The sequence below is a fragment of the Streptomyces narbonensis genome, assembly GCF_014649015.1.
GTDB lineage: Bacteria > Actinomycetota > Actinomycetes > Streptomycetales > Streptomycetaceae > Streptomyces > Streptomyces narbonensis.
In genome coordinates this window covers 1-57,671 of the sequence record NZ_BMSF01000022.1, presented here as the reverse complement: position 1 = coordinate 57,671, position 57,671 = coordinate 1, and the positions used below count along the sequence as shown (strand labels likewise).

General features: G+C 73.8%; 47 protein-coding genes and 1 pseudogene (1 of these 48 running past the window's edge). 25 read left to right on the top strand and 23 right to left on the bottom strand.

Annotation, left to right across the window (positions count from 1 at the left end; genetic code table 11):
• Positions 1-737, top strand: partial view of an acyl-CoA dehydrogenase family protein gene (locus IE124_RS30475; RefSeq protein WP_189512586.1) — the 3' portion only. The gene continues 436 nt to the left of window position 1, outside the view; only the last 737 of its 1,173 coding nucleotides appear in the window; its start codon lies beyond the left edge, outside the window; it ends in the stop codon at positions 735-737.
• Here IE124_RS30475 and IE124_RS30470 read toward each other — a convergent pair.
• Positions 700-933 carry a hypothetical protein gene (locus tag IE124_RS30470; protein WP_229833034.1) on the bottom strand — a complete coding sequence of 78 codons (234 nt, stop codon included), beginning with the start codon at positions 931-933 and terminating at the stop codon, positions 700-702. The genes IE124_RS30475 and IE124_RS30470 overlap by 38 nt on opposite strands.
• A gap of 354 nt (positions 934-1,287) precedes the next feature.
• Here IE124_RS30470 and IE124_RS30465 point away from each other — a divergent pair, with 354 nt between their 5' ends.
• Positions 1,288-2,424 (top strand): Rv3169 family protein, encoded by a 1,137-nt coding sequence (locus IE124_RS30465; protein ID WP_189512583.1) that lies wholly within the window; start codon positions 1,288-1,290, stop codon positions 2,422-2,424.
• A gap of 10 nt (positions 2,425-2,434) precedes the next feature.
• A complete protein-coding gene (locus IE124_RS30460; protein WP_189512579.1) occupies positions 2,435-3,526 on the top strand; it encodes a phosphotransferase family protein in 1,092 nt (363 codons plus the stop codon).
• A gap of 117 nt (positions 3,527-3,643) precedes the next feature.
• On the opposite strand, the gene IE124_RS30455 is transcribed toward IE124_RS30460, so the two are convergent.
• The gene (locus tag IE124_RS30455; RefSeq protein ID WP_189512576.1) at positions 3,644-4,012 is read right to left on the bottom strand and encodes a hypothetical protein; all 369 of its coding nucleotides are present in this window, start codon (positions 4,010-4,012) and stop codon (positions 3,644-3,646) included.
• Between the two features lie 226 nt (positions 4,013-4,238).
• Here IE124_RS30455 and IE124_RS30450 point away from each other — a divergent pair, with 226 nt between their 5' ends.
• From IE124_RS30450 to fxsA, 4 genes are all read left to right on the top strand, one after another.
• Entirely contained in the window at positions 4,239-4,679 is a 441-nt protein-coding gene (locus IE124_RS30450) for an Lrp/AsnC family transcriptional regulator (RefSeq protein WP_024760806.1), read from the top strand.
• Positions 4,680-4,746: 67 nt separating this feature from the next.
• Entirely contained in the window at positions 4,747-6,408 is a 1,662-nt protein-coding gene (locus IE124_RS30445) for an amidohydrolase (RefSeq protein ID WP_189512574.1), read from the top strand.
• A 412-nt stretch (positions 6,409-6,820) separates the two neighbouring features.
• Positions 6,821-7,633 (top strand): polyprenol monophosphomannose synthase, encoded by an 813-nt coding sequence (locus tag IE124_RS30440; protein ID WP_189512703.1) that lies wholly within the window; start codon positions 6,821-6,823, stop codon positions 7,631-7,633.
• A gap of 85 nt (positions 7,634-7,718) precedes the next feature.
• Positions 7,719-8,312 (top strand): FxsA family membrane protein, encoded by a 594-nt coding sequence (gene fxsA, locus IE124_RS30435; protein WP_189512571.1) that lies wholly within the window; start codon positions 7,719-7,721, stop codon positions 8,310-8,312.
• 145 nt (positions 8,313-8,457) lie between these two features.
• Here the strand turns inward: fxsA and IE124_RS30430 are convergent, their stop codons facing one another.
• The 4 genes from IE124_RS30430 to yczE form a co-directional block, all read right to left on the bottom strand.
• Positions 8,458-8,832 (bottom strand): RNA polymerase-binding protein RbpA, encoded by a 375-nt coding sequence (locus IE124_RS30430; protein ID WP_015032218.1) that lies wholly within the window; start codon positions 8,830-8,832, stop codon positions 8,458-8,460.
• A gap of 255 nt (positions 8,833-9,087) precedes the next feature.
• Entirely contained in the window at positions 9,088-10,470 is a 1,383-nt protein-coding gene (locus tag IE124_RS30425; protein ID WP_189512568.1) for an MFS transporter, read from the bottom strand.
• A gap of 55 nt (positions 10,471-10,525) precedes the next feature.
• Entirely contained in the window at positions 10,526-11,290 is a 765-nt protein-coding gene (locus IE124_RS30420) for a glycerophosphodiester phosphodiesterase family protein (protein WP_189512565.1), read from the bottom strand.
• A 235-nt stretch (positions 11,291-11,525) separates the two neighbouring features.
• Entirely contained in the window at positions 11,526-12,197 is a 672-nt protein-coding gene (gene yczE / locus IE124_RS30415; protein ID WP_189512561.1) for a membrane protein YczE, read from the bottom strand.
• 104 nt (positions 12,198-12,301) lie between these two features.
• On the opposite strand from yczE, the gene IE124_RS30410 reads away from it, so the two are divergent.
• Positions 12,302-13,801, top strand: a complete 1,500-nt coding sequence (locus IE124_RS30410; protein WP_189512559.1) for an SCO1417 family PLP biosynthesis transcription factor — start codon at positions 12,302-12,304, stop codon at positions 13,799-13,801.
• 82 nt (positions 13,802-13,883) lie between these two features.
• Here IE124_RS30410 and IE124_RS30405 read toward each other — a convergent pair whose 3' ends face one another.
• Together IE124_RS30405 and IE124_RS30400 are read right to left on the bottom strand one after the other, a co-directional pair.
• Positions 13,884-15,701, bottom strand: coding sequence for a hypothetical protein (locus IE124_RS30405; protein WP_229833032.1), 1,818 nt, complete (start codon positions 15,699-15,701; stop codon positions 13,884-13,886).
• Between the two features lie 66 nt (positions 15,702-15,767).
• Complete coding sequence (locus tag IE124_RS30400; RefSeq protein WP_015032212.1) at positions 15,768-15,962, bottom strand: hypothetical protein; 195 nt, start codon at positions 15,960-15,962, stop codon at positions 15,768-15,770.
• Positions 15,963-16,271: 309 nt separating this feature from the next.
• Here IE124_RS30400 and IE124_RS30395 point away from each other — a divergent pair, with 309 nt between their 5' ends.
• The 4 genes and pseudogenes from IE124_RS30395 (at position 16,272) to IE124_RS30380 (ending at position 22,928) form a co-directional block, all read left to right on the top strand.
• A complete protein-coding gene (locus IE124_RS30395; protein WP_189512556.1) occupies positions 16,272-16,664 on the top strand; it encodes an ankyrin repeat domain-containing protein in 393 nt (130 codons plus the stop codon).
• A 254-nt stretch (positions 16,665-16,918) separates the two neighbouring features.
• Positions 16,919-18,334: a HEAT repeat domain-containing protein gene (locus tag IE124_RS30390; protein WP_189512553.1), complete on the top strand. Its 1,416-nt coding sequence runs from the start codon at positions 16,919-16,921 to the stop codon at positions 18,332-18,334.
• A gap of 264 nt (positions 18,335-18,598) precedes the next feature.
• Positions 18,599-19,210, top strand: a pseudogene (locus IE124_RS30385) (glycosyltransferase); the annotation flags it as partial.
• 106 nt (positions 19,211-19,316) lie between these two features.
• Positions 19,317-22,928 carry a hydantoinase B/oxoprolinase family protein gene (locus tag IE124_RS30380; RefSeq protein ID WP_189512551.1) on the top strand — a complete coding sequence of 1,204 codons (3,612 nt, stop codon included), beginning with the start codon at positions 19,317-19,319 and terminating at the stop codon, positions 22,926-22,928.
• Here IE124_RS30380 and IE124_RS30375 read toward each other — a convergent pair.
• The 4 genes from IE124_RS30375 to IE124_RS30360 form a co-directional block, all read right to left on the bottom strand.
• Positions 22,912-23,784, bottom strand: coding sequence for a 5-oxoprolinase subunit C family protein (locus IE124_RS30375; protein WP_189512548.1), 873 nt, complete (start codon positions 23,782-23,784; stop codon positions 22,912-22,914). The two genes, IE124_RS30380 and IE124_RS30375, sit on opposite strands and share 17 nt — an antisense overlap.
• A complete protein-coding gene (locus tag IE124_RS30370) occupies positions 23,781-24,446 on the bottom strand; it encodes a 5-oxoprolinase subunit B family protein (protein WP_189512545.1) in 666 nt (221 codons plus the stop codon). The genes IE124_RS30375 and IE124_RS30370 overlap by 4 nt, the downstream gene beginning before the upstream one ends.
• Complete coding sequence (locus tag IE124_RS30365) at positions 24,443-25,207, bottom strand: LamB/YcsF family protein (protein WP_189512542.1); 765 nt, start codon at positions 25,205-25,207, stop codon at positions 24,443-24,445. Before IE124_RS30365 ends, IE124_RS30370 begins: the two co-directional genes overlap by 4 nt.
• Before the next feature lie 65 nt (positions 25,208-25,272).
• The gene (locus IE124_RS30360) at positions 25,273-26,559 is read right to left on the bottom strand and encodes an MFS transporter (RefSeq protein WP_189512539.1); all 1,287 of its coding nucleotides are present in this window, start codon (positions 26,557-26,559) and stop codon (positions 25,273-25,275) included.
• 174 nt (positions 26,560-26,733) lie between these two features.
• On the opposite strand from IE124_RS30360, the gene IE124_RS30355 reads away from it, so the two are divergent.
• The 5 genes from IE124_RS30355 to IE124_RS30335 all read left to right on the top strand — a co-directional run bounded on the left by IE124_RS30355 (position 26,734) and on the right by IE124_RS30335 (position 36,153).
• Positions 26,734-27,435, top strand: coding sequence for a GntR family transcriptional regulator (locus IE124_RS30355; protein WP_370468842.1), 702 nt, complete (start codon positions 26,734-26,736; stop codon positions 27,433-27,435).
• A 441-nt stretch (positions 27,436-27,876) separates the two neighbouring features.
• On the top strand, positions 27,877-29,403 hold the full coding sequence (locus IE124_RS30350; protein ID WP_189512533.1) for a hypothetical protein: 1,527 nt from the start codon (positions 27,877-27,879) through the stop codon (positions 29,401-29,403).
• The gene (locus IE124_RS30345) at positions 29,400-30,395 is read left to right on the top strand and encodes a hypothetical protein (protein ID WP_189512530.1); all 996 of its coding nucleotides are present in this window, start codon (positions 29,400-29,402) and stop codon (positions 30,393-30,395) included. Before IE124_RS30350 ends, IE124_RS30345 begins: the two co-directional genes overlap by 4 nt.
• The gene (locus tag IE124_RS30340) at positions 30,392-31,303 is read left to right on the top strand and encodes a hypothetical protein (protein ID WP_189512527.1); all 912 of its coding nucleotides are present in this window, start codon (positions 30,392-30,394) and stop codon (positions 31,301-31,303) included. The genes IE124_RS30345 and IE124_RS30340 overlap by 4 nt, the downstream gene beginning before the upstream one ends.
• Before the next feature lie 92 nt (positions 31,304-31,395).
• Positions 31,396-36,153 (top strand): hypothetical protein, encoded by a 4,758-nt coding sequence (locus IE124_RS30335; protein WP_189512524.1) that lies wholly within the window; start codon positions 31,396-31,398, stop codon positions 36,151-36,153.
• 94 nt (positions 36,154-36,247) lie between these two features.
• Here IE124_RS30335 and IE124_RS30330 read toward each other — a convergent pair whose 3' ends face one another.
• On the bottom strand, positions 36,248-36,736 hold the full coding sequence (locus IE124_RS30330) for a hypothetical protein (RefSeq protein WP_229833030.1): 489 nt from the start codon (positions 36,734-36,736) through the stop codon (positions 36,248-36,250).
• A gap of 415 nt (positions 36,737-37,151) precedes the next feature.
• Here IE124_RS30330 and IE124_RS30325 point away from each other — a divergent pair, with 415 nt between their 5' ends.
• From IE124_RS30325 to IE124_RS30310, 4 genes are read left to right on the top strand one after another with little or no spacing between them, the layout of a single operon-like run.
• Positions 37,152-39,974: a sensor histidine kinase gene (locus tag IE124_RS30325; protein ID WP_189512521.1), complete on the top strand. Its 2,823-nt coding sequence runs from the start codon at positions 37,152-37,154 to the stop codon at positions 39,972-39,974.
• Entirely contained in the window at positions 39,971-40,420 is a 450-nt protein-coding gene (locus tag IE124_RS30320) for a roadblock/LC7 domain-containing protein (protein ID WP_024759210.1), read from the top strand. The genes IE124_RS30325 and IE124_RS30320 overlap by 4 nt, the downstream gene beginning before the upstream one ends.
• Before the next feature lie 10 nt (positions 40,421-40,430).
• Positions 40,431-40,856 (top strand): DUF742 domain-containing protein, encoded by a 426-nt coding sequence (locus IE124_RS30315; protein ID WP_189512518.1) that lies wholly within the window; start codon positions 40,431-40,433, stop codon positions 40,854-40,856.
• The gene (locus IE124_RS30310; protein WP_189512515.1) at positions 40,837-41,442 is read left to right on the top strand and encodes a GTP-binding protein; all 606 of its coding nucleotides are present in this window, start codon (positions 40,837-40,839) and stop codon (positions 41,440-41,442) included. The genes IE124_RS30315 and IE124_RS30310 overlap by 20 nt, the downstream gene beginning before the upstream one ends.
• Before the next feature lie 33 nt (positions 41,443-41,475).
• On the opposite strand, the gene IE124_RS30305 is transcribed toward IE124_RS30310, so the two are convergent.
• From IE124_RS30305 to IE124_RS30295, 3 genes are all read right to left on the bottom strand, one after another.
• Entirely contained in the window at positions 41,476-42,633 is a 1,158-nt protein-coding gene (locus tag IE124_RS30305; RefSeq protein WP_229833038.1) for a lipid-transfer protein, read from the bottom strand.
• A 26-nt stretch (positions 42,634-42,659) separates the two neighbouring features.
• A complete protein-coding gene (locus IE124_RS30300) occupies positions 42,660-43,133 on the bottom strand; it encodes a Zn-ribbon domain-containing OB-fold protein (RefSeq protein ID WP_189512510.1) in 474 nt (157 codons plus the stop codon).
• A gap of 88 nt (positions 43,134-43,221) precedes the next feature.
• Positions 43,222-44,043: a M15 family metallopeptidase gene (locus IE124_RS30295; protein WP_189512507.1), complete on the bottom strand. Its 822-nt coding sequence runs from the start codon at positions 44,041-44,043 to the stop codon at positions 43,222-43,224.
• A gap of 62 nt (positions 44,044-44,105) precedes the next feature.
• Between IE124_RS30295 and IE124_RS30290 the strand changes: the two genes are divergently transcribed.
• On the top strand, positions 44,106-44,606 hold the full coding sequence (locus tag IE124_RS30290) for an NUDIX domain-containing protein (protein ID WP_189512701.1): 501 nt from the start codon (positions 44,106-44,108) through the stop codon (positions 44,604-44,606).
• Positions 44,607-44,639: 33 nt separating this feature from the next.
• Here IE124_RS30290 and IE124_RS30285 read toward each other — a convergent pair whose 3' ends face one another.
• Positions 44,640-47,003: a glycoside hydrolase family 31 protein gene (locus IE124_RS30285; protein ID WP_189512504.1), complete on the bottom strand. Its 2,364-nt coding sequence runs from the start codon at positions 47,001-47,003 to the stop codon at positions 44,640-44,642.
• 214 nt (positions 47,004-47,217) lie between these two features.
• On the opposite strand from IE124_RS30285, the gene IE124_RS30280 reads away from it, so the two are divergent.
• Entirely contained in the window at positions 47,218-49,188 is a 1,971-nt protein-coding gene (locus IE124_RS30280) for an acetoacetate--CoA ligase (RefSeq protein ID WP_189512501.1), read from the top strand.
• A gap of 76 nt (positions 49,189-49,264) precedes the next feature.
• On the opposite strand, the gene IE124_RS30275 is transcribed toward IE124_RS30280, so the two are convergent.
• The 3 genes from IE124_RS30275 to IE124_RS30265 all read right to left on the bottom strand — a co-directional run bounded on the left by IE124_RS30275 (position 49,265) and on the right by IE124_RS30265 (position 52,626).
• Positions 49,265-50,362: a CU044_5270 family protein gene (locus IE124_RS30275; protein WP_189512498.1), complete on the bottom strand. Its 1,098-nt coding sequence runs from the start codon at positions 50,360-50,362 to the stop codon at positions 49,265-49,267.
• A complete protein-coding gene (locus IE124_RS30270; protein WP_189512496.1) occupies positions 50,359-51,120 on the bottom strand; it encodes an RNA polymerase sigma factor in 762 nt (253 codons plus the stop codon). The genes IE124_RS30275 and IE124_RS30270 overlap by 4 nt, the downstream gene beginning before the upstream one ends.
• Positions 51,121-51,306: 186 nt before the next feature.
• The gene (locus IE124_RS30265; RefSeq protein ID WP_189512493.1) at positions 51,307-52,626 is read right to left on the bottom strand and encodes an aminotransferase class I/II-fold pyridoxal phosphate-dependent enzyme; all 1,320 of its coding nucleotides are present in this window, start codon (positions 52,624-52,626) and stop codon (positions 51,307-51,309) included.
• A 45-nt stretch (positions 52,627-52,671) separates the two neighbouring features.
• Here IE124_RS30265 and IE124_RS30260 point away from each other — a divergent pair, with 45 nt between their 5' ends.
• A complete protein-coding gene (locus IE124_RS30260; RefSeq protein ID WP_306432445.1) occupies positions 52,672-53,949 on the top strand; it encodes an MFS transporter in 1,278 nt (425 codons plus the stop codon).
• A 23-nt stretch (positions 53,950-53,972) separates the two neighbouring features.
• Positions 53,973-54,863, top strand: a complete 891-nt coding sequence (locus IE124_RS30255; RefSeq protein ID WP_189512490.1) for a DUF8829 domain-containing protein — start codon at positions 53,973-53,975, stop codon at positions 54,861-54,863.
• A 76-nt stretch (positions 54,864-54,939) separates the two neighbouring features.
• Here the strand turns inward: IE124_RS30255 and ptsP are convergent, their stop codons facing one another.
• The 3 genes from ptsP to IE124_RS35120 form a co-directional block, all read right to left on the bottom strand.
• The gene (ptsP, locus tag IE124_RS30250; protein WP_189512487.1) at positions 54,940-56,610 is read right to left on the bottom strand and encodes a phosphoenolpyruvate--protein phosphotransferase; all 1,671 of its coding nucleotides are present in this window, start codon (positions 56,608-56,610) and stop codon (positions 54,940-54,942) included.
• 80 nt (positions 56,611-56,690) lie between these two features.
• Entirely contained in the window at positions 56,691-57,140 is a 450-nt protein-coding gene (locus IE124_RS30245) for a PTS sugar transporter subunit IIA (RefSeq protein ID WP_189512484.1), read from the bottom strand.
• Positions 57,141-57,409: 269 nt separating this feature from the next.
• Positions 57,410-57,671 (bottom strand): hypothetical protein (locus IE124_RS35120; RefSeq protein ID WP_229833027.1); only part of this gene is annotated, 262 nt, incomplete at its 5' end.

Sequence of the window (57,671 nt, the reverse complement as noted above, 5' to 3'; positions counted from 1 at the left end):
GGACCCGGGCCGTCCGGGCCGGCGACCAGTGGGTCATCGACGGCACCAAGGCCTGGATCACCCACGGCGGGATCGCCGACTTCTGCACGGTCATGGCCCGCACCGGCGGTCCGGGGGCGCGCGGCATCAGCGCCTTCCTGGTGCCGGGGGACGCGCCGGGGCTGAGCGCGGCCCGGCCCGAGCGGAAGATGGGCATGAAGGGCTCGCCCACCGCCCAGCTGCACTTCGACGGTGTACGGGTCCCCGACGCGCGGCTCCTCGGGGCGGAGGGGCAGGGTTTCGCCATCGCGCTCGCCGCCCTGGACTCGGGGCGGCTCGGCATCGCCGCCTGCGCGGTCGGGCTCGGCCGGGCGGCGCTGGACGAGGCCGTGGCGTACGCGCGCGAGCGCCGGCAGTTCGGGCGGCCGATCGCCGACTTCCAGGGGCTCCGCTTCCTGCTCGCCGACATGGCGACCCAACTGGAGGCGGGCCGGGCGCTCTGTCTGGAGGCGGCGCGGCTCCGGGACGAGGGGCGGGAGTTCGGGCGGTCCGCGGCCATGGCGAAGCTCTTCTGCACGGACGCCGCGATGCGGATCACGACGGACGCGGTGCAGGTGCTCGGGGGGTACGGCTACACCGCGGACTTCCCGGTGGAGCGGTATCTGCGCGAGGCGAAGATGCTGCAGATCGTCGAGGGGACCAATCAGATCCAGCGGGTGGTCATCGCACGTCACCTCGTCGGACCAGAGTCCCGCTGACGCGTACGGTCCGGTCGGCCCAGACGGGGCCCGCGGCGAGCCGGTTCCACTCCTGGTCGCGGCGGCCGGGGAGGGTGCGGCCCTGGCTGGCCCAGAGGCTGAGGACGTCCTGGTAGATGGGCGGGTCGGCGAGGGCGGGGGCGGGGCCCGGCACGGGCATCGGGACGGGTGCGGGCATCGGGACGGGTGCGGACATCGGGGCCGGCGCCGGGGAGGGTGCGGGCATCGGGGCCGGGGCCGGGGAGGGTGCGGGCATCGGGGCCGGGGCGGGTGCCTGCGGGGGCACCGGCGCCCTATGAGGAACCGATTCTTCACCATGCGGTTCGGCCTGCCGGTGCCGACCGTAGCCGTTGGGAGTCGTGTACAGCGTGGTCATGCCCGGACCAACGCTTTCCGGACGGCCGGGGTCACCGCCGACCGGATTCGTGCGGCAGTTCGCCCGGTACCCGGTGCGCGACTCTGGTCCCCCGGCATTTACCTGACGTACCGTCAGCTCTCATCGCGGAAGCACCCGCCGACGCGGAACCACCCGCCGATCAGGAGGTCAGGCATGTCGGTGAACCGGCAGGTAGAGGACCGGCCCGTCGCGCTCGACGAATACCCCGTGCACCAGGCCCCGCTCTCGATGAAGCACCACGTCAGCAGCGACCGCAACGCCTATGACCGCTGCATCTTCCACGTCTTCGACCACGAGGGCAGGGCCCTTCTCATCGCCGGCCTCGGCGTCTACCCGAACACCGGTGTCATCGACGCCTACGCGACCCTGCGCACCGGCGACCGGCTGCACGCCGTCCGCGCCTCCGACGCCCTCGGCGACGACCGTACGAAGCTCACCGTCGGCCCCCTCACCATCACCGTCGACGAACCCCTCAAGCGCTTCTCCCTCCACTGCGAGGCCGCCCCCGACGACCCCGAAGGGCTCTCCTTCGATCTCACCTGGACCGGCGACTTCCCCGCCGTCTGGGAGCCCCACCACACCCAGCGCCAGGGCGGCCGCCTCACCATCGAAGGCCGCCGCTTCGTCCAGGCCGGGCACTGCGCGGGCACGATCAGGGCCGGCGGCGAGGAGTTCACCGTCATCCAGGGGGAGTGGACCGGAACCCGCGACCGCAGCTGGGGAGTCCGCCCGATACCGGGCGAAGAACCCGGCCGCGCCGCCGAGTTCCGCCCCGAGGGCTTCCACTGGCTCTGGATCCCGATGCGCTTCGAGGACCGCTTCCTCATGGTCATCGCCCAGGAGAACGCCGACGGCTACCGCACGCTCAACGAGGCCCTGCTCGTGCGGAACGGCCACCGTGACACCCAACTCGGCTGGCCCCGCACCGACATCACGTACCGCCCGGGCACCCGCCACCCCGAGCGGGCCGTCGTCCACCTCGCCGACCCGGCCGGGAAGCCGCTGGAGATCGGCGTCGAGATCCTCGCCTCCTCGCCCCTCGCCGTCGGCGCCGGCTACCCGCCCGCCACCGACTGGCAGCACGGCACCTGGCAGGGCCGCGGCTGGACCGACCGGCGCGTCTACGACCTCTCCGACCCGTCCGCGCACCCCATGGCCGCCTACGGGGTCACCGACCACGCCGCCCGCTTCACCCTCGACGGCCACACCGGCTACGGCATCTTCGAGCACGGCTCCTTCGGCCGCCACGACCCCAGCGGCTTCGCCGACCACACCTCGACGGCCCGCTGAGGAGGCTGACATGGCGACCGCGCCCCGTCCCCGCACCAGCACCCGCGACCCCGAGGAGCTCGGCCGGCGGCTCACCGCCTGGCTGGACCGGCACCTCCCCGGCGCCCGCGTCACCGGCCTCGCCGTGCCCGGGTCCAACGGCATGTCCAGCGAGACCCTGCTCTTCGACCTGGACCACCCCGACGCCTCCGTGCGCGGCTGCGCCCTGCGGCTGGCCGCCGACCCCGCCGCGTACACCGTCTTCCCCGTCTACGACATGGCACGGCAGCACCGCGTGATGCACCTGGTCGGCGAGTACACCGACGTCCCCGTGCCGCGCGTGCTGTGGCTGGAGGAGGACCCGGAACCGCTCGGCGCCCCCTTCTTCGTGATGGCCCGCGCCGAGGGCCGGGTGCCGCCGGACGTCATGCCCTACACGTACGAGGGGAACTGGCTGCACGCCGCCACCGACACCGAACGCGCCCTCCTGGAGGACGAGTCCGTCGCCGTACTGGCTCGACTGCACGACCAGTTCCCCGCGAAGGAGGCCGAGTTCCTGCTGCCCGACGGCGCGGGCACCCCGCTGCGCCGCCACGTCGACGCCCAACGCGCCTATTACGCCTGGGTGGTGGAGGGGATCGCCCCCTCGCCGCTCATCGAGTCCGCCTTCGACTGGCTGGAGGCGCACTGGCCGGCGGACGAGGGCCCGGCCGTCCTCGGCTGGGGCGACGCCCGGATCGGGAACATCGTCTACGACGGCTTCACGCCCGCCGCCGTCCTCGACTGGGAGATGGCGTCCTGCGTCCCGCGCGAGGTCGACCTCGGCTGGACGGTCTACCTCGCGCGCTTCTTCCAGGACCTGACGGTCTCCTTCGGGCAGCCGGGCCTGCCCGACTTCCTGCGCCGCGACGCGATCGAGCGGCGGTACGCGGAACTGACCGGGCACACCCCGCGCGACATGGAGTTCCACACGCTCTACGCGGCGCTGCGGCACGCGATCGTGATGCTCAGGATCGCTTACAGGCAGGCCCACTTCGGAGAGGTCGAGGTGCCCGCCGACCCGGACGCTCTCATCCTGCACCACGCCACGCTCGCGGCGATGGTGCGGGGAAGCTACTGGTGAGGCGGGCGCCCGCAGCGGGCGCCGCCGATCACGAGACAGGGCCTGTCTCGTGGATCAGGCTCTAGGGGGTGTCTTGTCGATCACGCCGCGAGCCCGGCCTGATCGGCAAGACACCCCCTAGGCGGCGCGCCGCATCTGGGGCACCCGCAGCGGGCGCGAGCCCGGACCGCCGACGTGCGAGAAGGGCTGCGTCCGCCAGTCGAGCCCCTGGGGGAGCGTCAGGAGCAGCGCGGTGTCCTGCTCCTGGACCTCCAGGCTGTCGTCCGCCGGGCGGGCCGCGGACGCCGGCAGGCCGGTGCCCCGGCAGACCGTCAGGACGAAGGGGTTCCACGGCGTGGGGCACTGGGCGTGCTCGGGCAGCACGTCCTCGTCGGCGAGCAGCGCGATCGGCTGCACGCACTCCGGGCAGACGACCCGGAACATCTCAAAAGTGTCGTACGCGTCGAGCTCGTCGAACGTGTCGACGGATTCAACAGGATCCTGCATGGAGAATCTCCCCCTCGGGTGCGTCGGCCGGGTCTGTGACGGCCTCGACCACAGCAAGCACTTCCCATGCGGAACTCCGCATAACCGTGAGCCGGGACCCCGGGCCGGGTGCAAACCTGTGGCGTTCGTCACATGCCCGTCGCAGGTGCCCCGTGACCGCCCATAGCGCCCTATACAGGTCGGCCCCGGTTGCCCCATGGCGCTCGCGGCGCACTAGGGTCACCGCATGGAGGAGCTGGATCGTCAGATCGTCGAGTTGCTCGTCAAGGATGGGCGCATGAGCTACACCGACCTGGGCAAGGCCACCGGCCTGTCCACCTCGGCAGTGCATCAGCGCGTCCGCCGGCTCGAGCAGCGCGGAGTCATCCGCGGCTATGCCGCCGTCGTCGACCCGGAGGCCGTGGGTCTGCCGCTCACCGCCTTCATCTCGGTCAAACCCTTCGACCCGAGCGCCCCCGACGACACCCCGGACCGGCTCGCCGACATCCCGGAGATCGAGGCCTGCCACAGCGTCGCGGGCGAGGAGAACTACATCCTCAAGGTCCGGGTCGCGACGCCGCTGGAGTTGGAGCACCTGCTCAGCCGCATCCGCTCGCAGGCCGGGGTGTCCAGCCGCACGACCGTCGTCCTGTCCACCCCGTACGAGGCCCGACCGCCCCGCATCTGACCGCGCGCCACCCGCCGGGGGGGACCTGCCGGACAAACCGGGTCCCCGCACGGCCTAGCCTGGTCGCATGAGTGAGTCCGCGTCCGCAGTGTCCCCCGCCTCCGCCGCCGAGCAGCGCACGGTGCTGCTGCGCGGCGGAGAAGTCCACAGCCCCGCCGATCCCTTCGCCACCGCCATGGTGGTGGAGCGCGGGCACGTCGCCTGGGTGGGCTCGGAGGGCGCGGCCGACGCCTTCGCCTCCGGCGTGGACGAGGTCGTCGACCTGGAGGGCGCGCTCGTCACCCCGGCGTTCGTCGACGCGCACGTCCACACCACGGCCAGCGGCTTCGCCCTCACCGGCCTCGACCTGTCCTCCGCCGCCTCGCTCGCCGAGGCGGCGGAGCTGATCCGGATCCACGCCGCGGCCCGCCCCGCGGACCGCATCCTCATCGGCCACGGCTGGGACGCCTCCCGCTGGCCCGAGCGCCGCCCGCTCACCCGGGACGAGCTCGACGGGCTCGCCGGCGGCCGTCCGCTCTATCTGACCCGGATCGACGTCCACTCGGCCGTCGTCACGACCGCCCTCCTCGACCTCGTCCCCGGCGTCCGCGACCTCGACGGCTTCCACGACGGCCAGCGGCCGCTCACGGGTGACGCACATCACGCCGTCCGCGCCGCCGCCTTCGCCGCCGTCTCCCCGGCGCAGCGCACGGAGGCACAGCGCGCCGCCCGGAGCCACGCCGCCTCCCTCGGCATCGGCACCCTGCACGAGTGCGGCGGCCTCCAGATCTCCTCCGAGGCGGACTTCACGGGCCTCATGGACCTCGCCCGCGCCGAGGCCGGGCCCCGGGTCGTGGGCTACTGGGCGGACCTCGACATCGAGCGCGCGCGGGCCCTGGGCGCCCTCGGAGCGGCCGGCGACCTCTTCGCCGACGGCTCCCTCGGCTCCCACACCGCCTGCCTCCACGAGCCGTACGCGGACCACGCGGCCCACGCCGGCACCGCCCCGACGGGGGCCGCCCACCTGGACGCGCACGCCGTCGCCGCCCACGTCGTGGCCTGCACCGAGGCGGGCCTCCAGGCCGGCTTCCACGCCATCGGGGACGCCGCCCTCACCGCCGTCGTCGAGGGCATCCGCGCGGCCGCCGAGAAGCTCGGCCTCGCCCGGATCCGCGCCGCCCGGCACCGCGTCGAGCACGCCGAGATGCTCACCCCCGAGACGATCGCCGCCTTCGCCGAACTGGGCCTCACCGCGTCCGTCCAGCCCTCCTTCGACGCGCTCTGGGGCGGCGAGGAGGGCATGTACGCCGACCGGCTCGGCGCCGAGCGGGCCAGGACCCTCAACCCTTACGCGGCGCTGCTGCGCGCCGGTGTGCCGCTGGCCTTCGGCTCCGACAGCCCGGTCACCCCGCTCGACCCGTGGGGCACGGTCCGCGCGGCCGCCTTCCACCACACCCCCGAGCACCGGATCTCCGTACGGGCCGCCTTCACCGCCCACACCCGGGGCGGCTGGCGGGCCGTGGGCCGCGACGACGCCGGGACGCTCGTCCCCGGCGCCCCCGCCGACTACGCGGTCTGGCGCACCGGCGAACTCCTCGTCCAGGCCCCCGACGACCGGGTGGCCCGCTGGTCCACCGACCCCCGCTCCGGCACGCCCGGTCTGCCCGATCTGTCGCCCGGAGCGGAGCTCCCGGTCTGCCTGCGCACGGTCGTGTACGGACAGACGGTGTTCGTACGGCCGAACGAGTGATGTAGGGATATTTCCGACCCCCGCGCACCGCTCCGTACGCTTGTCCCCGACCTGCGGATCTTCCTCTCCGGCCTGGCCTTTTGTGGAGTCTTCGCAGGTCAAGCGGGTGTTGACAGCTGACGGTCGGGGGCGGGTAGGTTCGCCGGGTCCACCACAGGACGTCCGACCGGTTCACACCGCCCCGCAGTCGCCGACCGCCGCCCGCGCCTCGGCCGCGAGGGAAGGTTTCTCCGGCGGAAGGTGCGACCCGGGTGGGGCCCGGACGTTCAGTAGACAACGGCTCTCGGTCGACCCGCAGCCAGCGGATCCCAGGTCGGACCGAAGGACGTCGGGCCCCGCACCGCACGGCAACCGCCCCCATATGTCCCGTAACCGCACGACCACCGCGCCGGAGCACTCCGGGGACCTCGCTATGGTGGGGTACTCGTATGTATCCGAAGGGGCAGTAGTGAACGACGGTGGCCAGAGGCGTTACGGCCCGCTCGGCAAGGCCTTGGTGATCATTCCGACCTACAACGAGGCGGAGAACATCAAGCCGATCGTCGCGCGGGTGCGGGAAGCCGTACCCGAGGCGCACGTTCTCGTCGCGGACGACAACAGCCCCGACGGTACGGGCAAGTTCGCGGACGAGATCTCCGCCGAGGACGATCACGTCCACGTCCTGCACCGGAAGGGCAAGGAGGGGCTCGGCGCCGCCTACCTCGCCGGCTTCCGCTGGGGCATCGAGCACGGCTACGGCGTCCTCGTGGAGATGGACGCGGACGGCTCGCACCAGCCCGAGGAGCTGCCGCGGCTGCTCACCGCCCTCAAGGGCGCGGACCTGGTCCTCGGCTCCCGCTGGGTGCCGGGCGGGCGCATCGTGAACTGGCCCAAGTCCCGCGAGTTCATCTCCCGGGGCGGCAGCCTCTACTCCCGCGTGATGCTCGACGTGCCGATCCGTGACGTCACCGGCGGCTACCGGGCCTTCCGCAAGGAGACCCTGGAGGGCCTGGGCCTGGAGGACGTGGCCTCCGCGGGCTACTGCTTCCAGGTCGACCTGGCCCGTCGCGCGGTCGCCGCCGGCTTCCATGTCGTCGAGGTCCCGATCACCTTCGTGGAGCGGGAGATCGGCGACTCCAAGATGAGCCGGAACATCGTCGTCGAGGCGCTGTGGCGGGTCACCGGCTGGGGCCTCACGGCGCGGGCGGAGAAGGTCGGCAAGCTGCTCGGCCGCAAGCCCTCCTGACCACTTCCCGGGAGTCCTGCCCCCGTCGCGCGTACTGATCCTTTCTTTACGACGTTCCGGCGGGGTGCCAGGCACACTGGGAGCCATGACGACCGGCGCACCGCCTCCTCTCGCCCCCAAGCGCTCCCGCGCGCGCACCCTCGTTCCCCTCGCCGTCGCCGCGTGGCTGGTCCTGGAGATCTGGCTGCTGACGGTGGTGGCGAACGCGACGGGCGCGCTGACCGTGCTCGCCCTGCTCATCGGCGGCGCCGTCCTCGGCGCCACCGTCGTGAAGCGGGCGGGCCGACGCGCCTTCCGGAACCTCACCACGACCTTCCAGCAGGCCCAGGCGGCCGCCCAGACGGGGCAGGCGCCCTCGCCGGACGAGCGGGCCGGCGCGGAGGACCGCAACGGCTTCCTCATGCTCGGCGGTCTGCTCCTGATGATCCCCGGCCTCGTCTCGGACGCGGCCGGACTCCTGCTGCTGATCCCGCAGGTCCGCTCCCTTCTCGGGCGGTACGCGGAGAAGGCCGTCGAGCGCCGGATGACCGCGGCGCCTCCCGGCAGCCTCCAGGACGCCTTCCAGCAGGCGCGCATCCACCGCCCGGGCGGAAAGGTCGTCCAGGGCGAGGTCGTCCGCGAGGACGCGGGCCAGGGCCCGCGTCGGGCCGAGGAGCCCCGCCCGCCCCTGCTGCCGTAACCGGCGCCGTACTCGCTCCGCGCATCCTTCCTGGGTGCGCGGAGCTTCTCTTGGACGTAGACGTAGACGTAGACGCGGAAACGCCGCGGGGCCCGGTACACGATGTGTGTACCGGGCCCCGCGGCGTCGTTCGACCGGTGGTCCGCTAGGCGGACTTGCGGCTGTCGCGCGGATGCACGGCGATGTTCATGGCGCCGGAGCGCAGAACGGCCAGCCTCTCGGCGAGGACCTCCTCCAGCTCCTCGCGGGTTCGCCGCTCCATGAGCATGTCCCAGTGCGTACGCGCAGGCTTGCCCTTCTTCTCCTCAGGTCCGTCCCCGTCCACCAGGAGTGCCTGGATTCCGCAGACCTTGCATTCCCACTCCGGCGGAATCTCCGCCTCCACCGAGAAGGGCATCTCAAAACGATGGCCCTTCTCGCATGCGTACTCCACGGCCTGGCGCGGAGCCAGATCGATGCCGCGGTCGGTCTCGTAGCTGGTCACCACGAGGCGCGTGCCGCGAAGAGCTCGCTCACTCATGAATCGTGCCTCCCGGGCTTGTCGCCCACAGGACAGGTGTCGCTGTCGTCGTTATCCGGTCAACGTCCGGTCGGCGGTAAAGATTCCCGTGCCGGGTCATGCGTCGCCCGTCGTGCCGCCCCTTGTTGTACCCACCAGTGCCCGTTTTGTCACATCTGACATCAGATGTGACTCACTGTCTTCACCAAAGCAGCACGCAGTAACGGTCCGCCTGGCAGGCCAAAGGCGTACACTACCGGCCTTTCACTGCCGCGTCTAAATTCGCTCCGGCAGCGGGTTGCCCGCCTCCTCCACCGCGCGCCGCACCGGGACCCGGGCGAGCAGGACGAAGCCGACAGCGAAGAAGATCACGAGAGAGATGATGGCATCCCGATAGCTCCCGGTCAGCTGATACGCGAGACCGAACACGAGTGGACCCAGCCAGCTCAGTCCACGGTCGCTCATCTCGTAGGCCGAGAAGTACTCCGCTTCCTTGCCGCGCGGCACCAGATGCGAGAACAGCGAGCGCGACAGGGCCTGGCTGCCGCCCAGGACCAGACCGATCCCGGCCGCCAGGAAGTAGAAGAACACGGGCGCGTCGGCCGGCAGGAAGTATCCCGCCGCGAGGATCAGCGTCCAGACCACGAGCGAGGCGAGAATCGTCCGCTTGGCGCCGTGCGTCCGGGCGAGTCGCCCCATCCCCAGAGCACCCGCCACAGCGAGCACCTGGACCAGCAGCACCGCCGTGATCAGGGTCGTCTGGTCGAGGCCCAGTTCCTCCGAGCCGTACACCGAGGCCTGCGAGATCACCGTCTGCACGCCGTCGTTGTAGACCAGATAGGCGAGCAGGAAGGAGAGCGTCAGCGGATACCGGCGCATGTCCTTGAGGGTCGCGCGCAACTGCCGCCAGCCGCCGCCGACCGCCCCCGCCCTGCCGCCCCCGCCCCCGTCCCCCGGCGCGTCCGTGCGGACGTGCCGGTCGCGCAGCCGCCGCAGCGGTACGAGGGTGAAGGCGCCCCACCACAGGCCGGCCGAGGCGAGACAGATCCGGATGGCCTCGCCCTCGGTGAGGCCGAAGGAGTCGTGGCCCGAGTACAGGACCAGGTTCAGGACGAGGACCAGCGCGCCGGACGTGTAGCCGAAGGCCCAGCCGCGCGAGGAGACCTTGTCCCGCTCGTCCGGCTCGGCGATCTGCGGCAGATAGGCGTTGTAGAGCACCATCGACACCGCGAGTGAGGCGTTCGCCACGATCAGCAGGAACGCGCCCAGGAGGTAGCGCTCGCCCGCGAGGAAGAACATCCCCGCCGTGGCCGCGGCCCCCAGGTACGCCGCCGCCGCGAGCAGCGGCTTCTTCCGGCCCGTACGGTCGGCCACCGCGCCCACCAGGGGCATCACCAGCACCGCGACCACGATCGAGGCCGACACGGCGTACGCGAAGAGGGAGCCCGCCCGTACGGGGATCCCGAGCGGGTGCACGTAGCCCTCGGCGTCGGCCGCCGCCCGCGCCACCGCGGTCAGGTAGGGGCCGAGGAAGACGGTCACCACGCTCGTCGAGTACACGGAGCACGCGAAGTCGTAGAAGTACCAGCCGTGCTGCTCGCGCCGTCGTTCGGCGGGACCGGAGGCGTACTCCTCCGGTTCGGTGGTGTCTGCGGTCAAGGCCGCGCCCCCTCGCTCGTCCCCGTGATCCGCCCCGCGCCGGCTCGACGCGCGCTCAGACCCACGCCCCCCGCTCGGTCAGCACCGAGCGCAGCGTCTCCAGATGATCGGTCATGATGCCATCCACCCCCAGGTCGAGGAGAGAGTTCATCCGGTCCGGATCGTTCACGGTCCAGACGTGGACCTGGAGCCCGCGCGCGTGCGCCTCCCGCACGAAGCGGCGGTCGACCACCGGGACGCCGGCCTGGCGCTCGGGGACCTGCGCCGCCACGGCGCCCGCCCGGACCGCCGCCGGGACGCCCAGGGAGCGCAGCCGCAGTCCGACGATCCCGCGCACCCCGTACGAGGTGGCGAGCCGGGGGCCCGCGAGCCGCTGGGCCCGGGCCACCCGGGACTCCGTGAAGGACCCCACGCACACCCGGTCCCAGGCGCCGGTCCGCCGGACCAGGTCCACCAGCGGCTCCAGGGCCGACTCGGTCTTGAGGTCCACGTTCCAGCGGGCCTCCGGGAACTCCTCCAGGAGGTCGGCGAAGAGCGGCAGCGGCTCCTGGCCCGCCACACGGGCCTCGCGCACCGCCGCCCACGGAAGGTCGCGGATACGGCCGGAGACGTCCGTCACCCGGTCGAGGGTCGAGTCGTGGAAGGCGACGAGCGCGCCGTCCGCCGTCGTGTGCACATCGGTCTCGAAGTAGCGGTAGCCCGCCGCGGAGGCCCGGCGGAAGGCGGCCGCGGTGTTCTCCAGGCCGTTCGCCGTGCCGCCACGGTGGGCGAAGGCGAGGGGGGAGGGGTGGTCGAGGTAGGGGTGGCGTACGCGAGTCACGGGCGCAGTATGGCCTGTCCCGGTGTCCCAGGGGTGTCCCAGGGCCTGTCCGGCCATGATCGGCCGGGCAGGACCTAGGGGGTGTCGTCAAATTCCCGTCTGCCCCGCGGCGTCTGGCACGCACTCTCGCCGCACCGGGAGAAAGCCCACGTACGTCCAGTACGTGGGCTTCCACCCGGCACGCCGAGAGCACGCACCAGACGCCGCGGGGCAGACGGGAATTTGACGACACCCCCTAGGGGCTGACGGACGTCGGCAGGGTGGTGGTCGGGGAGCGGGCCGGCTCCGGTCGGGGCGCGGGCTCGGGTACGGCGAACCACCGTAGGAAGTACTGGGCGAGCGGGCCGATCGCCAGCGCGTACAGGACCGTGCCGACGCCGACCGAACCGCCGAGCGCGAAGCCGGTCGCGACGACGGCCACCTCGATCGCCGTCCGCACCAGCCGGATCGACCGGCCGGTGAGCCGGTGCAGACCGGTCATCAGCCCGTCGCGCGGACCGGGGCCGAACCGCGCCGCGATGTACAGGCCGGTGGCGACGCCGTTCAGGACGATGCCGAGCGCGAGCAGCGGCACCTGCCCGGCCAGGCCGTGGACGTCCGGGACCAGCGCCAGGGTGCCGTCCATCGCCACGCCGATCACGAAGACGTTGGAGACGGTGCCGAGACCCGGCTTCTGCCGGATCGGGATCCACAGGAGCAGCACCGCCGCCCCGACCACGATCGACACCACACCGATGGTCAGTCCGGTCTTCTCGGCGAGACCCTGGTGGAGGACGCCCCAGGGCTCCAGGCCGAGCCCGCTGCGCACCAGGAGCGCCGAGCTCACCCCGTACAGCGTCAGGCCGACATACAGCTGGACGAGCCGACGGGTGAGGTGCCGGCCGTGGAGGCCGGAGGCGATGGACAAGGGACTGCCCTCCCAGGGTGGTGGTAGTGGACTGGCTCATGACACTCTGTGGCGGGGTATCCGGTGCCAACCATGGCCAATTCGATGAAGGTGGACTGATTTCGATGGCTCAGTGGACTTCGGCGGTGGGGCCGGCTCAGCTCGCCCGGCAGCTCCAGGCGCAGCAGCCGAGGCCCGCGGGACCCGGCGCCCGCAAGCCGCCCGCCTACCGCGCCCTCGCCGACGGCATCCGCCTCCTCGTCCTGGAGGGCCGCGTCCCCGTCGCCGCCCGCCTGCCCGCCGAGCGGGAACTCGCCGTCGCCCTGACCGTCAGCCGCACGACGGTGGCCGCGGCCTACGAGGCGCTGCGCGCCGAGGGCTTCCTGGAGTCCCGCCGCGGGGCCGGGAGCTGGACGGCCGTGCCGGCCGGGAACCCGCTGCCCGCGCGCGGCCTCGAACCGTTGCCCCCGGAGGCCCTCGGCTCGATGATCGACCTCGGCTGCGCGGCGCTCCCCGCGCCCGAGCCCTGGCTCACCCGGGGCGTCCAGGGCGCCCTGGAGGAGCTGCCCCCCTACGCCCACACGCACGGCGACTACCCGGCCGGACTGCCCGCGCTCCGCCAGATGCTCGCCGACCGCTACACGGCGCGGGGCATCCCGACCATGCCCGAGCAGATCATGGTGACGACCGGGGCCATGGGCGCCATCGACGCCATCTGCCACCTCTTCGCGGGGCGGGGCGAGCGCATCGCCGTCGAGTCGCCCTCGTACGCCAACATCCTCCAGCTGATGCGGGAGGCCGGGGCCCGGCTCGTCCCCGTCGCCATGTCCGAGGGGCTCGGCAGCTGGGACATGGGCCGCTGGCGCCAGGTGCTGCGGGACGCGGCGCCCCGCCTGGCGTACGTGGTCGCCGACTTCCACAACCCGACCGGCGCGCTGGCGGACGAGGACCAGCGACGGCAGCTCGTGGACGCGGCCCGCTCGGCGGGCACGGTCCTCGTCGTCGACGAGACCATGACCGAGCTGCACCTCGACGACGACGTGCAGATGCCCCGGCCGGTCTGCGCCTTCGACCCGGCGGGCTCGACGGTCCTGACGGTCGGCTCGGCCAGCAAGGCCTTCTGGGCCGGCATGCGGATCGGCTGGGTCAGGGCCGCGCCCGACGTCATCCGCTCCCTCGTGGCCGCGCGCGCCTACGCGGACCTCGGCACCCCCGTACTGGAACAGCTCGGCGTGAACTGGCTGATGGGGACCGGCGGCTGGGAGGAGGCAGTGAGCCTCCGGCGCGCACAGGCGCGCGAGAACCGGGACGCGCTCGTCGCCGCGGTCCGCAGGGAGCTGCCCGAATGGGAGTTCTCGGTGCCGCAGGGCGGCCTGACGCTCTGGGTCCGCACCGGCGGGCTCTCCGGGTCCAGGCTGGCCGAGGCGGGCGAGCGCGTGGGCGTCCGGGTCCCCTCGGGTCCGCGCTTCGGCGTGGACGGCGCCTTCGAGGGCTTCGTCCGGCTGCCCTTCACGGTCGGCGGCGCGGTCGCCGACGAGGCCGCCGTCCGCCTCGCCGCCGCGGCGCGCCTGGTGGAGTCGGGCATGGGCGGGGGAGTGGAGTCGCCCCGCTCGTTCGTGGCGTAGGGCCCAGGAGAGCAGAGGACAGGCCGAGAGGCCGGTACGGACCCCGGGTCCGCACCGGCCTCTCGGCCTGTCGGCGGTGCGCTCAGCCCTCGGCGGGGACCGGGGAGTGGCGCGGGGCCGGCTCCCCCTCGTAGCGGGCGACGGGGGCGACGTCGGGCTCGTGACGGGGCGGGGCGGGGGCGGTCGTGGGCGCCGGGGCGGGAGCGAGGGCGGTGGCGGGCGCCGGGGCGGGAGCGAGGGCGGTGGCGGGCGCCGGGTCGGGGGTCGAGACCGGGACCGTCTCGACCGACACCTTCGTGAGTGCCGCCGTGTCGAACGCCGCCGACTCGAAGCCCTCCGTGCCGACGCCCGCCGCTTCGGATCCGGCCGTCTCGACGGCCACCGCGTCCGCCGCCGTGCGGCGTTCCGGCAGGAGCGCGAGGACCGCCTGGCGGTGCGCCTCGCTCGTCGCGTCGTCGTACGGGTCGGGCGTCGCCGGCACCTGGAGCCGCATGACCGGTCCCGTGCCGAGGCGGGCGTAGCCGCGGCCCGGCGGCACCTGGGGCGTCGGCGTGGTGTGCGGCGCGGAACCGAGGACGGACGCGATCTGCTCGGCGGTGGCGGGACCGAGCACGATCCGCGCCCGGGTGTGGCTCCGTACCGTCTCGCTCAGCGTGTCCGTGCTGTCGAACTGCTCGGCGACCACCACCGTGACCTGCGCCGCCCGGCCGTGTCGCAGCGGCACCTGGAGCAGCTCCTGCGGGTCGGGGCGGCCGTCGGCGGCGGCCAAGTGGCCGAGGACGCCAGGCCGGTCGACGAGGATCCACAGCGGCCGCCGGGTGTCCTCCGGCGCGGGGTGCCCCGCCTGCCGGGCGCGGTTGGCGGCGATCAGCCGCCGCTCCGTCTCGTGCGCCGCCCACTCCAGGCTGGCCAGAGCGCCGGAGAGCCCGCACTCGACGGCGAGGACCCCGTCGCGGCCGGTCAGGCAGGCGTACTCGCCGGTGCCGCCGCCCTCGACGATCAGGACGTCTCCGTGAGGGAGCGCCTGGAGCGCGATCGAGCGCAGCAGGGAGGTCGTGCCGCTGCCCGGCTGGCCCACGGCCAGCAGGTGCGGTTCGGCGGAGCGGGGGCCGGTGCGCCAGACCACGGCGGGGGCGTCCTCCGTGCCGTCCGTCGCGACCACGGGCACGGTCCGCTGCACGGCGTCCCCGTCGGTGAAGCCGAGCACGGTCTCGCCCGGGACGGTGACGAAGCGCTGGGCGGCGATGGTGGTGGGCAGGGCGGGCAGCACGCTCATGACGAGCCGGTTGCCCTCCTGGTCCCAGTCGAAGTGGTACTCGCGGCCGCGGCCCGACTTGGCGTGCAGCAGCTGCTCGACGCGGGCGCGCGCGGCCGGTTCGCCGTCGGTGAAGTACGGGGGGTACGCGATGCTCAGCCGGGTCGGCCGTCCGTCCTCGTCGAACGTGAACTCCCCGAAGGCGCCGCTCCAGTCACCGCCGTGGGCGAAGAGCGGGGAGGGGTCGTCGGGGACGGAGAAGTACGGCACGAGGGCCTCGTACAGGCCCTTGAGCCGGGCGATCTCCGCGTCGTCGGGCCCGGTCTTGACGACCGGGCGTTCGCGCCCCTTCCACGCGGCGGCGCCCATGAGCGTGACGAGCGCGAGCAGCGGCCCGTACGGCACGAGGGCGACGACGAGGACGCAGGCCGCGACCAGGAGCAGCGTGGGACCGCGCCGTTCCTTGGGGGTCGCGGCCCACTTGGCGCGCGCGGTCGCGGCCAGCTTCCGCAGACCACGGGAGACCGTGATCAGCGGCTGGAGCACATCGGTGGCGCTGTCGGCGGCCGTGCGCGCGATCTCTCGGCTACGAGCGATCTGCGCGCTGCCGCTGCTCAGAATGCGGGGGAGTGGTCGCCGGGCCACGTCGTACTCCTGGTTTCGTGGAAGGGGCTGGTGGAGGGGGCAGGGTCGGGGCGCCCCCTCGGGGCGTCAGAACTTGATTCCGCCCAGGAGGCCGGCGAGGCTCTGCCCGCCCGCCGTGATGCTCGGGGCGATGGCGGTGCCCGCGAGGTAGAAGCCGAACAGCGCGCTGACGAGGGCGTGCGAGGCCTTCATCCCGTCCTTCTTGAAGAACAGGAAGCAGATGATGCCGAGCAGGACCACGCCTGAGATGGACAGGATCATTTGGTGTTCTCCTGGTTGAGGGGACAGTCACCATGAGTCCTTCCAGGTTCACAGCAAGTATCTATGTGACTAAAGGTGCATTAGAGTGAAATTCGCCTGATTTCACTGCACCGGCGCAAGGCGGATGCCTCGCCGGGTGGCGAAAACCCGGTGGTGCGCTAGGGACCGGTCAAGGGTGGATCGCGGTGATCTTTGCCTCGGCGGGGCGCGGTCATGTCGACCGACGGGCAGTACCCTGTCGATTCACTCGTACGGCCGCGCTTGCCGTGCGCAGGTCAGCACTGCAGGAGAGAGAGGCGGTTCCACCCGATGAGCGAGACTCCGGACCCCGAGGTCATCGAGCTGGCGTCCAAGGTCTTCGACCTCGCGCGCACGGGGGACGCCGAGGCCCTTGCCGCCTACGTCGACGCGGGCGTCCCCGCGAACCTCACCAACGACAAGGGCGACTCCCTCGTCATGCTCGCCGCCTACCACGGCCACGCCGCCGCGGTCTCGGCCCTCCTGGAGCGCGGCGCCGACGCCGACCGCGCCAACGACCGCGGCCAGACCCCGCTCGCGGGTGCCGTCTTCAAGGGCGAGGGCGCCGTCATCCGCGCGCTGCTCGCCGGCGGCGCAAATCCGGAGTCCGGGACTCCGTCCGCCGTGGACACCGCACGCATGTTCGGCAAGGCTGACCTGCTGGAGCTCTTCGGAACCCGGTGAACGGGTACTGAACCCCAGGTGAGAGCAGCGTCGTAAATGTGGTCGCGGTGGCGAAATGGGTGGGTCATCATGACGTCGAGCCCGGCAGACCGGGCCACCGACGAGAGGCAGAGGAAGATGGTCACTGGCAAGCGCAGGACGACGAGCGGCCCGACATGCTGCCGCACGGCCTAGGCGTACAGAGATGTATCGCCTGACCCGGGTCATCCCGGTCTTCCCCGGTCGTGTCGACAGCTTGATGTGAGGCGTCTTCCATGTTCGATCCAGTCATAGCGCCGAGTGGCACCCTGCTCGGTCTGCTGCAGAGGGGCCGCGGCGACGGCACCCTGCACGCGCTCGCCGCGCCACGGGCCGAGGCCCTCGCGGCTCTCAACCACTGCGTTCTCGCCGACCCCCGCCACGACTGGCAGGTCGAGAACCGCTCCCTCTACTACGCCCGTCTCTACCTGGACCTCCACGGCGGTCTCGAAGAGATCGAGGCGCACCTCTTCGGTGCCGAGGACCACCTCGACCCCGAGGAGTCCAGGACCGGGCTCGCGCTCGCCGTCCTGGGGCACCTCGCCTCCTACGGCCGCCAGGACGCCCTGCTCCTGCTCCGGCGCTACGCGGCGACCGGCACGAACTGGGCCTGGGCCCTGGACGAGCTGGCCCTGCGTGACGACGACGCCGGGCTCCGCGGGCTCGCCCTGCCCGTCCTCGCCCGCTTCCCGGCCGACCCGGCCGGCGACGCCGAGCTGGCGGGCGTCGTGCGCGACGCCTTCGAGCCCCGCCCCTGGCGACTGTGGGCCGAGGACCAGCGGGACGCCGTGGGCGCCCGGGTCAGGGCCGCCCAGGAGCAGGGGTCCTTCGACCGCTGGCAGCGCCAGATGCGCCCCGCGGGCCCCCGGCCCGGCTGGAGCGTGCGGGCCGTCCTCGACTGGGCGCAGGAGGGGTACGAGCGAGGTGCCGTGCTCTACGGCCCCGCCGCCCGCTGCCTCACCGCCGTGGCCGGTCCCGAGGACCGCCCCGAACTCCTGGCCGCCGCCCGCGACGGCTCCACGGGAGCGCGCGGCGCCGCACTCCACCACCTCGCCGAATCGCGGGACCCCGCGGTCCTCGACCTCGTGGAGGCCGCCGTCGACGGAGGCTCCGGCCCGGTCGCCGAGGCCGCCGTCGCCGCCTACCGGCGCATGTGCGGCGAGGACGCGGTCGCCCGCGCCCGCGCGTGGGTCCGGCGCACCGACGAGCTCGGCACCGCCGCCGCCGAGGTCCTCGCCTGCCGCGGCACGGCGCAGGACGCCGGCCTCGTCCTCGGAGCGCTGCGCGGCACCATCCGCGCCGCCGGACCGGACGCTCCCGAGCTGGCCGTCCTCGTCGACGGAGCGGGACGCCTCGACATCGCGGTCGCCGCACCCGTGCTGCGCCACGTCTACCGCGAGACGTCCTCCTCCCAGCTGCGCGGCCGAGTGGCCAAGGCCCTCGCCGCCACCGACCCCACCTTCGCGACCGGCTTCGCCGTCGAATGCCTCTGGGACTGCGAGGAGACCACCCGCGAGGTGGCCGCCCAGCATGCCGAGACCGCCGACGTGCGGGTCGCCGAGCGGCTCCGCCGCCTCGCCGCCGACCCGGCCGAGGAGGCCGAGGTCCAGACGGCGGTGCGCAACCGGATAGGACCTGATCTCCAGGTCTGACACCGGTCCCCGGTCCCGTTCCCGTCCCAGGCCTGACCCCTCCCCAGGTCTGCTCCCGGTCCGGCCCTTCCCACCCCGTCGCCCGGACCCCGGGGCGGCGCGGCCTGCGGCGGAGATCCCGCCGATCGTGGCCCCGCCCCGGGCGTCCGGTGACCGGACGCCCGACGGACCATCCGCCCGCCACGGCGAAACGCTCATGGGACGTTCCCCCACCGTCCAGATCGACGTCGGCGGGTACACGCCAAGCGGGACGACAACACCCCTATGCGTGTCGTCATCGTCACCGAATCCTTCCCTCCCGATGTCAACGGTGTGGCGCACTGCGCCCTCCAGACCGCGCGCCACCTCGTCCGCCGGGGCCACACCCCGCTCGTCGTCGCCCCCGCCGTCGCCGACCCGGCGGCGGCGGACGCCGACGCCCCCTGCGCCGTCGTCCGGGTGCCCTCCCTGCCCCTGCCCGGCTACCCCCAGGTCCGGGTCGCCCTGCCCAGCCGCCGGGTCGCCGCCGCCCTCGCCGCGCACCGCGCCGACCTCGTCCACCTCGCGGGACCCTTCGTCCTCGGAGTGCGCGGAATGACGGCCGCCGCCCGGCTCGGCATCCCCGCCGTCGCCGTCTACCAGACCGACCTCGCCGGATACGCCCGTACGTACGTGGGCACCGGTGAGGGCGCCGCATGGCGCCGGCTCCGCGCCGTGCACGGCGCCGCCGACCGCACCCTCGCCCCCTCGTCCGCCGCCGTACGCGACCTGGAGGCCCACGGCATCGGCCGCATCCGGCTCTGGGGACGCGGCGTGGACACCGTCCGCTTCCGCCCCGGCCTGCGCGACGCCGGCCTGCGCCGCGAACTCGCACCCGGCGGCGAGCTCCTCGTCGGCTCGCCGGAGCCGAGCTCCGCCACTGGGCCGACGGCACCGGCACCGAACCCGTCGACGCGCGCGCGGACGCCGCCCTCGCCGCCGCCCTCACGGCCACAATGGGGAGATGAACGGGCGCTGGGAGTTCTGGATCGACCGGGGCGGCACATTCACCGACGTCGTCGGACGGCGGCCCGACGGACGGCTCGTCACCCGCAAGCTGCTCTCGCACGACCCCCTACGGCACCAGGACGCCGCCGTCGCCGGGATCCGCGCGCTCCTCGGCCTGGAACCCGGCGAGCCCGTCCCCGCCGACCGGATCGCCGTCGTCAAGATGGGCACCACCGTCGCGACCAACGCCCTCCTGGAGCGGCGCGGCGAACCGACCCTCCTCCTCGTCACCGAGGGCTTCCGCGACGCCCTGCGGATCGCCTACCAGAACCGCCCGCGGCTCTTCGACCGGCACATCGTGCTGCCCGAGGCGGTGTACGCGCGCGTGGCCGAGGTCCCGGAGCGCGTCGACGCCCACGGCCACGTCGTCCGCCCCGTGGACGAGGCCGCCGTCACCGAGGCGCTCGCCGCCGCCCACCGGGACGGCCTCCGCTCCGTCGCCGTCGTCCTGCTGCACGGCTACCGTCATCCCGCCCACGAGACCCGGATCGCCGACGCCGCCAGGGCCGCCGGCTTCACCCAGGTCAGCTGCTCGCACGAGGTGAGCCCGCTCATCAAGCTGATCCCGCGCGGCGATACCACCGTCGTCGACGCCTATCTCTCGCCCATCCTTCGCCGGTACGTCGACGAGGTCGCCCGCGAACTCGCCGGAATCCGCCTCATGTTCATGCAGTCCAACGGCGGGCTGCGCGAGGCCGCCCACTTCCGCGGCAAGGACGCCGTCCTGTCCGGCCCGGCGGGCGGAGTCGTCGGCATGGCCCGCACCTCGGCCCAGGCGGGACACGAGCGGGTCATCGGCTTCGACATGGGCGGCACCTCCACGGACGTGTCGCACTACGCGGGCGCCTTCGAGCGTGAACTCGGCACACAGGTCGCCGGGGTGCGGATGCGGGCCCCCATGATGAGCATCCACACTGTCGCGGCGGGCGGCGGCTCCGTCCTCCACTACGACGGCCGCCGCTACCGCGTGGGCCCCGACTCGGCGGGCGCCGTGCCCGGCCCCGCCTGCTACCGCCGCGGCGGCCCGCTCACCGTCACCGACGCCAACGTCATGCTCGGCCGCGTCCAGCCCGACCACTTCCCCGCCGTGTTCGGCGAGACCGGCGACCTGCCCCTCGACGCCGAGGTCGTACGGGAGCGGTTCACGGCCCTCGCCGAGAAGACCGGCGGCGGCCGGACCCCGGAGGAGGTCGCGGCGGGCTTCCTGGAGATCGCCGTCCTCAACATGGCCAACGCCGTCAAGAAGATCTCCGTCCAGCGAGGCCACGACGTCACCCGGTACGCCCTCACCAGCTTCGGCGGGGCCGGCGGCCAGCACGCCTGCGCCGTCGCCGACGCCCTGGGCGTCGACACCGTCCTCGTACCCCCGCTGGCCGGGGTGCTCTCCGCGTACGGGATCGGGCTCGCCGACGCCACCGCCATGCGGGAGCGGTCCGTCGAGGCCGAACTCGACGCCCCCGGCACCCACGAGCGCGTGACGGCCCTCTGCGCCGAACTCGCCGAGCGGACCCGCGAGGAGCTGCGCGCCGACGGCCTGCCGGACAGAGCGATCACCACCCACGCGCGCGTGCTCCTGCGGTACGCGGGGACGGACGCGAGCCTCCCCGTCGACCTCGCCCCCGCCGAAGCGATGAGAACCGCGTTCACAGCCGTCCACCGGACGCGGTACGCGTTCACCATGGACAAGCCGCTCGTCGTGGAGGCGGTCTCCGTCGAGGCCGTCGGACGAGCCGGACCCCACGGCCCCGTCCTCGTCGACACCGGCGCCCGGACGGACCCCCTCACCCCGCGGACCACCGTCCGGACGCACAGCGGCGGCACACCCCACGACACCCCGCTCCACCGGCGCGAGGACCTCCGCCCCGGCGACACCGTCGACGGCCCCGCGCTCCTCGTCGAGGCCGACGCCACGACCGTCGTCGACACCGGTTGGCGGGCCACCGCGACCGACGGCGGACACCTCCTCCTGCGCCGCGTCACCCCGCGCCCCGCGCGCGTGGCCGCGGGGACGGACGTCGACCCGGTCCTCCTGGAGGTCTTCAACAACCTCTTCATGGCCATCGCCGAACAGATGGGCGTGCGCCTGGAGAACACCGCTCACTCGGTCAACATCAAGGAACGCCTCGACTTCTCCTGCGCGCTCTTCGACGCCGAGGGCAACCTCATCGCCAACGCGCCCCACATCCCCGTCCACCTCGGCTCCATGGGCGAGTCCATCAAGGAGGTCCTGCACCGGCGCGCCGACGACCTGCGGCCCGGCGACGTGTACGCGATCAACGACCCGTACCACGGCGGCACCCACCTGCCCGACGTGACCGTCGTGACCCCCGTCTTCGACGACACCGGCCGGGAGCTCCGCTTCCTGGTCGCCTCACGCGGCCACCACGCCGAGATCGGCGGCATCACCCCCGGCTCCATGCCCGCCTTCAGCCGCACCGTCGAGGAGGAGGGCGTCCTCTTCGACAACTGGCTGCTCGTCCGGGACGGCCGGCTCCGCGAGACCGAGACCCGGGCCCTCCTCACCGGCGCCCGCCACCCCTCCCGCGACCCCGACACGAACATCGCCGACCTGCGCGCCCAGATCGCCGCCAACGAGAAGGGCATCGAGGAACTGCGCCGGACGGTCGAGGAGTTCGGTGCCGACGTCGTCCAGGCGTACATGCGGCACGTCCGCGCCAACGCCGAGGAGTCCGTCCGCCGCATCGTCGCGCGCCTCCACGACGGCGCGTACCGCTACGAGACCGACGACGGCGCGGTCATCCAGGTCGCCGTCCGCGTCGACCGCGAACGCCGCTCCGCAGTCGTCGACTTCACCGGCACCTCGCCCCAACTGCCCGGGAACGCCAACGCGCCGACGTCCGTCGTCATGGCCGCCGTCCTGTACGTCTTCCGCACCCTCGTCGACGAGGACATCCCGCTCAACAGCGGCTGCCTGGAACCCCTGGAGATCCGCGTCCCGCCCGGCTCGATGCTCGCGCCCGTCCACCCCGCCGCCACCGTCGCCGGGAACGTCGAGACCTCCCAGGCCGTCACGGGCGCGCTCTACGCGGCCCTCGGCGTCCAGGCCGAGGGCTCCGGCACCATGAACAACGTCACCTTCGGCAACACGCGCGTGCAGTACTACGAGACGGTCGCCAGCGGCTCGGGCGCGGGGGACGGCTTCGACGGCGCCGACGCCGTCCAGACCCACATGACCAACTCCCGGCTCACCGACCCCGAGGTCCTGGAATGGCGTCATCCGGTCCGGGTCGACTCCTTTGCCGTACGGGAGGACGACGGAGGGCGCGGCCGGTGGCACGGCGGCCACGGCGTCGAGCGCCGCATCCGCTTCCTGGAGCCGATGACGGTGGCCCTCCTCACCGGACACCGCAGGGTCCCGCCGTACGGGATGGCGGGCGGCGAGCCCGGCGCCCTCGGCGAGAACCTCGTGGAACGCGCCGACGGCAGCGTCGAACACCTCGGTGGCGCTGCGACCACCGAGATGGGACCCGGCGACGTCCTGGTCCTGCGCACCCCCGGCGGAGGCGGCTACGGCCCGCCGCCGAAGGGCGTCAGCGCACCGGGATGAACCGCACCGGTGTCCCCGGCACCGCCTGCGCCGCCGCTCCCAGATCGGCCTCCCGGACCACCGCGACCACCGGATAGCCCCCGGTCGTCGGATGGTCCGCCAGGAAGACCACCGGGCGCCCGTCCGGCGGCACCTGGACCGCGCCCAGGACCATGCCCTCGCTCGCCAGCTCTCCCGGCCGGACCCGCTCAAGGGCCGGCCCTTCGAGCCGCAGCCCGATCCGGTTGCTCGCCGGCGACACCCGGTACGCGCGCGTGGCGAAGGCGTGCAGGGCGGCGGCGGTGAACCAGTCGTCGCGGGGGCCCAGCCGGACCCGCAGGACCAGTTCGTCCGGCGGGCCCGGCCAGGGAGGAGCGTCGACCGACCCCCGTACGGCCGTGTCCGCTCCCAGGGGCAGCACCGCCCCCTCCGCAAGCGGCGCCGGGCCGAGCCCGGACAGCAGGTCGGTGGAGCGGCTGCCGAGCACGGGATCGACGGCGAGCCCGCCGCCGAACGCCACGTACGAGCGCAGCCCGCGGACGGCCGCGCCGACCTCCAGGAGGGAGCCGGCCGGCACACGGACCGCCGCCCCCCAGGCGGCCGGGCGCCCGTCCACCCGGACCGGGCAGGGCGCCCCGCCCACGGCGACGGTGACGGCGCACCGGGGCCGCAGCGCGCACCCGTCGACGGTCGTCTCCAGGACCGCCGCGCCCTCGCGGGCGCCGAGGTTCCCGACGAGCCGGTTGAGAAGCCGTACGGCACCGGGGTCGAGCGCGCCCGAGCGGGGGACGCCGAGATGCGCGTACCCCACGCGCCCCAGGTCCTGCACGGTGGTCAGCGCCCCGGCACGCACCACGGCGACGGCACGGTCGGTCACCGCCCGCCCTCCGCCGCAGAGTCCCCGGCCCCGCACGTCGGCCCGCCGACCGTCGTGAACCGCACCCGGGTCCCGGGCGTGAGCAGCGCGGCGGGCTCCCGCCCCGTGTCCCACAGGACCACGTCCGTCGTGCCGATCAGCTGCCAGCCGCCGGGGGAGGAGCGCGGGTACACACCCGTGTACGGGCCGGCCAGGGCGACGGAGCCCGCCGGGACGGCCGTGCGCGGGGTGGCCCGGCGCGGCACCCCGTACCGCTCGTCGAGACCGGTCAGATAGCCGAAGCCCGGCGCGAACCCGCAGAAGGCGACGCGGAACTCGGTCGCCGAGTGGACGCGCACCGCCTCCTCGACGGACACCCCCCACAGGTCGGCGACCTCCGCCAGGTCGGGCCCGTCGTAGCGGACCGGCACCTCCACCACCGCCTCCACGCGCGCGTGGAGCGGCTCGACCTCCCAGTGGGGCAACTCGGCCGCGAGCCGCCCCGGATCGTCCACCCCGTCGAGCAGCACCGTCCGCGCCGCAGGCACGATCTCCCGTACACCGGGGAGTGCCCCCGCGGCCCGTCGCCGCAGCAGCTCGGCGTGGAAGGCCTCCGTCTCCGTGCCGCCGGCCAGCTCCACCAGGAGCGCCCGGTCGCCCACGCGCAGCGTCCGCACGCTCATGCGAAGGCCTCCACCCGGACCCCGGAGGTCTCCAGGCCCTCCCGGACCCGGCGGGCCAGGTCCACCGCGCCCGGGGTGTCGCCGTGCAGGCACAGCGACCGGGCCCGGACGGCGACGGAGCTCCCGCAGTGCGCCGTCACGACCCCGGACCGGGCCATGGCGACCGAGCGCTCCACGACCCGGTCCGGATCGCTGACGACGGCCCCCTCCTGCCCCCGTGGCAGCAGGGAGCCGTCCGCCCGGTAGGCCCGGTCGCCGAAGGCCTCGGCGACGACCGGAAGCCCGGCCTCCGCCGCTGCCTCGTGCAGCCGGGACCCCGGGAGCCCCAGGACGGGCAGCGTCCGGTCGGCGATCAGGACACCATCGACGACCGCCGCCGCCTGCTCCTCGTCCCGGACCACCCGGTTGTAGAGCGCGCCGTGCGGCTTCACGTACGAGACGCGCGAGCCTGCCGCCCGGGCGAAGACCTCCAGGGCGCCGATCTGGTACGCGACCTCCGCGGCCAGCTCCGCCGCCGGGACGTCCATCGCGCGCCGCCCGAAGCCGGCCAGGTCCCGGTAGGAGACCTGGGCCCCGATCCGTACCCCCCGTTCGGCCGCGAGCTCGCAGACGCGCCGCATGGTGGCCGCGTCCCCGGCGTGGAAGCCACAGGCCACGTTGGCGCTGGTGACGACGGAGAGCAGCCGCTCGTCGTCGGTCAGCGTCCAGCGGCCGAAGCCCTCGCCGAGGTCGGCGTTGAGATCGATCGAGGCCCAGGTCATGTGGTGCTTCCTCTCTCACCTGGTCGTGCGGTCGTGCGGTGGTGCGAAGGTGCTGCGGGTCCCGTTCACAGGAGTTCCCTCCCGCGTGTCTCGGGCAGCCCGAACAGGGCCAGGACGGCCAGGCCGTAGCCGACGGCGCCGAAGACCAGCGCCCCGCCCACTCCCCAGCTGCCGGCGAGGAAGCCGACCAGCGTGGGGAAGACGGCGCCGATCGCACGGCCCGTGTTGTACGTGAGTCCCTGCCCCGTCCCGCGGACCGGCGTCGGGTACAGCTCCGCCAGGAAGGAGCCGAAGCCGCTGAAGATGGCCGACATGCAGAAGCCGAGGGGGAAACCCAGCACGAGCAGAAGGGAGTTCGCGCCGACGGGGATGTTCGTGTACGCGAGGACGGACAGGGCGGACAGGACGGCGAAGAGCGCGATGTTCTTCTTCCGGCCGAGCCGGTCCGTGAGGTAACCCCCGGTCAGATAGCCCGCGAAGGCACCGGAGATGAGGAAGGCCAGATAGCCGCCGGTGCCGACGACCGTCAGTCCGCGCTCGGTCTTCAGGAAGGTCGGCACCCAGGTGGCGAGCGTGTAGTAGCCGCCCTGGACGCCGGTCGAGAGCAGGGTCGCGAAGAGCGTGGTGCGCAGCAGCAGGGGACGGAAGACCGCCAGGAAGGAGCCGCGCTCCGAGTCCGCCCGCCGGAGCTCGGCCGCCTGTGGGGCGTCCTCCACGTTCCGTCGGACGTACACGACGAGGAGCGCCGGCAGCGCGCCCGTCCAGAAGAGGATGCGCCAGGCGAGGTCCGCGTCGGCGAACTGGAAGACCAGGGCGTACGCGAGCACCGCGAGGGCCCAGCCGGCCGCCCAGGCGCTCTGGACGGCGCCGAGGGTACGGCCCCGGTGCTTGGCGGAGGCGTACTCGGCGACCAGGATCGCGCCGACGGCCCACTCGCCACCGAAGCCGAGGCCCTGGAGCGCCCGGAAGACCAGCAGGGTCTCGTAGTTCGGGGCGAAGCCGCAGAGCACCGTGAAGAGCGCGTACGTGACGACCGTGATCATCAGGGCCCTGACCCGGCCGACGCGGTCGGCGAGGACGCCGGCGAGCGCGCCGCCGACCGCCGAGACGACGAGGGTGACGGTGGTCAGGAGGCCGGTCTGGCCCTTGTCGAGGTTGAAGTAGGCGGCGATGGCCACCATCGACAGCGGCAGGGTGAAGAAGTCGTAGGAGTCCAGGGCGTATCCGCCGAACGCGCCGCCGAAGGCGCGCCGGCCGCGCGGCCCGAGGGCGCGCAGCCAGGCGAACGCGCCCGTGGCGTTGTCGTCGGGGGGTCCGCCCTGGGTCTGCTGCCGGATCTGTGTCGTGCTCATCTGCACCTCGCAGGAGGGGGAGGCGTGCCTGAGAGACGTACTGGGGAACCGTGCGGTGCCGTCAAGGTAGGGGATTGTTCAACGATCCGACAAGAGGGATGTCGGCGCTTCCTGATTTCCGCATTCTGCGGTTGACTCGGCCGCGGGCGACGGAAGGGGAGAGGCGCGGTGGACGTGAGTGGTGGGACCGGAGGTCTGGCGGACGACCGCGCGCTGCTCGGGCGTACGAGCACGGCGGAGCGGGTCGCCGACATCCTGCGGACCCGGATCGCGGAGGGCTACTTCCCGCCCGGCGTCCGGCTCTCCGAGGAGAGCATCGGCGGCGCCCTCGGTGTGTCCCGCAACACACTCCGCGAGGCCTTCCGGCTCCTCACCCACGAGCGCCTGCTCGTCCACGAGCTCAACCGCGGGGTCTTCGTCCGGGTCCTCGCCGTGGGTGACGTGGACGACATCTACCGGACCCGGCGGCTCGTCGAGTGCGCCGTCGTCCGGGGCCTCGGACAGCCGCCCTACGCCCTCGACGGCCTCGTCGCCGCCGTCGAGGAGGGTGAGGGCGCGGCCCGCGCCGAGGACTGGCGAGGCGTCTCCACGGCCAACATCCACTTCCACCGCGAACTCGTCGCCCTCGCCGGCAGCGCGCGCACGGACGAGCTGATGCGCGGCGTCCTCGCCGAACTCCGGCTGGCGTTCCACGTCGTCGACGACCCGCGTGCGCTGCACGAGCCCTACCTCCTGCGGAACCGGGAGATCCTGGACGCCCTGCGCGCCGGCGAGCGCGCCTCGGCGGAACGCCTCCTGGCCCGCTACCTCGAGGACTCCCGCACCCGAGTCGCCGCGGCCTACGCGCAGGCCGTGGACGACCCGACGGGGCCGTGAGGGGCGCCTGACCGCCGGCGGGCAGGGCCGAGACCGGCGACCGGACGGGCTTCCGGCCGTTCACCGGACGGTCGCCGTAGCGACCTCCGACCGGTCCCGCGACCGGACACCGGACAGGCCCCTGGAACGACCTCCGACCGGTGCCGCGATCGGCTACCGGACCGGCCCCTGGAGCGACCTCCGACCGGTGCCGCGATCGGCTACCGGACCGGCCCCTGGAGCGACCTCCGACCGGTGCCGCGATCGGCTACCGGACCGGCCCCTGGAGCGACCTCCGACCGGTGCCGCGATCGGCTACCGGACAGGCCCCTGGAACGACCTCCGACCGGTGCCGCGACCGGGTACCGGGCCGCCCCGACCGACGGCCCGGCGGCCTCCCGGAGCCCGGTCGCATCTGCGCCGTTTCGACCGTTGTCAGTTCGAGGACCTAATCTGTCCACCGTGACTTCGCCTGCCTCGACGGACCTCGCTCCGCCCCAGCTCAGCGCGGCGCCGCGGCCCGCGCAGGGCCCGGCCGCCGACGAAGGGCTCGCGCGGCGCCTCCGCGCGCTCGCGTGCACCGCCCCGCTGCACGACCTCGACGCGCGCAAGGCGAACCTGGCCGGCGAGTACACGGTCTACGCGATGGCCGAGGTGGCCCTCTCCGCGATCGACCTCGTCACACTCAACATGGACTTCGACACCGGCGCCGACCACGAGCAGATCGTCGCCCGCCTGCTGCCCCGCGTCGCCGCCCAGGCCCCCTCCCGCCCCACCGCCGAGCACGAGCGGGTGGCCCGCTGGGTCCTGGAGAACCTGATCAACGTCGGCAGCGTCGACCGGGGCTTCCGTGCCGTCTACGGCACCTTCGGCACCGACGGGGTTTACGTCCGCAGGGACTACGACTTCAAACTCATCGAAGAGGTCCCCGGCTACGGGGGCGGCGTCTACCTCCGCACCACCGACGAAGCGGTCAACGTCCTCGTCGGCGCCCTCGACACCGACGTCACCAGCGCCCAGATCGCCGCCGAGGTGAAGCTGGAGGTCCTCATCAGCCGGGGCCGCCTCGCCGACGCGCAGCTCGCCGCCGAGCAGGCGCGGTACCGGACCGTGCAGTACGCCGAGACCCTCCGCAAGACCCTGGAGGCCACCCGGCGCAACGTCCGCGCGGTGGACTGGCTCCAGGCGGTGCCGGACATGATCGACGAGGCGCTCGACCACGTGGCCGACCGCTACCGCCACGAGAACGCGATCCTCACCAACATCCGCAAGGCCCGGGACGAGGCCGAGGACCAGGAGCACAAGCGCCGCGCCGCCGAGCTCGTCGACATCGTCAAGGACTGCATCCGGCGCCACACCCAGCTCCAGTCCCGTCTCCTGGAGGCCGGGCCGCTCTTCCGTGCCGAGCAGGACCGGCAGGCCTTCGCCGCCCCCACCGCGTACACCGGCCTCGACCTGTACGGGCAGCTCGTCGCCCCGATCCTGCCGCTCCCCGTCGAGCAGGCGGGCAAGGTCACCGACGCGTTCTTCGCCCACGGCACGGGACTGCGCACGCCCGCCTCCGTCCGCCTCGGCGACCTCGTCGACCTGCTCCTCACCCCGCCCGTGGAGCGCGAGCACCTCGGCGCGGAGATGCCCGAGCCGGACCTCATCGCCACGCCCGACGACTCCCGCTTCAGCGAGGAGCAGCTCGCGAGCGCCATGCGCCTGCTCGACCTGGAGCACGACGCCCCCCGCCGGCTCTCCGGCCTGCTGGCCGAGGCCCGACTCCTCGACGGCGACCTGCCCTACCTGGTGGCCCTGCTCGCCGTGCACGCGGCCAGCCCGCCGGTCGGCACGGCCTACCGCCAGGGCGAGGAGCGGCTCCTCTTCGCCGTGGACGACGGCACCCCGCTGGACGACCCGGAGTTCGGCGGCGCAGACCTCATCGTCGGTACGGCCCTCCTCGACGCGGTGGGCATGGCCGCGGACCGCTCGGAGTCCACGTGACCCTCACCCCGACCGTCCCCAGCGACCCCGCCGACCCCCCGGCCCGGCCGGAACCCCCGACCACGGCCGACACCCCGTCCGAGGCGACAGGACTCGGCACGTCCACACCCGAGCCACCCACGCGGACGGAGCCCGCGCCCGGGCCGCACCCGCAGGTGGAGGCCTCCGTCGGGGTACGCGTGCCCGGCACGTCCACACCCGAGCCACCCACGCGGACGGAGCCCGCGCCCGGGCCGCACCCGCAGGTGGAGGCCTCCGTCGGGGTACGCGTGCCCGACACGTCCACACCCGAGCCACCCACGCGCACGGAGCCCGCGCCCGGGCCGCACCCGCAGGTGGAGGCCTCCGTCGGGGTACGCGTGCCCGACACGTCCGCCGCCGGGCCGGCCGGGCCGGCCGGGCCGGCCGAGCCGGCTCCGGCCCTCGCCGCCGAGCAGGCCCCGGCCGAAGCGACCACCGGCCTCGGCGCTGTCGTCGTACCCGGCCCCAGGCCGGCGTCGGTAGCGCCCGAGCCGCAGCCGGCGCAGCAGCCCGAGCCGGATTCTCAGCCGGAGGCCGAATCCGCACCGGAGCCCGAATCGGCACAGGCACAGGCACCGGCGCCAGAGGCCGAACCGGCACCGGAGCCCGAGTCCCCCCGTCCGGCGGCGGCCGGCCGGGCCGGTGCCGGGCCGCGCGTGCGGGCCGTTCTCGTGGATCCGCCCGTCGGCGCGCGCGGGCAGGCCGGCGCCAGGTCGCCGCAGGAGCCCGGGACGCCGCCCCGGCTCGGAGCCATACCGGCGGCGGAGCCGTCCCGGGCCGACGCCGCCTCGCGGCGCCGGAGCGTCCCGACCGTGCGCGCGGTGCGGCTCACGGCCGACCCGGTCACGCCGTCCCGCCGCCCCGCACCCGCACCGGCGGCCGTCACCCCCGTACCCCTGCCGCTGCACACACCCCGCCCCGTCACCGACGACGTACCGACCGAGAGCCGCACCGAGGAGCCCCAGCCGTGAGCGAGATCCACGCCGAGTACGCCGACGGGTGGAGCGAGCAGGAGCCCCCGCACCCCCAGCAGGGCCCCGCCCCGGCCTCCTCGTCCGCGGTCACCCCCGCCGACGCCGCCGACGCGGCCCGGCTCGTCTCCTTCGGGCTCCAGCCCAAGCTGCTCCCGGCCCGGGACGCCGAGTACACCGAGCTGCTCCGCCGCTACCGCGAGGACCCCGTCTTCGCGCGCCTCGCCGACGCCGTGGCCACCGGCCTCGGCCTCGTCGTCCTGGAGGTCTCCCCGCGCGCCGGGATGGCCGTCACGGCCGGCGAGGACTCCGTCTTCGCCGTCCGCATGGGCGACTACGCCCGCCGTGCCTCGCCGGACTCAGCCGACCGGTTCCTGCACGGCCTGGCCCACCTCGCCGTCGCCGCCATGGCCTTCCCCCGCCCCGAGGACCTCGCCGACGACGCCTACATCGGCCGCCTGACCGTCAACGGCGTCGACGCCTTCGTACGCCAGGCCTGTCTGCGCCTGGAGCAGCGCGCCGACGAGCAGGGCGAGAACACCGACCCCGCCTCCGACGCCCCCGGACTGGAGGCCGGCTGGCGGATCTATGCCCGCCGGAGCGCCACCGGAGCCACCAAGGACGCCCGCCGCCTCGCCGGATCCACCACCGGCATCGTCGGCAAGGCCGCCGCCTTCCTCACCGACTCCGGCTTCCTCCAGCGCACCGGCGACGAGGGCGGCGGCTCCTACCGCACGACCGCCCGCTACCAGCTCCAGGTCCGCGACATGGCCGGCTCCGCCGCCATGGCCGAGCTCCTCGAACTCGGCGTCGTGCCGGTCAGCGACGGCACGGCGACCCTCGTCCCGCCGCCCGAGGGCGACGACCTGGAACTCGCCGCCGACGCCGGCCTCCCCTTCCACGCGTAGCGGCCGCCGCCCCGCCGCGTCCCACCCGTCCCGCCCCCGCTCCGCGTAACCGACGCCCTTCCTGAGCACGACGAGCACGAGAGTCCCCCGCCATGTACGAGCTGTCCCGGGTCCGCCTCTACTCCATCGGCCCCGCCGGTGCGCGTTACGCCGACACCGTCCTGGACCTGCGCGGGGTCGGCGCACCCGTGCCCCACCCCGCCCCCACCCAGGCGGAGTTCTTCGAGGAGGAGCCGGTCGGCCCGCCGCGCCGCCCCGCGCCCGCGGGAGTGCTCTTCCTGGAGAACGGCGGCGGCAAGTCCGTGCTCCTCAAGCTGATCTTCTCGGTCATGCTCCCGGGCCACCGCAACACCCTCGGAGGCGCCAGCTCGGGCGTGCTCCGCAAGTTCCTCCTCGCCGACGACTGCGGACACGTCGCCCTGGAGTGGCAGCACACCCTCACGGGCGAACTCGTCGTCGTCGGCAAGGCCAGCGAGTGGCGCGGCCGCCAGGTCTCCAACGACCCGCGGAAGTTCGCCGAGGCCTGGTACTCCTTCCGCCCCGGCCCCGGGCTCAGCCTGGACAACCTCCCCGTCGCCGAGGCGACCTCCGTCCGCCGGCCCGTCGAGGGCGCCTCCGGGGCCACCGGCCGCCGCCGCACGATGAAGGGCTTCCGCGACGCCCTCACCGAGGCCGGCAAGGCCTACCCGCACCTGGAGGTGGTCTGGGAGGAGATCCACGACCGCTGGAACGAACACCTCGGCGAACTCGGCCTCGACCCCGAACTCTTCCGCTACCAGCGCGAGATGAACGCCGACGAGGGCGAGGCCGCGGGCCTCTTCGCGGTCAAGAAGGACTCCGACTTCACCGACCTCCTCCTGCGCGCCGTCACCGATACCCGGGACACCGACGGCCTCGCCGACCTCGTCGGCGGCTTCGGCAACAAGCTCGGCCGCCGCGCCGAGCTGACCGCCGAGCGCGAGTTCACGGCCGGCTCCGTCGACCTCCTCGGCCGCATCGTCGAGGCCGCCGGGACCCGCGCCCGCGCCCGGGACGTCCACACGGCGGCCGAGCGGCGCACCCGCGTCCTCGCCCGCCGGCTCTCCGGCCGCGCCGACGAGGAGCGCGGCCGGGCGGCCGAGCTCGCCCAGCAGGTCACCTCCGCCGCCCACGCCGTCGCCGAGGCCGAGACCGCCCGCGGCCGCAGCGCCCTCATCTCCGCCGAACTCGCCTACCGGCACGCCTCCCTGGCCCTGACCGCCGCCGAGAAGGGCGCCGCCTCCCAGCGCCGAGAGCTCACGGACGCCCGCACCCTGCACTCCGCCTGGCAGGCGGCGGAGGCCGTGCTCCGCCACCGCGCCGCGGGCGACCGCTCCGCACGCGTGGCCGCAGCCATCCGCGAGGCCGAGCGGGACGCCGCGCCCGCCCTCGCCGCCCGCGCGAAGGCCGCCGCCGATCTCGTACGGGCCCTCGCCGCCGCCGCGGAGGAGGGCGAGCGGCACGCGGCCGAGGAGGAGGAGCGCTCCACGGCCCTCCAGGACGCGAGCGAGACCGCGCACCGCGACGCCACGGCCGCCGCCACCGAGGCACAGCGGGCCCGCAGCGAGGCCGGCCACCTGCGCCAGCGGCTCGCCGAGGTCGAGCAGGAGACCGCGGAGGCGGTACGGGCCGGCTGGCTCGACGACTCCGCGCCCGACGCCGACCCCGCCCGGGCCGCCCTCGCCGCGAGCGACGCGGAGAAGACCGCGGTCGCACTCTGGGACACGGCCCGCGAGGCGGCCAGGACCGCCGCCGACCGCGCCCGCGAGGCCGCAGCCACCGAGGCCCGTGCCGAACTGGCCGCCGCCCGCGCCGCGGACGCCGCCGAGGCCGCGGGGAACGCCTACGACGCGGAGCGCCGCGCCGCAGAGTCCCTCGCCTCCGAGGAGCGGCTCGCCGAGCTGCTGAGCCTCCCGGCCGGCGGCTCGCCCCTCCCGGGCCAGCGCGCGGCAGCCACCGGCCAGGCCGGCACGCCGGAGGTCTCCGCCTCGCGGGACGACTCCGAGGACGACCCCGCCTCCGACGCCGTCCCCGGCGCCGCCTTCGGGCTCGCCGCCGGGCCCGGGACCGCCCCCCAGGGGCCGCTCACCGTCACCGAGTTCGACCGGTACGCCGACGAGCTCCGCACCATGCTCGACCAGGCCGTCGCCTCGGCCGAGCGCCAGCTGTTCGACCTGCGCACCGCCGCGGCCGACGACTCCCGCATCCTCGGCGCCCTCGGCGACGGCGGACTGCTGCCCCCCGGCCCCGATGTCCTCGCCACCGTCGAGTACCTCGGAGAGCAGGGCATCCCCGCCCTCCCCGGCTGGCGCTACCTCGCCCAGGCCGTGGACCCCGCCGACCACGCCCGCGTCCTCGCCGCCCGCCCCGAGCTCGTCGACGGCGTCGTGATCACCGACCCCGTCTCGTACGGCCGCGCCCGGGAGGTCCTCGGCACGGCGGCCCTGCTGCCCCGCTCCACCGTCGCCGTCGGCACCGCCGCCGCCCTGCTCGCCCCCGTACCGGCGCAGGACACGGGCGAGCGCGAGGACAGCGGTGTCTACAGTGTTTTCTTCGTTACGCCGAACCCCGCCATGCACGACGAGCAGGCCGCCGACGAGGAGCGGCACGCCCTGCGCGCCCGCGCGACCGCGCGCGACGAGGAGATCCGTACCCTCGCCGCCCGCCTCGCCGGCGACCGTGCCCTCGCCTCCCGGATCGGCGCCTGGCGCGCGGACTGCCCGCCCGGCATGCTCGCCGAGCTCGCGGCGGTCGCCTCGACCGCCCGCGAGAGCGCCGAGGCCGCCGCCGCGACCCTCGCCGAGGCCCGCACGGCACGGGGCGAGGCCGACGAGACCGCCGCCGAGGCGGCGCAGCTCCGCGACGAGCGCCAGGAGACCGCCCAGCGCGCCCGCCGGGCCGCCGATGCCCTCGCGGGCCTGGCCTTCCGGCTGCGCGAGCGCCCCGCCTGGCAGGCCAAGCTCCGCGAACTCGCCGACGACGCCGCCGAGTCCGAGGCCCGCGCCCAGACCTGTCTGGAGCGCGCCCGCGCCGCCGACGAGGACCGCCGCGCGACCCAGCGCGCCGCCGACGACGCCCACCGCACGGCCCGCGCCCTGCGCGCCGAGCGTGCCGAGATCGCCGGCGCCCCCGACACCCTCCCCGAGGAGGACCCGGCCGCGCCCCGCACCGCGCTCCCCACCCTCCGCGAGGCCTACCGGGCCGCCTCCCAGCTGTACGAGAAGGTCGGCGTCGGTGCCGACCTGCGCGCCGAGCAGGCCCGCGCCGAGAGCGACGAGTCCGCCGCCCTCGCCGAGCTCGACCGCCTCACCAACAAGGTCCGCACCCGAGCCGAACAGCTCCTGGAGTCCACCGACGGCGCCGACGGCCCGTCCCGGCAGGCGGCCGCCGCCCGCGCCGAGTCCCTCGTCCAGATGCTGGAGTCGCGCGCCACGGAGGCGAGCGAGAAGCTCGGCCGGCTCCGCGGCGAGTCCGAGCGCCTGGCCCCCGAGGACGGCGATGCGCACACCGAGCTGCCCGAGGACCGCGTGCCCGTCGACGCCGAGCAGGCGCAGGCGCTGCTGCGTACCGCGACCGGCGAACTGGCCTCCCGTACCGACGCCCTGGAGTCGGCACGGGCCGCGCACGCCGGGCTGCTCCGGGACCACCGGTCCGCCGAGGACGCGGCGGGCGGCTTCGACGAGACGTCGGCCCTCCTGCGCGACCTGCTCCGCGACCACGCCGACGAGGAGCGCGACGAGTCCGAGACGTACACGGGCACCCTGGAGGAGGCCCGCACGACGGCGGGCGAGGCGCGCCGCGCGCTGCGCGGCTGCACGGCCGAGCTGTCCGCCGCCGACGCCGCCGTGCGCGAGGCGAGCGACATCCTCGTCCGGCACGCCAACTCCACCCGCTACGAGCAGGTCCGCACCCCGGCACGCCAGCAGATCCGCGAACTCCCCGCGTCCGCGCTGCCCGAGCACGCCGCCAAGTGGGCCGAGGCCTTCGCGCCCCGGCTCCGGGTCCTCACGGACGAGCTGGCGCAGCTGGAGCGCAACCGCGACTCGATCGTGGACCGGCTGCGCGGCCTCGTGGAGTCCTCGCTCACGACACTCCGCTCCGCGCAGCGGCTGTCCCGGCTCCCCGAGGGGCTCGGCGAGTGGTCGGGCCAGGAGTTCCTGCGGATCCGCTTCGAGGAGCCCGATCAGGCGACCCTCGCGGAGCGGCTCGGCGAGGTCGTCGACGAGGCGACCCGAGCCGCCGTCAAGAAGAACTCCGACCTGCGCCGCGACGGCATGTCCCTGCTGCTGAGGGGCGTGCAGGCGGCCCTCGAACCCAAGGGCGTCTCCGTCGAGATCCTCAAGCCGGACGCCGTGCTGCGCGCCGAGCGGGTGCCCGTCGGGCAGATGGGCGACGTCTTCTCCGGCGGCCAGCTGCTCACCGCGGCGATCGCCCTGTACTGCACGATGGCGGCGCTCCGCTCCAACGACCGGGGCCGGGACAAGCACCGCCACGCGGGCACGCTCTTCCTGGACAATCCGATCGGCCGCGCCAACGCCACGTACCTGCTGGAGCTGCAGCGGGCCGTGTCGGACGCGCTCGGCGTTCAGCTGCTGTACACGACGGGCCTGTTCGACACGACGGCGCTGGCCGAGTTCCCGCTGGTGATCCGGCTGCGCAACGACGCCGACCTGCGGGCCGGGCTCAAGTACATCAGCGTGGAGGAGCACCTGCGTCCCGGTCTGCCGCAGGCGGCCGGGGAGGGTGAGTCGATCCACGGCGAGATCACGGCGACGCGGATGTTCCGCCGGCACGCGTCCGACGACCCCACCGCACCGCAGCCCACCGCCTGACCCACGACGCCGGAGCGGCCCGGCCCCCGCGAGGGGGCCGGGCCGCTCCGGCACGACAGGCGAGCAGGGCCCGGACCGAGGCCCGGACCAGGTCTCAGGCAGCCTCGGACAACCGGGCCGCCTTCGCCCGGGAGGGGGCCCGACCGTCCGCCCGGGCATCCGTCCGGGCGTCCTGACGAGCATCCGACCTGTCCTCGGCCCGTTCTCCGGCCCGTTCTCCGGCCCGATCCTCGGCCTCCTCCTCCGCCCGTTCCTCCGCGCGCCGCTCGCGCCGCAGCTGACGTGCCGTACTGCTCGGCTCCGACACGACCCCGTTGCGCTGGCGCCACACCTGACGGGTGATCCAGACATCGAGGACGCTCCAGGTCGCCACGACCGTCGACACCACCGAGCTGATCGTCATCGGGAACGCCAGCCAGGAGCCCGCGACCGAGCAGTAGAAGGCCACCACCCCCTGGATGAGCGTCACCGACGTGATCATCACGGCGCGCACGGCGGCGTTGCGCACCGGATCCGGCATCCGCTGCCGGCCCTTCTCGTCGTCCACCCACAACTGCCGCGCCGACCGCGACTCGTGTTCCATCGTCCTGTCACTCCCCACCACTGAACGCCTGAGGGACGGCTGCCCGTTGTGAGTGCCTTTACGCGGACAGGACCCTCCCCGTACTTAATGACGCACGAGAGCGGGAAAAGGTTTCGCCTGAATCTGACCGGAACGCACAGTTCCAGCCATCTCCGCAGGCCGGAGAAATGGCACACCATCAGGTGTCCTGTGCCACAGTGGCCGATCCCAACTCCCCGAATACTGGGACATCTCATGATCAACGCTCACTCGACAGGCTGAAAATCGTCCGGACATGCCTTCGAGATGGCCGTGATGCAGTAGTAGGCTCACGCCGCCATTTGTTTGAATCCGAAGGTTGACGCCGCGTGTTGACGCGCGCCGTCACGAGCGTGCAGGACCTCCGTGGCGCGCGGGGGCCGAGCTGGGGGAGGCCATGCGCTTTCGCGGGAAGTCCATCCGCCGGAAGATCGTGGCGTTGCTCCTCGTACCGCTCGTCTCCCTGACCGGCCTCTGGGCCTTCTCGACGGTCCTCACGGGCCGCGAGGCCGACCAGCTCCTCGACGTCGGCTACATCGTCGAGAAGGTCGGCTACCCGCTGGAGGACACCGCCCGTGTCATCCAGCTCGAACGCCGCCAGTCGCTCGTCTACCTCGCCGACCCCCGGGGCTCCACGGCCCTCGCCTCCCTGCGCGAGACCCGCCGTGCCACCGACCTCCAGATATCCCGGATCCGGGCGAACGCCGCCGATCCGGGCGTACGCGAGGAGATGCGGCCCGTCACCACCCAGCGGCTCAACTCCCTCCTCGACGCGCTCGACGACCTCGAATCGCTGCGCCGCTCCGTCGAGAAGCGCAGCATCGGCCGCATCCAGGCCCTCGAGTTCTACAACCGGCTCGTGGACCCCTGCTACAGCTTCCTCATCACCCTCCACGCCCTCGAGAACGTGGAGATGGACAAGCAGGGCCGCGCCCTCGTCGGCATCACCCGCGCCCGCGAGGTCCTCTCCCGCGAGGACGCGCTCGTCCTCTCCGCGCTCGTCGCGGACCGGATCACCGCCCCTGAACTCCGGGCGATCTCGAACCTCATCGCCAACCGCGAGCAGTTCTACGAGGTCAACCTCGAACTCCTGCCGACCGCCGAGCGCGAGCGGTTCGAGAAGTACTGGGCCAGCCCTGAGACCACCGCACTGCGGGCCGCCGAGAAGGCGATCATCGACGAGGGCCCCACCGACGAGCCGCGCGCCGTCACCGCCGCCTACTGGCAGGAGGAGGCGAGCCCCGTCCTGGACGACCTCGCCCGCGAGAACACCGCGGCGGGCGACCGCTACCAGGACCGCGTCCAGCCCGCCGCCTACAGCGTGCTCCTCAAGGTCGGCGTCGCCGGCGTCCTCGGCTTCCTCGCCCTGCTCGCCTCGGTCGTCATCTCCGTCCGCATCGGCCGCTCCCTCGTCCACGACCTGCGCCGCCTGCAGAAGGAGGCCCAGGAGGTCTCCGGCGTGCGGTTGCCCAGTGTCATGCGCAGGCTCGCCGCCGGCGAACACGTCGACGTCGGCATCGAGGTGCCCCACCTCCGGTACGGGGAGGACGAGGTCGGCCAGGTGGGCCAGGCCCTCAACACCCTCCAGCGCGCCGCCGTCGAGGCCGCCGTCAAGCAGTCGGAGCTGCGCCGCGGGGTCTCCGAGGTGTTCGTCAACCTCGCCCGCCGCAACCAGGTCCTGCTCCACCGTCAGCTCACCCTCCTCGACACCATGGAGCGGCGCACGGAGGACACCGAAGAGCTCGCGGACCTCTTCCGCCTCGACCACCTCACGACCCGCATGCGGCGGCACGCCGAAGGCCTCGTGATCCTGTCCGGCGCCGCCCCCTCCCGCCAGTGGCGCAAGCCCGTCCAGCTCATGGACGTCGTCCGCGCCGCCGTCGCCGAGGTCGAGGACTACGAGCGGATCGAGGTACGCAGGCTGCCCCGCCTCGGCGTGGGCGGCCCCGCCGTCGCCGACCTCACCCACCTCATCGCGGAACTCCTCGAGAACGCCACGGTGTTCTCGCCCCCGCACACCGCCGTGCAGGTGCTCGGCGAGCGCGTCGCCAACGGCTTCACGCTGGAGATCCACGACCGGGGTCTCGGCATGAACGCCGACGCGCTCCTCGACGCCAACCTCCGGCTCGCCGAGACCCCCGAGTTCGAGCTCTCGGACACCGACCGCCTCGGCCTCTTCGTGGTCAGCCGGCTCGCCCAGCGGCAGAACGTCCGCGTCTCGCTCCAGCCCTCCCCGTACGGTGGGACCACCGCGGTCGTCTTCATCCCGGCGGCGCTGCTCACCGACGCGCCCGAGACCCAGGGCGCCGGATTCCGCCTGGACCGCAAGTCCGTGGACGCCAGGACTCCGGACGGAAAGACCCTGGAGCGCGGCGGCCACACCGATGGCGACGACCACCGCGACGGCGACATCGCCGGCCCCACGCCGCTGCCGACCCGTCGTCCCGTGCTGGCCCGGGTCCCCGATGTGGCCGAGGCCCCCGGGGTCCTGGACGGTCCCGTCGAGCTGGAAGCGCCGCTCGACGGCGACGAGTTCGACGTGCTGTTCGACCGGTCCGCCGACATCCTCGACACCGAGAGCGAGCGCGGCGGCCTCTTCCGGCCCCGTGACCGCCGCCGCTCCGGCCTCTCGCCGGCCGGCGAGCAGCACCAGCAGGCCCCCGACCAGACGACCGGCCGGAGCGAGGACGACGCGCGCGCCGACGGAGTCGTACGCGCCCCGGTCCCGCTGCCGCGCCGCTCCACCCCCACGCTGGTCGTGGACCGCGGCCGCCGCGTCGACGAACCCGGCCGCTCGCATCCCGCGGTCCCCGACGCTTCCCCGGTCCCGGTCCAGGGCCCCACTCTCGTTCCCGTACCGCCGAAGGGTCCCGTACCGCCGAAGGGCCCCGTGGCTTCGAAGGGACGCGTGACCCCGGAGGGCCCCGTGGCTTCGGCGGACCCCGAGTCGTTCGGCGGGCTGCCGCGCCGCGTCCGCCAGGCCAACCTCGCGCCCCAGCTGCGCGAGACCGAGCGGCCGGCCGACCGGGCCGCGGGAGCGGGCGCCGACGACCGTACGACCGTCGGCGACTCCGGGCCCGAATCCTTCGAGCGCGACGCCGAGGAGGTACGCGCCCGCATGGCCGCCATGCAGCGGGGCTGGCAGCGCGGCCGACGGCACACAGCGGACCCGGACGACACGTCAGCACCAGGAACGACACCCGAGGGGGACGGTCGATGACCGCACCGAACGCCGCAGCACCCAGCACCACCTCCGCATTCGGCCACGGAAACGGCGAGCTGAACTGGCTCCTCGACGAACTCGTCCAGCGGGTCGGGTCCATCCGCAAGGCCCTGGTGCTCTCCAGCGACGGGCTGCCCACCGGCGCCTCACAGCAGCTGACCCGCGAGGACGGCGAGCACCTGGCCGCCGTCGCGTCCGGTTTCCACAGCCTCGCCAAGGGCGTCGGGCGCCACTTCGAGGCGGGCAAGGTCCGCCAGACGGTCGTCGAGCTGGAGGACGCCTTCCTGTTCGTCACGGCCGCCGGTGACGGCAGCTGCCTGGCCGTGCTCGCCGACGCCGACTCCGACGTCGGCCAGGTCGCCTACGAGATGACGCTGATGGTGAAGCGGGTCGGGGCCCACCTCACGACGGCCCCCCGGACCGGCCTGCCCTCCGGAGGATGAGTGGGACGGCATGAGTGACGCAGCCGAGCCGAGCCAGGCGACCGAGGGGCGGGCCCCCGGCCACCACCACTGGTTCGACGCCGACGCCGGGCCGGTGGTCCGTCCGTACGCGATGACCCGCGGCCGGACCAGCGCCGCCACCCGCCACCGGCTCGACCTGATCGCGCTGGTGGTTCCCGAGCCCGCCGCCGACGACCCCGGCCGTGACCAGACGCTCTCCCCGGAACACGTGGAGATCGTCGAACGCTGCTCCGAGCAGCCCCAGTCGATCGCCGAGCTCGCCGCAGGACTCGACCTCCCCGTCGGGGTGGTCCGGGTCCTCGTCGGCGATCTCGTCGAGGACGAACTCGTCCATGTGACCCGCCCCGTTCCGCCGGCCGAGCTGCCGGACGTGAGCATCCTTCGCGAGGTGATCAATGGCCTTCGGGCGCTCTAGCCGCAAGAAGCCGCTCGTCGAGCCGGTGACCCTGAAGATCCTCGTCGCGGGCGGGTTCGGGGTCGGCAAGACGACGCTGGTGGGCGCGGTCAGCGAGATCAGACCCCTGCGCACCGAGGAGATGCTCAGTGAGGCGGGGCGGCCCGTCGACGACCTCCACGGCGTCGAGAACAAGACCACCACCACGGTCGCCATGGACTTCGGCCGGATCACCCTCCGCGAGGACCTCGTCCTGTACCTGTTCGGGACGCCCGGCCAGGACCGTTTCTGGTTCCTGTGGGACGAGCTCGCCCAGGGCGCGCTCGGCGCGGTCGTCCTCGCGGACACCCGGCGCCTGGAGGACAGCTTCGCCGCCATCGACTACTTCGAGCGGCGCGGCATCCCCTTCACGGTCGCCGTCAACTGCTTCGAGGGCGCCCAGCGGTTCCCCGCCGAGAGCGTGCGCGGGGCGCTCGACCTGGATCCCGAGGTCGAGCTCCTGATGTGTGACGCCCGGGACCGGGAGTCCGTGAAGAACGTCCTCGTGGCGGTCGTCCAGCACGCCCTCGTCCTCGCGGACAGGACCCACGCGCCGGCGACCACCTGAGGCCGTCCTGAGCCCCTTCCTCACGGAGGGGGCTCAGCGCACCGCCACCACCGCCGACCCGTGCCCGAACAACCCCTGGTTCGCGGTGATCCCGACGCGGGCCCCGGGCACCTGCCGGTCGCCCGCCGTCCCCCGCAACTGCCAGGTCAGCTCGCAGACCTGGGCGATCGCCTGCGCGGGCACGGCCTCCCCGAAGGAGGCGAGGCCACCGCTGGTGTTGACCGGCAGCCGGCCGCCCAGCGCGGTGACACCCTCGCGCAGCAGCTTGGCGCCCTCTCCCGTCCCGCACAGCCCGATGTCCTCGTACCACTCCAGCTCCAGAGCGGTGGACAGGTCGTACACCTCGGCGAGGGACAGGTCCTCGGGCCCGACCCCCGCCTCCTCGTACGCGGCCCGCGCGATCGAGGCGCGGAAGCCGTGCGGCGCGGGGGAGACGACGGCCGCCGAGTCGGTGGCGATGTCGGGCAGGTCGAGCACCGACTTGGGGTACGTGGGGGAGACCGTGGACACGGCGCGCACCCGCACCGGGTCGGGCCGACCGTGCCTGCGCGCGAAATCCATGCTGGACAGGACGAGTGCGGCGCCCCCGTCCGAGGTGGCGCAGATGTCGAGGAGCCGCAGCGGATCGGCGACGACGGCGGAGGCCGCGACCTCCTCGGCGGTCACGCGCGTGCGGTAGCGGGCCAGCGGATTGAGCGCGCCGGCCGCCGCGTTCTTCACCTTGACCTGGGCGAAGTCCTCGGGCGTGTCTCCGTACAGGGCCATCCTGCGGCGGGCGTAGAGCGCGAAGTACGCGGGGTTGGTCGCGCCGAGCACCCGGAACCGCAGCCAGTCCGGATCGTCCGGCCGCTCGCGGCCCGACGGGGCGAGGAACCCCTTGGGCGTCGCGTCCGCGCCGACCACCAGGACCACGTCCGCGAGCCCGGCCAGGATCTGGGCGCGGGCGGTCCCGATGGCCTGCGCGCCCGAGGCGCAGGCGGCGTAGACGCTGGTGACCCGGGCGCCCTGCCAGCCGAGGGCCTGGGCGAAGGTCGCCCCCGCCACATAACCGGGGTAGCCGCACCGCATGGTGTCCGCGCCGACGATCGAGCCGACGTCCGTCCAGTCCAGACCGGCGTCGGCGAGCGCGGCGCGGGCGGCGGCCGTCCCGTACCCGATGAAGCTCCGGCCCCATTTGCCCCAGGGGTGCATTCCCGCCCCGAGGACGGCGATGTCGTTCACGACCGCTCCTCCCGCTCGTCCCGGGCGACGGGCCGCCAGTTCCAGGTGGTCCAGGTGTGCAGGTCGTCCTCGTTCAGGACACCGGGCACCACCTCGACCTCCGTGCCCACCGCGAGATCGGCCGGCCGGACCCCGGGGGCGGCCTGTCCGAGGACCACCATCGCCTCGGCAGCCAGCTCCACGGCCACGAGCGTGTACGGCTCCCAGGGCGCGTCCGGATCGGAGACGTACGGGGCGGGCGGCCGGTACCGGCCGTCGGTGTACGACCAGACCCGGCCGCGCGGCGAGAGCGGCACCTCGGCGAGCCCACCGCCGCCGGAGCACCCGGGATTGCGGCACCAGTCGTCCTCGCGCGGGAAGAAGACCGAGGCGCAGGCCGTGCAGCGGGTCCCGAGCAGCCGGAACTCCTCCTCCGGCACCGTGTCGTCGGTGAACCACCGGGCCACCACCGGTCTGCGCGTCCGTGCCATCGAGCCCTCCCGAGCCACCCGTACCACCGCTCACCCTGACCTGACGAACCGTCAGAAGTGTGGCACGGGCGCCCGGGGCGGGGAAGACTCAGTGACCGGCCACCGACCGCCGCGCCACCGGGAAGTCGAAGAACGTCCCCGGGAACGGCTCAGGCTTGAAGGTGAAGTGCCACCACTCCTCGGGCAGGTTCACGAACCCCTGTTCCGCGAGCACGCCCTTGAGGAGCTGCCGGTTGGCCCGCTGCGCACCCTGGATCCGCGGGTCGTCGGTGTGCGAGCGCGTGTCGAAGCAGTCGTACCCGGTGCCCATGTCCACGGAGTTGTCCGGGAACCGCTCCACCCGCGGCGCGTAGCACTCGGTCAGCGCCTCGCCCGGTACGTACGCGCGCGTGGGCACCGCGGGCAGCCGCACGATCGTCAGGTCCACCGTCGAGCCCCGGCTGTGCCCGGACTTCTCCGCGATGTAACCGTCCGCGAAAAGCCTCGACTTGTCGACGAGCGGATAGAACTCCCCCTTCATGCGCTCGTCCTCCAGATCCTTCGCCCAGCGCACGAAGTGGTCGACGGCCCGCTGCGGCCGGTAGCAGTCGTAGACCTTCAGGGTGTAGCCCCGGGCCAGCAGCCGCACCTGCGCGCGGTGCAGCGCCTCGGCGGCCGGCCGCGTCAGGATGCACAGCGGCTGCCGGTAGCCGTCGATCGGCTCGCCCACGAAGTTGTGCGCCGTCGTGTAGCGCATCTCCTGGACGATCGTCCGGTCCACCGAGCTCAGCGCCACGAACTCCCGTGGGGCCTTGGGCTCCGGCGCGGCGGAGGCCGGGGGAGCGGGGGCGGCGACGGCGCCCGTCACGGCGAGCAGCCCGGCAGCGGCGGCGACGGCGAGGGTACGGAAAGCGGAAGCAAGTCCTGTCATGCGCACCGTCTATCAGTTCCGGCAGCGCCGGGAAAGGGAGATCGCATACCGTCGGGCCCGTGATGGACTCCCACTGCTCCGCCTGCGGCGCCGCGCACACGCCCGACGCCGGCTGGCCCCGCACCTGCCCGGCCTGCCGCCACACCGCCTACCGCAACCCGCTGCCCGTCGCCGTCGCCCTCCTCCCCGTCACGGACGGGGACCGGGGGACGGGACTCGTCGTCATCACCCGCACCATCGAGCCCCAGAAGGGCGGCATCGCCCTGCCCGGCGGCTTCATCGACCACGCGGAGGACTGGCGCGCCGCCGTCGCCCGGGAACTGCGCGAGGAGACCGGCATCCAGGCCTCCGCCGAGGACGTCCGCCTCGCCGACGCGATGAGCTCCCCGGCCGGCCACCTCCTCCTCTTCGGCCTCCTCCCGCCGCGCCCCGCCACCGCCCTCCCACCCTCGGCCCCCACGGACGAGACCAGCGGCCACCACCTGATCCTCAGCCCACGGCAACTGGCCTTCCCGCTCCACACGGAGGCGGCACGGAAGTGGTTCGCGGGGGCATACGGCTGAGAGGAAGGGAGCACGCCCGACCTCACTCTCCCCTTACGCCCCTTCACATCCCCGAACCCGCACCGGCAGCCCCACCGGCTCCACCCCGTCGTCCGTGACCCGCTCCACCACCACCCGGCCGTCCACGAGCCGCGACTGGTACCGCTCGATCTCGGCCGGCTCCCAGCCGTCCCCGGTGTCCCGGACGACGAGCCCGCCACCCGTGCGCCCCGCCGCGGGCGCCCACACCTCCAGGGCCGGCCCGTCCCCGTCGCCCCGCACCGGCAGCACCGCCCCCGCCCGGGCCAGCACCGGCACCCGCGACAGCGGCGCGTCGAGGAGCACCTGCCCCGGGCCCTCGTACGCCCGCCCCGTCGCCGTGTCGTACCAGCGGCCGCGCGGCAGCCGCACCGCCCGCCGGTCCGCGCCCCGCGTCAGGACCGGCGCCACCAGCAGCGCGTCCCCCAGCAGGAACGCGTCCTCGCAGTCGCGCAGCCCCCGGTCCTCCGGCGTCCCCCACCACACCGGACGGACGTACGGCGCGCCCGTCATCCGCGCGAGCCGAGCCAGCGTCTCGAAGTACGGCCGCAGCCGCTCCCGTTCGGCCAGCGCCACGCGCGCGTGCTCCAGGACCTCGGGCCCGAACTCCCAGGGCTCGCGCCGCCCCGCGTCGATCGCCGAGTGGGTCCGGAAGAACGGCAGCCACGCCCCCAGCTGGATCCAGCGCAGGTACAGCTCGGGCGACGGACTTCCGTCGAAGCCGCCCACGTCCGGCCCCGAGTAAGGCACCCCGCACAGCCCGAGCCCCAGGACCAGGGAGAGCGAGGCCCGCAGTCCCGGCCACCCGGTCGACACGTCCCCCGACCAGGTGCCGCCGTACCGCTGCATGCCCGCCCAGCCGGACCGGGAGAACAGGAACGGCCGCTCCTCGGGCCGCAGCCGGCGCAACCCCTCGTACCCGGCCCGGGCCATCGTCAGCCCGTACACGTTGTGCGCCTCACGGTGGTCACCGCCCCGCCCGTCCAGCGCGTGCCGCGCCGACCGCGGCAGCGTCGGGTCCCCGAAGGGCACGAAGGACACCGGCTCGTTCATGTCGTGCCACACCCCGGAGAAGCCCTGCCGGAGCCGTTCCTCGTACAGACCGCCCCACCACTCCCGTACCGCCGGATCGGTGAAGTCCGGATACGCGCACTCGCCCGGCCACACCTCCCCGCGGACCTCCCCGCCCCGGGCGTCCCGCACGAACGCCCCGGCCGCCCGCCCGCCGTCGTACACGGCGTTCCCCGGCTCCGCCTTCACCGCCGGGTCCACGATCGACACGAGTCGCACGCCCTGCTCCCGCAGCTCCGCCGCGAGCCCCGGCAGATCCGGGAACCGCTCCGCGTCCACCGTGAACACCCGGTGCCTGTCGTAGTGATCGATGTCCAGATGCACGACGGACAGCGGAAGCCCCCGCTCCCGGTACCCGGCCACCACCCGCCGCACCTCCGCCGCGCTGCCGAACCCCCAGCGCGCGTGCTGGGGCCCGAGCGCCCAGGACGGCGGCAGCGCGGGCGCGCCCGTCAGCGCGGCCCAGCCGTGCAGCACGCGCGCGGGGGTGCCGACCACCACCCAGCACCGCAGCGGCCCGCCCCCCATCCGGACCTCGCTGGTCCCCGGCCGGTCGTGCCCCGACCCCGCACCCTCCTCGCCCTCGGCGAGCGTGACCTGCCCGTCCCAGGAGTTGTCGTGGAACGCGAGGTGCGTCCCCGCGTCCGAGACGACGAACTGCACGGGCATGGTGATGTAGAGCGGATCGTCGCCGGGGACGAAGCCCCCCTTGGGGTCGGTGTTCCACAGCCGGTACGAGCCGTCCCGCAGCCGCGGCCCCGCCGCCCGCCCGCCGAGCCCGAAGAAGCGCGCGTCCGCCGGCACCTCACTGCGCTGCACCCACCGCGCCTCCGCACCCGCGGCCCCCACCGGCTCCCACCAGCGCGGCGGCAGGTCCCGGCGCAGCATCACCCCGCCCGGGGTCCGGACCTCCACCGCTCCGTGCCGGGAGACCGCCACCGTCACCCGCTCCGAGACGACCCGCCACCCGCCGTCCGTGTCCGGCTCCAGGGAGGCCCGCGGATCGGGCTCCGGCGCCTCACCGGCCAGCGCGTACGAGGGCAGGGGCTCGGCCCCGTCCCACCCCCAGAACACCGCGCCGCCCGCCGACACACGGATACGCAACGAGGACCGCGCGAACCGGACGATCCCCCCGCCCGGCAGCGCCTCCGCCCCCGTCGCGAGCCCCGGCACCCGCGCCCGCTCCGCCCCCTCCGGCGGCAGCCCCCACGCGTCCGTACGACGATGCCGCCACGCCGCCCGCACCGTCCGCAAGCCCCGCGCCGAACCGAACACCTTGATCGAACGCACCAGTTCCCGACCGTCCATGATGATCACCCTGCCACCCACCAGCAGCGATACGAGCTCCGTTCAACATCCGTTCACCCGTGGTGGGAGCACATGTTCAGCTTGCCGACCGTGGGCAGGCAGACCTGGTGCGAAAGACGATCACATGGCATCGTCCTGTCAGCCGCGTCACGCGCACACCCCAGCACGTGCGCGGGACACACGCCGACCCCGCGTACAGCCAGGGAGCAGCACCATGACATCAGCGCAGACCGAGCCGCTCTGGCAGCCGGACGACGAACGCATCGCCGCCGCGGCCGTCACCCGCTTCCAGGCCTGGGCCGCCGAGCACCACGGTGCCCCGGCCGAGGGCGGCTACCCGGCGCTCCACCGCTGGTCGGTCGAGGAGCTCGAAACCTTCTGGCAGGCCGTCGCCGAGTGGTTCGACGTCCGCTTCTCCACGCCGTACGGGCGGGTCCTCGGCGACCGCTCGATGCCGGGCGCCGAGTGGTTCCCCGGCGCCACCCTCAACTATGCCGAGCACGCCCTGCGCGCGGCCGACGAGCGCCCCCATGACACGGCCCTGCTCCATGTGGACGAAACACATGAACCCGTGCCGACCACCTGGGCCGAGCTCCGCCGCCAGGTCGGCTCCCTCGCCGCCGAACTGCGCGCCATCGGCGTACGCCCCGGTGACCGCGTCAGCGGCTACCTGCCGAACGTCCCGCAGTCCGTCGTCGCGCTCCTCGCCACCGCCGCCGTCGGCGGCGTGTGGACCTCCTGCGCCCCGGACTTCGGCGCCCGCAGCGTCCTCGACCGCTTCCAGCAGGTCGAGCCGGTCGTCCTCTTCACCGTGGACGGCTACCGGTACGGCGGCAAGGAGCACGACCGCCGCGAGACCGTCGCCGAACTCCGCGCCGAGCTGCCCACCCTCCGCGCCGTCGTCCACGTCCCGCTCCTCGGTACCCCCGCCCCGGAAGGGACCCTCGACTGGGCCGACCTCGTCGCCGGCGACGCCGAGCCGGTCTACGAGCAGGTCCCGTTCGCGCACCCGCTGTGGGTCCTGTACTCCTCCGGTACGACCGGCCTGCCGAAGGCCATCGTCCAGTCCCAGGGCGGCATCCTCGTCGAGCACGTCAAGCAGCTCGGCCTCCACTGCGACCTCGGGCCCGAGGACGTGTTCTTCTGGTTCACCTCCACCGGCTGGATGATGTGGAACTTCCTCGTCTCCGGCCTGCTCACCGGCGCGACCGTCGTCCTGTACGACGGCAGCCCCGGCTACCCCGACACCGGCGCCCAGTGGCGCGTCGCCGAGCGCACCCGCGCCACGCTGTACGGCACCTCCGCCGCGTACGTGATGGCCTGCGCGAAGGCCGACGTGCACCCGGGCCGGGACTTCGACCTCTCGGCCGTGAAGTGCGTGGCCACCACGGGCTCCCCGCTGCCCCCCGACGGCTTCCGCTGGCTCCACGACGAGGTCCGCGAGGACCTGTGGATCGCCTCCGTCAGCGGCGGCACGGACGTGTGCTCCTGCTTCGCCGGCGCGGTCCCCACGCTCCCCGTCCACATCGGCGAGCTCCAGGCGGCCGGCCTCGGCACCGACCTCCAGTCCTGGGACCCCTCCGGCAAGCCGGTGATCGGCGAGGTCGGCGAGCTCGTCGTCACCAACCCCATGCCGTCCATGCCGATCCACTTCTGGAACGACCCCGACGGCAGCCGCTACCGCGACAGCTACTTCGAGATGTTCCCGGGCGTCTGGCGCCACGGCGACTGGATCACGATCACCGACCACGGCTCGGTCGTCATCCACGGCCGCTCCGACTCCACCCTGAACCGTCAGGGCGTGCGGATGGGGAGCGCCGATATCTATGAGGCCGTCGAACGCCTGCCGGAGATCCGCGAATCCCTGGTGATCGGCCTGGAGGAGCCGGACGGCGGGTATTGGATGCCGCTCTTCGTCCACCTCGTGGACGGCGCCACCCTGGACGACGAGCTGATCGCCCGCATCAAGCGGACGATCCGCACGGAGCTCTCCCCGCGGCACGTCCCCGACGACATCATCGAGGTGCCGGGCGTCCCCCACACCCTCACCGGCAAGCGCATCGAGGTCCCGGTCAAGCGCCTTCTCCAGGGCACCCCCCTGGCCAAGGCGGTCAACGCCGGCTCGGTCGACAACCTCGGTCTCCTCCACTTCTACGAGACCCTGGCGGCCACCCGCAGGTCCTGAGGCGGCACACGAGAAGAGGCCGGCCCCCACGACAGGGAACCGGCCTCCTCTCACGCGCGACCGGACGCCTCCACGCCTACAGGGCCCGGCCGCCGGAGCCGCCCGGCCGCTCACCGGTCCGCTCGACGGCGCCCTTGGCGAGGACGGCCGACAGACCGAGCACGGTGCCCTTCTTCCCCGCGGCCGTGGTCTCGACGAGCACCGTGCGCTCCCCGAGGAACGCCGACGTGGTCCGGTCGAAGATCCACTGGGTCTGCTCGCCGTCGGCGGTACGGGCGACGGCGACGCCCTCGCGCCCCGCGGCGTCCTTCGCGGACGGCAGGAGGGAGACCCCGGGGATCCGCGCAGCGGCCTCGTACAGCGCGGACGTCACCTTCGGAGGGGCCCACGTCTCGGCGAGCAGCGTCCCGATCGCCCGGAAGGCCCGCTGATCTGCATCGCCCCCGTCCCCGCGGGTCTCCTCCCGGATCAGCCGCAGCAGCGCCTCGGGATCGGTCGGCAGGGTGGCCACGTACGCGTGCGTCGGATTCGTGACGGACGCCGCCCCGGCACCCAGGGTGGACGGCCGCGGCGACGCGCCCGGGTGGTCCAGCTCGTACACGGGCAGGCTCGGGGAGAGCACGGAGTCGGCCGAGCCGGCCACACGCAGGAGGCCCGCCCGGCTGCCGTCGGCGGAGAGCCACACCTCACGCTGACGGACGGGCGACAGCGTGGCTACGCCACCAGCGGCGCTGCGCCCGGCGTGGGCGGCCAGGCTCCTGATGTAGACGAAGTCCTGGGGCCGTGCGTCCGGCGCCGGAGCGGCGGCGGCGGCGAGCGCGGCACGGGACAGCAACCGCCCGGCGTCGGGCGCCGTCGGCTGCCCGGCCTCGATCCGGCCCGTGGGCCCGGCGGGAGCCTCCGCCGGCGCGAGGACGACGACACCGGCCACCAGCGCGCAGGCCGCGGCAGGTGCGGCGATCCAGGTGAAGCGGGGGACGGCACGGGCGGAACGCGGACGGCGCGCGGCGGGCCCGGAGGCCAGGGCGTCGCGCAGGACGGCGTACCGGAGCGCGTGCTCCCGCTCGGGCTCGAGATCGGGGACGGGCGGCGGCGGGAGCAGCTCCGCCAGCTCGCCGCGCAGGCGCTCGTCCGAGGGGAAGTGCGTCGAGTGCGTCTTTCGGGTGGCGTTCATGACGGGTTCTCCGAGGTCGTTCGGGGCACGAGGGCGGAGCGGACGGCGGACGGGACGACGGGCTGACCGGCGGGGAGGCCAACGGCCTGAACGACGGGCGGTCGACCGGCAGGGCGAGCGCCGTGCTCGGGACCGGGCCGCTCACCCGCGGCCCGCACGAGGGAACGGCCGACGACGGAAGGCCCGTCGGGCCCCGCCCCCGCGCCCCGCTGTCGCCGCCGCAGCGCACGCAGTTCGGCGTCGGCGAGCTTTCGAAGCCGCTCACGCGCCCGGGACAGCCGGGACCGTACGGTCCCGACCGGTATCCCCAACGCCTCCCCGGCCGCCGCGTAGTCGAGGCCGGCCCACACGACGAGCGTGAAGACCTCCCGCTCGCGGCGCCGGAGCCTGCCGAGCGCGGCCCGGGCAGCGCGTACCTGCTCGCCGTCCGTCATCCGGGCGAGGACGTCGTCGGCGAAGTCCGGCAGCACACCGCGCTCGGGGAGTCTGGCGAGCGCCGCGTCCCGCCGGCGCGCCTCCCGCGCGGCGCCGCGCATGATGTTGGTCGCGATGCCCAGCAGCCACGGACGCAGGGACCCGCCGTCGGCGTGCACCTTCCCGCGGCAGCGCCACGCCTCCAGGAAGGTGGCGGAGACGACGTCCTCAGCCGCCGCCCGGTCGCCGCACACCCGGTACGCGTAGTGGTACAGGACCCGCGCGTGCTCGTCGTACGCCTCGCCCAGCGCCGCCGGGTCTCCGGCGCGGAAACGATCTCTCATAGGTGATTCCACATATGGCACTGGGCGCCGGTTCGCCCGAGTTCCGGTGACGTGGACCACACCGGCACGCCGCAGCGCAGGCGAGGCGCTCCGGACCGGTCCGCGATGCGCCCCGGACATCAAGGAGCCCCGGCTGGAGACAGACCAGCCCTGGGGCTCCGCGCATCCATCCCCCTCCGCTCCGCTTCACCCCCCGTACGTGGCCTCCGAGTCCCCGAGGACCCCGGCGAAGTCCGCGGCGAGCAGCACCGCGTCGGCCGGCGCGAGCGCCGCCGCCGTGATGCGGACGGCCGGCGGAGCGACGATCCGGAACCGCGCGCCCGCAGCGACCCACCAGCCCTGCGTCCGCAGCCCGTTGACCACGGCGGACTCGTCCCGCACAGGCACCCACACGTTCAGCCCGCTCGCCCCCACGGCACGGATCCCGTACACGCCGAGCGCCCCGATCAGCGCCGCGCGCCGTTCCGCGTACGCGGCCTCGCCCGCGGCGACCAGCTCGCCCACGGCCCCGTCGGCGAACAGCCCGGCCACCGTCTCCTGGAGTACGTGACTGACCCAGCCCGAGGTCATCAGCATCCGCCCGTCGTGCCGCGCGAGCGTCACCGCGTCACACGCGACCCCGGCCCAGCGCAGGTCGATCCCCAGGTGCTTCGACGCGGTCCGCACCTGCGCCCACCGGTCGAGCCCCGCCGCGGCGAGCGTGTACGCGGCGGCCCCGCCGACCTCGGCGTTGTGATCGTCCTCGACCACGAGGACCTCGGGGAACTCCCGCAGCACGGCGACCAGTTCGTCCCGCCGCGACCGCGTGAAGAACGCGCCGGTCGGACACTGCCCGCGCGGACTGCACACCACCGCGCGCACCCCGCCCCGCAGCGCCGTCCGCAGCGATTCCGGTACGAGCCCCTCGCCGTCCACCGCGACCGGCACCATCCGCAGCCCGAGCGCGGGCACGAGGTCGAGCAGGTGGTGGAAGCCGGGGTCCTCGACGGCCACCGCGTCGCCGGGCCGCAGCTCGGTCGAGAGGAGCCGCGCGATGCAGTCGAGCGCGCCGTGCGCGAACGTCACGTGCTCCGCGGGTACCCCGTCCCGCTCGAACCACTCCCGGGTCAGTGCTTCGAGGGCCGGCAGGCGCGGCGCGGCGCGATGGGAGCCGTACACGGGGGCGACGGCCGACGGCGGCCGCAGGACCGGCAGGAAGGCGGGGTCGGGATGACCGCCGGCGAGATCGACGAGCCCGGCGGGCACGCGCGGGGGCCGCCGGGAGGCCACCGAGGGTACGTCGGCGACCACCGTGCCGCCCCGGCCGCGGGTGACGATCAGCCCCCGCTGACGCAACTCCTTGTAGGCGGTCGCGACCGTCCCCGGACTCACCCCGAGATCGTCGGCGAGCCGCCGCACGGGCGGCAGCGCGTCGCCGGGCGCGAGCCCGCCCTCGGCCACGCCCCGTTCGACGGACGCGGCAATCCCCTTGGCCGTAGCCCCTGCGATCACATATTGTGCTGCCACGTAACGCATTATGTATCGATACAAAAGAATGTGCAAGGGGGACCCATGAGGAGCACGACCCGCCCACCACTGAAGGACCGCATCCCGGGCGGCAGAGACGGCCGCCGGATGCTCGTCATCGGCTTCATCGACAAGTGCGGCACAGGCCTCTGGTCCACGGCGATGGCCCTCTACTTCACCTACGTCACAGGGCTCGGCCTCGGACAGGTGGGCCTCCTCATCGCCGTATCGGGGGCATTCGGCATCGCGGGCGCCCCCCTCGGAGGCCGCCTCGCGGACCGCTTCCCCCTCGTCCGCGTGATCATCTGCACCCAGCTCCTCCGTGCGGCAGCCCTCCTGGCCCTCCTCACGACCGACGACTTCCCCCTCCTCGTCCTGATCTCGGCGATCGGCGCGCTCCCCGACCGCGCGACCAACGTCCTCACCAAGCTCTACGCGGCCCGCGTGGCAGGCCCCGACCGCGTCCGCTACCAGGCGATCAACCGCACCACCTCCAACATCGGCTGGACCCTGGGCGGCCTCGGAGCCGCGGCGGCACTCGCGGTCGGCTCCACCACCGCCTACCAGCTCCTCCTCGTCGGCGACGCGCTCTCCTACCTCGTCATGGCGGCGCTCACCCTCCGCTGCGCCGAGCCGCCCGCCCCCGCGCCCTCACGCGTCGTCGCGGCCTCCACCGACGCGACCCCCACGGCCAAGCCCTCGAGCCCCTGGCGCGACCGCGGATTCCTCGCCTTCACAGCGGGCGACGGCGTCTTCTTCCTCCACGACTCGATCCTCCAGGTCGCCCTGCCCCTCTGGATCGTCCACGCGACCGACGCCCCCGTGGGTCTCGCACCCCTCCTGCTGGTCCTCAACAGCGTCCTCGTCGTGGTCTTCCAGGTCCCGCTCTCACGCTTCGGCGCGACGACCGAAGCGGCCCGCGGCCTCTACACCCCGCTCGCGGCGCTCTTCGCGGTCGGAACCCTCGCCGTCGCGGCCTCCGCTCTGGGCGGCCCGAACCTCTCCGTCGCAGCCCTCGTCACAGCGGCCGTCACCCTCACCTTCGCCGAGATGGTCCACACCATCACCTCCTGGGAGATCTCCGTCGCCCTCGCCCCCGACGACGCCCAGGGCGCCTACCTCGGCGTCCACGGCCTCGCCCAGTCCACCCAGCGCTTCGCCGGCCCCCTCCTCATGACGGGACTCGTCGCGACGGGCCCCCTGGGCTGGCCCTTCCTCGGCGCCGCCCTGGTCGCGACCTGCGCGGCCCAGAACCGACTGGTCCGCCGACGCCTCACCCGACCGTCACTGTCAGCGCAGGCGGTTACGGTGAGTGAGCACTGATCGGACGGTCACCAGGGGGATGCATGAACCGGACCGCGACAACCACGACCAACCTCCGCCGCGCCCTGCGCCGCGAGGTCCCCAGCACCGTCGGCCTCCTCGCCGACGCGCGCGACTTCGCGGCCATGCGCCGCTACACCACCTTCGCCTTCGACGACCACACGACCTACCTCCAGCAGATCGAAGCACTCCTCAAGTCCCTCGCGACCCAGGGAGGACACACCACGGTCACCCTCTTCGACCCCGAGGAGTACGAGGCCTACTGCGCCGACACGGCGATCGACCCCGACACCCCGACGAGCCGCAGCCGCTTCACCGCCCACCTCGCCACCACGGGCGCCCGCATCACCTACACCGGCCAGCCCCTCAGCACCCTCCTGCCCGAGCTCGTCGACACCGCGGTCCGCCACGCGACCTGGGAGTACGCGACCACGGTCCTCGCGACCGCCGGCGACTGCGCGACCTGCGGCAAGGACATGGGCAGGGCAGCCTTCACCCGCGCCGCCCGCCTGCTGGCCCGCCTCCTCGAAGCAGCGGGCCCCGGCCCCCACCACCTCGTCTGCAGCGTCCCCGCCGGCGAGGACCAACTCCTTGCAGTCCTCCGCGCCGACGACGACACCGACCCCGCCGGCCCGGAGGCGACGGAGTTCACCGCGGTCCTGGCGGCAGGCATCGCCCTCGCGACACCCGGCGGACTCGTCCTGCGCACCATGGACCCCGACGCCCCCGACCGTCTCCACGGCTGGCGCCTCACCGACGGCACCCTGACACCCCTCACCGCAGCAGAGGTCTTCGCCGCCTACTGCACCGACGCCCGCACAGGAGAACCCCTCTCCCCGGAGCCCGGCGTCGACTACAACGCCGGCTTCCCCCTCGCCCCCGACCCCGACGACGAGTGGCCCACCCACCACTGACCGGGTACGCCGAAGGGGCTCCCCGCCACCAATGACGGGAAGCCCCTCCGATCCCTACGTCAGCGAAGGCCCGGGATCACTCCCCGGACAGCACCGCCTGCGCTGCGAGCCGCGCCTCGTGCGCGGTGTCCGCGGCACGGGCCGCCGCAGCGGCCCGCTCGCACTGCGCCAGCGTGTACTTGGCCAGCGTCGCCCGGACATAGGGAATCGACGCAGCGCCCATAGACAGGGAGGTGACACCGAGACCCGTCAGCACACAGGCGAGCAGAGGATCCGAAGCGGCCTCACCACACACACCACAGCTCTTGCCCTCGGCCTTGGCCGCCTCGGCGGACAACGCGACGAGGTCGAGCAGCGCGGGCTGCCAAGGGTCCTGGAGCCGCGACACCGCACCGACCTGACGGTCGGCGGCGAAGGTGTACTGCGCGAGGTCGTTGGTACCCAACGACAGGAACTCGACCTCCTGCAGGATCGAGCGCGCCCGCAGCGCGGCCGAGGGAATCTCGACCATCGCACCGAACTTCGCCCGCAGCCCGGCCTCACGGCACGCGTCGGCGAAGGCCTTCGCGTCCGTACGGTCGGCCACCATCGGAGCCATGACCTCGAGGTACACGGGCAGCCCCTCGGCCGCCTTCGCCAGCGCGGTCAGCTGCGTCCGCAGCACCTCCGGGTGATCGAGCAGCGACCGCAGCCCACGCACACCCAGCGCCGGGTTCGGCTCGTCCGCCGGCGTCAGGAAGTCCAGCGGCTTGTCCGCACCCGCGTCGAGCACACGCACGACGACACGGCCCTCGGGAAACGCCTCGAGGACCTTGCGGTACGCCTCGAACTGCTTCTCCTCGGACGGAGCCTGCTTGCTGTCGTCAAGGAAGAGGAACTCGGTCCGGAACAGACCGACGCCCTCCGCTCCCGCCTCCACAGCGGCCGGCACGTCCGCCGGACCACCGACATTGGCGAGCAGCGGCACCTTGTGCCCGTCCGAGGTCGCACCGGGACCACTGGACGAGGCCAGCGCGGCCTTCCGCGCTGCGGCGGCCTGCGTCAGCTCCGCCTTCTTCTCCTCGCTCGGGTCGACGAAGATCTCACCGGTCGAACCGTCGACCGCGATGAGCGTCCCCTCGGCAAGCTCACCGGCGCCCGGCAGCGCGACGATGGCGGGCACACCGAGCGCCCGCGCGAGAATCGCGCTGTGGCTGGTCGGCCCGCCCTCCTCCGTGACGAAGCCGAGCACGAGCGTCGGGTCGAGCAGCGCGGTGTCGGCGGGCGCGAGGTCCCGCGCGATCAGCACGTACGGCTCGTCGCTGTCCGGCACACCCGGCATCGGGACACCGAGCAGCCGGGCGACGATCCGGTTCCGTACGTCGTCCAGGTCGGCGACGCGGCCGGCCATGTACTCACCGGCGCCCGCGAGCAGCTCCCGGTAGTGCGAGAACGCGTCGTAGATACCGCGCTCAGCCGTGCTGCCGACCGCGATCCGGCGATCGACGTCGGCGATGAGCTCCGGGTCCTGCGCGATCATCGCCTGAGCCTCGAGCACCGCCTGGGCCTCACCGCCGGCGAGATTGCCTCGCGCGTTCAGGTCCGCGGCCACAGCTTCCACCGCCTGGCGGGCGCGCCCCTGTTCGCGCTCCGCCTCGTCGGCCGGAATCTGCTTGGCCGGCGGCTCGAGAACCGCCGTGCCCATGTGCCGGACCTCGCCGATAGCCACACCGTGGCTGACGCCGACGCCTCGCAGCGTTGTCTCCATCTCACCCGTCTCCGATTGAGCGACGGCCCCGGCCGCCGCGTTGAATGTCGAACTCGCGGTCGTCACGAGGACGATCGGGCTCAGCTCCAGCCGAAGAGCTGGTCGCCGGCCTTCACGTCGCCGTCCTCGACGAGGCCGGAGAGCGAGTCCGCGGTGGCCTCCAGGGCCACGATGGGACAGATGGGGGACTTGCCGGCGGCCTCGACCTCAGCGGGGTTCCAGCGCACGACGGCCTGTCCGCGCGTCACGGTGTCACCCTTGTTGACGAGCAGCTCGAAGCCCTGCCCGTTGAGCTGAACGGTGTCGATGCCGAGGTGGGTGAGCACGCCGTGCCCCTCACTGTCGACGACGACGAAAGCGTGCGGGTGCATGGAGACGATGACCCCGTCGAGAGGGGACACCGCCTCCGAGGCCTCACGCACGGGATCGATGGCGGTACCGGGACCGACCATCGCACCGGAGAAGACCGGGTCGGGAACTGCGGCGAGACCGATGGCGCGTCCAGCAAGCGGCGACGTCACGGTTGTCATGGGAAGCCTCCCAGGGGCGGAGATTGTGTGGCGCCGTCACTACCTGTCCTGGACGGCGTACTGTTCAGAAGCGTAAGTCATAAGAAGTCCTAGTTCCGCACGAGACGTACCAGTTGGGCGGGCCTAGGACTACCCCGAAACGATTTGCCTCTACTGACGGTGGGATGTACTGTCGTACTCCTGCCTGACCCCAACGCGGCTTTGGGTCGCGGGTCGGCAGCACCTATCAAGCCAGATCCTAACCCCAGTGGTCTACACCTCTGCGTGCGTCAGCTCGCCGGGGGAGTGGTCAGGGGGACCGAGAAAGCCTGGTAATGTTTGACCCCGCCGGGAACGGGAAACGCGAAAGCGAATTCCGCCCCGACACCCCGCTCCAGCGGGTGGCAGAAACGAGAAATCGGATCTGCTAGGCTGGAAACACGAAATACCGAGGAAAAGCCCGGAGGAAAGCCCGCGAGGGTGAGTACGAAGGAAGCGTCCGCACCTTGAGAACTCAACAGCGTGCCAAAAATCAACGCCAGATTAGTTGAT

Bases quoted from the DNA above. Each gene is read 5' to 3' on its own strand.
- IE124_RS30470 (WP_229833034.1), bottom strand. From the start codon at position 933: ATGTCCGCACCCGTCCCGATGCCCGCACCCGTCCCGATGCCCGTGCCG.
- IE124_RS30465 (WP_189512583.1), top strand. From the start codon at position 1,288: ATGTCGGTGAACCGGCAGGTAGAGGACCGGCCCGTCGCGCTCGACGAA.
- IE124_RS30460 (WP_189512579.1), top strand. From the start codon at position 2,435: ATGGCGACCGCGCCCCGTCCCCGCACCAGCACCCGCGACCCCGAGGAG.
- IE124_RS30455 (WP_189512576.1), bottom strand. From the start codon at position 4,012: ATGCAGGATCCTGTTGAATCCGTCGACACGTTCGACGAGCTCGACGCG.
- IE124_RS30450 (WP_024760806.1), top strand. From the start codon at position 4,239: ATGGAGGAGCTGGATCGTCAGATCGTCGAGTTGCTCGTCAAGGATGGG.
- IE124_RS30445 (WP_189512574.1), top strand. From the start codon at position 4,747: ATGAGTGAGTCCGCGTCCGCAGTGTCCCCCGCCTCCGCCGCCGAGCAG.
- IE124_RS30440 (WP_189512703.1), top strand. From the start codon at position 6,821: ATGGTGGGGTACTCGTATGTATCCGAAGGGGCAGTAGTGAACGACGGT.
- fxsA (WP_189512571.1), top strand. From the start codon at position 7,719: ATGACGACCGGCGCACCGCCTCCTCTCGCCCCCAAGCGCTCCCGCGCG.
- IE124_RS30430 (WP_015032218.1), bottom strand. From the start codon at position 8,832: ATGAGTGAGCGAGCTCTTCGCGGCACGCGCCTCGTGGTGACCAGCTAC.
- IE124_RS30410 (WP_189512559.1), top strand. From the start codon at position 12,302: ATGGCTCAGTGGACTTCGGCGGTGGGGCCGGCTCAGCTCGCCCGGCAG.
- IE124_RS30400 (WP_015032212.1), bottom strand. From the start codon at position 15,962: ATGATCCTGTCCATCTCAGGCGTGGTCCTGCTCGGCATCATCTGCTTC.
- IE124_RS30395 (WP_189512556.1), top strand. From the start codon at position 16,272: ATGAGCGAGACTCCGGACCCCGAGGTCATCGAGCTGGCGTCCAAGGTC.
- IE124_RS30390 (WP_189512553.1), top strand. From the start codon at position 16,919: ATGTTCGATCCAGTCATAGCGCCGAGTGGCACCCTGCTCGGTCTGCTG.
- IE124_RS30380 (WP_189512551.1), top strand. From the start codon at position 19,317: ATGAACGGGCGCTGGGAGTTCTGGATCGACCGGGGCGGCACATTCACC.
- IE124_RS30370 (WP_189512545.1), bottom strand. From the start codon at position 24,446: ATGAGCGTGCGGACGCTGCGCGTGGGCGACCGGGCGCTCCTGGTGGAG.
- IE124_RS30365 (WP_189512542.1), bottom strand. From the start codon at position 25,207: ATGACCTGGGCCTCGATCGATCTCAACGCCGACCTCGGCGAGGGCTTC.
- IE124_RS30360 (WP_189512539.1), bottom strand. From the start codon at position 26,559: ATGAGCACGACACAGATCCGGCAGCAGACCCAGGGCGGACCCCCCGAC.
- IE124_RS30335 (WP_189512524.1), top strand. From the start codon at position 31,396: ATGTACGAGCTGTCCCGGGTCCGCCTCTACTCCATCGGCCCCGCCGGT.
- IE124_RS30330 (WP_229833030.1), bottom strand. From the start codon at position 36,736: ATGGAACACGAGTCGCGGTCGGCGCGGCAGTTGTGGGTGGACGACGAG.
- IE124_RS30325 (WP_189512521.1), top strand. From the start codon at position 37,152: ATGCGCTTTCGCGGGAAGTCCATCCGCCGGAAGATCGTGGCGTTGCTC.
- IE124_RS30320 (WP_024759210.1), top strand. From the start codon at position 39,971: ATGACCGCACCGAACGCCGCAGCACCCAGCACCACCTCCGCATTCGGC.
- IE124_RS30315 (WP_189512518.1), top strand. From the start codon at position 40,431: ATGAGTGACGCAGCCGAGCCGAGCCAGGCGACCGAGGGGCGGGCCCCC.
- IE124_RS30310 (WP_189512515.1), top strand. From the start codon at position 40,837: ATGGCCTTCGGGCGCTCTAGCCGCAAGAAGCCGCTCGTCGAGCCGGTG.
- IE124_RS30305 (WP_229833038.1), bottom strand. From the start codon at position 42,633: ATGCACCCCTGGGGCAAATGGGGCCGGAGCTTCATCGGGTACGGGACG.
- IE124_RS30300 (WP_189512510.1), bottom strand. From the start codon at position 43,133: ATGGCACGGACGCGCAGACCGGTGGTGGCCCGGTGGTTCACCGACGAC.
- IE124_RS30295 (WP_189512507.1), bottom strand. From the start codon at position 44,043: ATGACAGGACTTGCTTCCGCTTTCCGTACCCTCGCCGTCGCCGCCGCT.
- IE124_RS30290 (WP_189512701.1), top strand. From the start codon at position 44,106: ATGGACTCCCACTGCTCCGCCTGCGGCGCCGCGCACACGCCCGACGCC.
- IE124_RS30285 (WP_189512504.1), bottom strand. From the start codon at position 47,003: ATGGACGGTCGGGAACTGGTGCGTTCGATCAAGGTGTTCGGTTCGGCG.
- IE124_RS30280 (WP_189512501.1), top strand. From the start codon at position 47,218: ATGACATCAGCGCAGACCGAGCCGCTCTGGCAGCCGGACGACGAACGC.
- IE124_RS30275 (WP_189512498.1), bottom strand. From the start codon at position 50,362: ATGAACGCCACCCGAAAGACGCACTCGACGCACTTCCCCTCGGACGAG.
- IE124_RS30270 (WP_189512496.1), bottom strand. From the start codon at position 51,120: ATGAGAGATCGTTTCCGCGCCGGAGACCCGGCGGCGCTGGGCGAGGCG.
- IE124_RS30260 (WP_306432445.1), top strand. From the start codon at position 52,672: ATGAGGAGCACGACCCGCCCACCACTGAAGGACCGCATCCCGGGCGGC.
- IE124_RS30255 (WP_189512490.1), top strand. From the start codon at position 53,973: ATGAACCGGACCGCGACAACCACGACCAACCTCCGCCGCGCCCTGCGC.
- ptsP (WP_189512487.1), bottom strand. From the start codon at position 56,610: ATGGAGACAACGCTGCGAGGCGTCGGCGTCAGCCACGGTGTGGCTATC.
- IE124_RS30245 (WP_189512484.1), bottom strand. From the start codon at position 57,140: ATGACAACCGTGACGTCGCCGCTTGCTGGACGCGCCATCGGTCTCGCC.